The 57,671-nt window shown below is 68.1% G+C and carries 56 protein-coding genes (2 of these 56 only partly in view); 52 read left to right on the top strand and 4 right to left on the bottom strand.

Annotated elements, in window-relative coordinates:
- Positions 1-327 carry the 3' portion of a 5-oxoprolinase subunit B/C family protein gene (locus F6B43_RS10535; protein WP_211368107.1) on the top strand. Its footprint begins 1,242 nt before the window's first position, so the window shows 327 of its 1,569 coding nt (coding positions 1,243-1,569); its start codon lies off the left edge, out of view; its stop codon occupies positions 325-327.
- 32 nt (positions 328-359) lie between these two features.
- On the opposite strand, the gene F6B43_RS10530 is transcribed toward F6B43_RS10535, so the two are convergent.
- Entirely contained in the window at positions 360-2,984 is a 2,625-nt protein-coding gene (locus F6B43_RS10530; RefSeq protein WP_150448889.1) for a DUF4062 domain-containing protein, read from the bottom strand.
- A 299-nt stretch (positions 2,985-3,283) separates the two neighbouring features.
- Here F6B43_RS10530 and rpoB point away from each other — a divergent pair, with 299 nt between their 5' ends.
- The 3 genes from rpoB to F6B43_RS10515 all read left to right on the top strand — a co-directional run bounded on the left by rpoB (position 3,284) and on the right by F6B43_RS10515 (position 11,500).
- Entirely contained in the window at positions 3,284-6,784 is a 3,501-nt protein-coding gene (gene rpoB / locus F6B43_RS10525) for a DNA-directed RNA polymerase subunit beta (RefSeq protein WP_150449544.1), read from the top strand.
- Positions 6,785-6,831: 47 nt separating this feature from the next.
- A complete protein-coding gene (rpoC, locus tag F6B43_RS10520; protein ID WP_150448888.1) occupies positions 6,832-10,722 on the top strand; it encodes a DNA-directed RNA polymerase subunit beta' in 3,891 nt (1,296 codons plus the stop codon).
- A 175-nt stretch (positions 10,723-10,897) separates the two neighbouring features.
- Complete coding sequence (locus F6B43_RS10515) at positions 10,898-11,500, top strand: hypothetical protein (protein WP_150448887.1); 603 nt, start codon at positions 10,898-10,900, stop codon at positions 11,498-11,500.
- 18 nt (positions 11,501-11,518) lie between these two features.
- Here the strand turns inward: F6B43_RS10515 and F6B43_RS10510 are convergent, their stop codons facing one another.
- Positions 11,519-12,142, bottom strand: a complete 624-nt coding sequence (locus F6B43_RS10510) for a hypothetical protein (RefSeq protein WP_150448886.1) — start codon at positions 12,140-12,142, stop codon at positions 11,519-11,521.
- Positions 12,143-12,272: 130 nt separating this feature from the next.
- On the opposite strand from F6B43_RS10510, the gene F6B43_RS10505 reads away from it, so the two are divergent.
- The 45 genes from F6B43_RS10505 (at position 12,273) to rplQ (ending at position 51,081) form a co-directional block, all read left to right on the top strand.
- On the top strand, positions 12,273-13,355 hold the full coding sequence (locus F6B43_RS10505) for an ABC transporter (RefSeq protein ID WP_150448885.1): 1,083 nt from the start codon (positions 12,273-12,275) through the stop codon (positions 13,353-13,355).
- A gap of 1 nt (position 13,356) precedes the next feature.
- Positions 13,357-13,866: a hypothetical protein gene (locus F6B43_RS10500; RefSeq protein ID WP_211368106.1), complete on the top strand. Its 510-nt coding sequence runs from the start codon at positions 13,357-13,359 to the stop codon at positions 13,864-13,866.
- A 63-nt stretch (positions 13,867-13,929) separates the two neighbouring features.
- Positions 13,930-14,586: a spermidine/putrescine ABC transporter substrate-binding protein gene (locus F6B43_RS10495; protein WP_150448884.1), complete on the top strand. Its 657-nt coding sequence runs from the start codon at positions 13,930-13,932 to the stop codon at positions 14,584-14,586.
- A gap of 139 nt (positions 14,587-14,725) precedes the next feature.
- Entirely contained in the window at positions 14,726-15,874 is a 1,149-nt protein-coding gene (locus F6B43_RS10490; RefSeq protein WP_150448883.1) for a serine/threonine-protein kinase, read from the top strand.
- The gene (locus F6B43_RS10485; RefSeq protein ID WP_150448882.1) at positions 15,875-21,838 is read left to right on the top strand and encodes an Ig-like domain-containing protein; all 5,964 of its coding nucleotides are present in this window, start codon (positions 15,875-15,877) and stop codon (positions 21,836-21,838) included.
- 52 nt (positions 21,839-21,890) lie between these two features.
- Positions 21,891-22,856, top strand: coding sequence for an AAA family ATPase (locus F6B43_RS10480; protein WP_150448881.1), 966 nt, complete (start codon positions 21,891-21,893; stop codon positions 22,854-22,856).
- The gene (locus tag F6B43_RS10475) at positions 22,853-24,244 is read left to right on the top strand and encodes a DUF58 domain-containing protein (RefSeq protein ID WP_150448880.1); all 1,392 of its coding nucleotides are present in this window, start codon (positions 22,853-22,855) and stop codon (positions 24,242-24,244) included. The genes F6B43_RS10480 and F6B43_RS10475 overlap by 4 nt, the downstream gene beginning before the upstream one ends.
- Positions 24,241-26,763: a transglutaminase domain-containing protein gene (locus tag F6B43_RS10470; protein WP_246159908.1), complete on the top strand. Its 2,523-nt coding sequence runs from the start codon at positions 24,241-24,243 to the stop codon at positions 26,761-26,763. The genes F6B43_RS10475 and F6B43_RS10470 overlap by 4 nt, the downstream gene beginning before the upstream one ends.
- Positions 26,760-28,370, top strand: coding sequence for a DUF5684 domain-containing protein (locus F6B43_RS10465; RefSeq protein WP_150448879.1), 1,611 nt, complete (start codon positions 26,760-26,762; stop codon positions 28,368-28,370). The genes F6B43_RS10470 and F6B43_RS10465 overlap by 4 nt, the downstream gene beginning before the upstream one ends.
- Positions 28,367-28,786, top strand: coding sequence for a hypothetical protein (locus F6B43_RS10460; protein WP_150448878.1), 420 nt, complete (start codon positions 28,367-28,369; stop codon positions 28,784-28,786). Before F6B43_RS10465 ends, F6B43_RS10460 begins: the two co-directional genes overlap by 4 nt.
- Positions 28,787-29,104: 318 nt before the next feature.
- Positions 29,105-29,473: a 30S ribosomal protein S12 gene (rpsL, locus tag F6B43_RS10455; protein ID WP_013584051.1), complete on the top strand. Its 369-nt coding sequence runs from the start codon at positions 29,105-29,107 to the stop codon at positions 29,471-29,473.
- A gap of 5 nt (positions 29,474-29,478) precedes the next feature.
- Positions 29,479-29,952 (top strand): 30S ribosomal protein S7, encoded by a 474-nt coding sequence (rpsG, locus tag F6B43_RS10450; protein WP_150448877.1) that lies wholly within the window; start codon positions 29,479-29,481, stop codon positions 29,950-29,952.
- 120 nt (positions 29,953-30,072) lie between these two features.
- Positions 30,073-32,187, top strand: coding sequence for an elongation factor G (fusA, locus tag F6B43_RS10445; RefSeq protein WP_150448876.1), 2,115 nt, complete (start codon positions 30,073-30,075; stop codon positions 32,185-32,187).
- Positions 32,188-32,358: 171 nt separating this feature from the next.
- Positions 32,359-33,552 (top strand): elongation factor Tu, encoded by a 1,194-nt coding sequence (gene tuf / locus F6B43_RS10440; RefSeq protein ID WP_150448875.1) that lies wholly within the window; start codon positions 32,359-32,361, stop codon positions 33,550-33,552.
- Between the two features lie 150 nt (positions 33,553-33,702).
- A complete protein-coding gene (locus F6B43_RS10435; RefSeq protein ID WP_150448874.1) occupies positions 33,703-33,918 on the top strand; it encodes a hypothetical protein in 216 nt (71 codons plus the stop codon).
- A gap of 504 nt (positions 33,919-34,422) precedes the next feature.
- A complete protein-coding gene (rpsJ, locus tag F6B43_RS10430; protein ID WP_013584016.1) occupies positions 34,423-34,731 on the top strand; it encodes a 30S ribosomal protein S10 in 309 nt (102 codons plus the stop codon).
- Between the two features lie 8 nt (positions 34,732-34,739).
- Entirely contained in the window at positions 34,740-35,399 is a 660-nt protein-coding gene (gene rplC, locus F6B43_RS10425; RefSeq protein WP_150448873.1) for a 50S ribosomal protein L3, read from the top strand.
- A gap of 4 nt (positions 35,400-35,403) precedes the next feature.
- Entirely contained in the window at positions 35,404-36,066 is a 663-nt protein-coding gene (gene rplD / locus F6B43_RS10420; protein WP_150448872.1) for a 50S ribosomal protein L4, read from the top strand.
- Complete coding sequence (gene rplW / locus F6B43_RS10415; protein ID WP_150448871.1) at positions 36,063-36,374, top strand: 50S ribosomal protein L23; 312 nt, start codon at positions 36,063-36,065, stop codon at positions 36,372-36,374. The genes rplD and rplW overlap by 4 nt, the downstream gene beginning before the upstream one ends.
- A 25-nt stretch (positions 36,375-36,399) precedes the next feature.
- Entirely contained in the window at positions 36,400-37,239 is an 840-nt protein-coding gene (rplB, locus tag F6B43_RS10410) for a 50S ribosomal protein L2 (protein WP_150448870.1), read from the top strand.
- 12 nt (positions 37,240-37,251) lie between these two features.
- The gene (gene rpsS, locus F6B43_RS10405) at positions 37,252-37,533 is read left to right on the top strand and encodes a 30S ribosomal protein S19 (protein WP_056117683.1); all 282 of its coding nucleotides are present in this window, start codon (positions 37,252-37,254) and stop codon (positions 37,531-37,533) included.
- Between the two features lie 22 nt (positions 37,534-37,555).
- Positions 37,556-37,966 (top strand): 50S ribosomal protein L22, encoded by a 411-nt coding sequence (gene rplV, locus F6B43_RS10400; RefSeq protein ID WP_150448869.1) that lies wholly within the window; start codon positions 37,556-37,558, stop codon positions 37,964-37,966.
- The gene (gene rpsC, locus F6B43_RS10395; protein WP_150448868.1) at positions 37,966-38,727 is read left to right on the top strand and encodes a 30S ribosomal protein S3; all 762 of its coding nucleotides are present in this window, start codon (positions 37,966-37,968) and stop codon (positions 38,725-38,727) included. The genes rplV and rpsC overlap by 1 nt, the downstream gene beginning before the upstream one ends.
- On the top strand, positions 38,727-39,146 hold the full coding sequence (gene rplP, locus F6B43_RS10390) for a 50S ribosomal protein L16 (protein ID WP_150448867.1): 420 nt from the start codon (positions 38,727-38,729) through the stop codon (positions 39,144-39,146). Before rpsC ends, rplP begins: the two co-directional genes overlap by 1 nt.
- Positions 39,146-39,475: a 50S ribosomal protein L29 gene (gene rpmC, locus F6B43_RS20020; RefSeq protein WP_150448866.1), complete on the top strand. Its 330-nt coding sequence runs from the start codon at positions 39,146-39,148 to the stop codon at positions 39,473-39,475. Before rplP ends, rpmC begins: the two co-directional genes overlap by 1 nt.
- Positions 39,475-39,888: a 30S ribosomal protein S17 gene (rpsQ, locus tag F6B43_RS10380; protein WP_246159907.1), complete on the top strand. Its 414-nt coding sequence runs from the start codon at positions 39,475-39,477 to the stop codon at positions 39,886-39,888. The genes rpmC and rpsQ overlap by 1 nt, the downstream gene beginning before the upstream one ends.
- Before the next feature lie 34 nt (positions 39,889-39,922).
- Positions 39,923-40,291: a 50S ribosomal protein L14 gene (gene rplN / locus F6B43_RS10375; RefSeq protein ID WP_150448865.1), complete on the top strand. Its 369-nt coding sequence runs from the start codon at positions 39,923-39,925 to the stop codon at positions 40,289-40,291.
- A 2-nt stretch (positions 40,292-40,293) separates the two neighbouring features.
- Positions 40,294-40,653 carry a 50S ribosomal protein L24 gene (gene rplX / locus F6B43_RS10370; protein WP_150448864.1) on the top strand — a complete coding sequence of 120 codons (360 nt, stop codon included), beginning with the start codon at positions 40,294-40,296 and terminating at the stop codon, positions 40,651-40,653.
- On the top strand, positions 40,653-41,270 hold the full coding sequence (rplE, locus tag F6B43_RS10365; RefSeq protein WP_246159906.1) for a 50S ribosomal protein L5: 618 nt from the start codon (positions 40,653-40,655) through the stop codon (positions 41,268-41,270). Before rplX ends, rplE begins: the two co-directional genes overlap by 1 nt.
- Before the next feature lie 66 nt (positions 41,271-41,336).
- A complete protein-coding gene (gene rpsH / locus F6B43_RS10360) occupies positions 41,337-41,735 on the top strand; it encodes a 30S ribosomal protein S8 (RefSeq protein ID WP_150448863.1) in 399 nt (132 codons plus the stop codon).
- A gap of 6 nt (positions 41,736-41,741) precedes the next feature.
- Complete coding sequence (gene rplF / locus F6B43_RS10355; RefSeq protein WP_150448862.1) at positions 41,742-42,278, top strand: 50S ribosomal protein L6; 537 nt, start codon at positions 41,742-41,744, stop codon at positions 42,276-42,278.
- 2 nt (positions 42,279-42,280) lie between these two features.
- Positions 42,281-42,640: a 50S ribosomal protein L18 gene (rplR, locus tag F6B43_RS10350; protein WP_150448861.1), complete on the top strand. Its 360-nt coding sequence runs from the start codon at positions 42,281-42,283 to the stop codon at positions 42,638-42,640.
- Positions 42,637-43,356, top strand: coding sequence for a 30S ribosomal protein S5 (gene rpsE / locus F6B43_RS10345; protein WP_150448860.1), 720 nt, complete (start codon positions 42,637-42,639; stop codon positions 43,354-43,356). The genes rplR and rpsE overlap by 4 nt, the downstream gene beginning before the upstream one ends.
- On the top strand, positions 43,356-43,541 hold the full coding sequence (gene rpmD, locus F6B43_RS10340; RefSeq protein WP_150448859.1) for a 50S ribosomal protein L30: 186 nt from the start codon (positions 43,356-43,358) through the stop codon (positions 43,539-43,541). Before rpsE ends, rpmD begins: the two co-directional genes overlap by 1 nt.
- Positions 43,541-44,143: a 50S ribosomal protein L15 gene (gene rplO / locus F6B43_RS10335; RefSeq protein WP_150448858.1), complete on the top strand. Its 603-nt coding sequence runs from the start codon at positions 43,541-43,543 to the stop codon at positions 44,141-44,143. The genes rpmD and rplO overlap by 1 nt, the downstream gene beginning before the upstream one ends.
- 99 nt (positions 44,144-44,242) lie before the next feature.
- A complete protein-coding gene (gene secY / locus F6B43_RS10330; protein ID WP_150448857.1) occupies positions 44,243-45,568 on the top strand; it encodes a preprotein translocase subunit SecY in 1,326 nt (441 codons plus the stop codon).
- The gene (locus F6B43_RS10325; RefSeq protein ID WP_150448856.1) at positions 45,565-46,185 is read left to right on the top strand and encodes an adenylate kinase; all 621 of its coding nucleotides are present in this window, start codon (positions 45,565-45,567) and stop codon (positions 46,183-46,185) included. Before secY ends, F6B43_RS10325 begins: the two co-directional genes overlap by 4 nt.
- A gap of 1 nt (position 46,186) precedes the next feature.
- Positions 46,187-47,029, top strand: coding sequence for a type I methionyl aminopeptidase (gene map / locus F6B43_RS10320; RefSeq protein WP_281349534.1), 843 nt, complete (start codon positions 46,187-46,189; stop codon positions 47,027-47,029).
- An 8-nt stretch (positions 47,030-47,037) separates the two neighbouring features.
- On the top strand, positions 47,038-47,742 hold the full coding sequence (locus tag F6B43_RS10315) for a DsbA family protein (protein ID WP_150448854.1): 705 nt from the start codon (positions 47,038-47,040) through the stop codon (positions 47,740-47,742).
- A gap of 172 nt (positions 47,743-47,914) precedes the next feature.
- Positions 47,915-48,136 (top strand): translation initiation factor IF-1, encoded by a 222-nt coding sequence (gene infA, locus F6B43_RS10310; protein WP_017201569.1) that lies wholly within the window; start codon positions 47,915-47,917, stop codon positions 48,134-48,136.
- Between the two features lie 68 nt (positions 48,137-48,204).
- Positions 48,205-48,321, top strand: coding sequence for a 50S ribosomal protein L36 (gene rpmJ / locus F6B43_RS10305; protein ID WP_005050492.1), 117 nt, complete (start codon positions 48,205-48,207; stop codon positions 48,319-48,321).
- 174 nt (positions 48,322-48,495) lie between these two features.
- Entirely contained in the window at positions 48,496-48,870 is a 375-nt protein-coding gene (rpsM, locus tag F6B43_RS10300) for a 30S ribosomal protein S13 (RefSeq protein WP_150448853.1), read from the top strand.
- 37 nt (positions 48,871-48,907) lie between these two features.
- Complete coding sequence (rpsK, locus tag F6B43_RS10295) at positions 48,908-49,306, top strand: 30S ribosomal protein S11 (protein WP_150448852.1); 399 nt, start codon at positions 48,908-48,910, stop codon at positions 49,304-49,306.
- 179 nt (positions 49,307-49,485) lie between these two features.
- On the top strand, positions 49,486-50,475 hold the full coding sequence (locus F6B43_RS10290; protein ID WP_150448851.1) for a DNA-directed RNA polymerase subunit alpha: 990 nt from the start codon (positions 49,486-49,488) through the stop codon (positions 50,473-50,475).
- Between the two features lie 39 nt (positions 50,476-50,514).
- Positions 50,515-51,081: a 50S ribosomal protein L17 gene (gene rplQ / locus F6B43_RS10285; protein WP_150448850.1), complete on the top strand. Its 567-nt coding sequence runs from the start codon at positions 50,515-50,517 to the stop codon at positions 51,079-51,081.
- Positions 51,082-51,207: 126 nt separating this feature from the next.
- Here the strand turns inward: rplQ and F6B43_RS10280 are convergent, their stop codons facing one another.
- Entirely contained in the window at positions 51,208-52,503 is a 1,296-nt protein-coding gene (locus F6B43_RS10280) for an HNH endonuclease signature motif containing protein (protein WP_246159905.1), read from the bottom strand.
- Between the two features lie 144 nt (positions 52,504-52,647).
- Between F6B43_RS10280 and F6B43_RS10275 the strand changes: the two genes are divergently transcribed.
- The 3 genes from F6B43_RS10275 to F6B43_RS10265 all read left to right on the top strand — a co-directional run bounded on the left by F6B43_RS10275 (position 52,648) and on the right by F6B43_RS10265 (position 57,079).
- Entirely contained in the window at positions 52,648-53,196 is a 549-nt protein-coding gene (locus F6B43_RS10275; protein WP_150448849.1) for a hypothetical protein, read from the top strand.
- A gap of 213 nt (positions 53,197-53,409) precedes the next feature.
- The gene (locus F6B43_RS10270; protein WP_150448848.1) at positions 53,410-55,641 is read left to right on the top strand and encodes an adenylate/guanylate cyclase domain-containing protein; all 2,232 of its coding nucleotides are present in this window, start codon (positions 53,410-53,412) and stop codon (positions 55,639-55,641) included.
- Between the two features lie 7 nt (positions 55,642-55,648).
- On the top strand, positions 55,649-57,079 hold the full coding sequence (locus F6B43_RS10265; RefSeq protein ID WP_150448847.1) for a mechanosensitive ion channel domain-containing protein: 1,431 nt from the start codon (positions 55,649-55,651) through the stop codon (positions 57,077-57,079).
- Between the two features lie 163 nt (positions 57,080-57,242).
- Here F6B43_RS10265 and F6B43_RS10260 read toward each other — a convergent pair whose 3' ends face one another.
- Positions 57,243-57,671, bottom strand: partial view of a CDP-alcohol phosphatidyltransferase family protein gene (locus F6B43_RS10260; RefSeq protein ID WP_150448846.1) — the 3' portion only. The gene runs 315 nt beyond the window's last position; the window shows 429 of its 744 coding nt (coding positions 316-744); its start codon lies off the right edge, out of view; the stop codon is at positions 57,243-57,245.

Below are 57,671 nucleotides of genomic sequence, written 5' to 3'. Positions count from 1 at the left end.
CGCGGTGCGCGGGAGGACTGGTTCACCGCATCCGCTCACGACCTCCTGTTCGCACACCGCTGGACCGTCTCGGCCCACGCCGACCGGGTCGGCCTTCGGCTGGACGGGCCCGAACTGGCCCGTGTCACGGCACGGGAACTGCCGAGCGAGGGGATGGTTCCCGGTGCGCTGCAGGTGCCGCCGAGCGGACGCCCGACGATCCTCCTCGCCGACGGGCCGGTGACGGGCGGCTACCCGGTGATCGCGGTGGTGACGGATGCTGCGCTCGACGATCTCGCGCAGCTCAGACCGGGTTCGCGCATCCGCTTCCGGCACGCCCGCCGCTGACGGGGCTCGAAACCGGCCGGCGACCCTGCCGTCTACCAGCGCGCGAGCGCCTCAGCGGTGATCGTCCGCTCCGGTTCGGGCAGGGCGAGTGCGACGGCCTCGGCCACCGACAGCTCGGCGCCCTGCCGCTCGCCGTCGGCCACCGCGGCACCGTCGGTCGCCCGCAGCGCGTCGAGCGAGACCGTGTGAACAGTGAAGGCCTCGACGTCGAACACCCCGATGCGGTGGCGGATCGCGTCGGCGGCGGTCGCCAGCGCGCCCGCGCGCCACGCGTCGCCTTTGGCTCCGGCCACTGCGCACAGCCCCTCCAATCCGTACGCGACACCCTCGTCGTAGTGCAGCCCGACCGACAGGACGAGCGTGTCGACGAACTCGCGTTCGGCGGCCTCGATCTCGCCGCGCTGCACACGCAGTCGCGATCGCAGGTTGCCGGCGACCGACATGGTGAACACGTCGTTTCCCGCGCGGGCGACGTCGGTCGCGCGTTCGAAGTGCTCGAGAGCCTGGTCGGTGCGGCCGCGGAGCCACGCGAGGCGGCCGAGCGACACCTCCGTGATCGCCTCCGCCCATCCGTTGCCGAGCCGCCTCAGCGTCGCGGCGGCCTCGGTCAGCTCGCCCTCGGCCTTATCGACGTCCGTGGCCGAGAACTGCACTCGCGCCGTCGCTCGCGCCGCCAGGGCCATGGCCGCCGCATCCTCGTCCCCTTCGTCGGTGAAGAGCCGCACGCACTCCGCCAGGCCCGCCACCACCTCGGCCGACGGGCGCTGCCACATCTCGCCCCAGAGCGCGAAGAACCACGCGACCGCCCTGGTATGCGAAGTGATCGGGCCCCCCTTTTCGAGGAGTTCGAGCATCCACACCCGGACTTCGCCGAAGAAGCCGGCGATCCACCAGTAGATCAGCAGGCTCCATGCGAAGTCGCCGGCGTCGTCGAGGCGGTCGGTGTAGATCAGGTGCCGTACGGCCGCGCGCAGGTTCGGCAGCTCGAGTCCGAGCTCCGCCACCGCCGACGCCTGCCCGGAACCGCCGAGTCCCGGCGCCACTCGCGCGACGAATTCGCGGTAGTAGTCGGCGTGGGCGGCGCGGACGACGTCTGCTGAGCCCCGGGCTTTGAGTCGACCGAGAGCGTATTCGCGCACGATCGCGAGAAGCGAGAAGACGGACCGCCCGGCCACCTCGGTCTGGGCGACGAGCGACCCGTCGACCAACGCGGCGAGGCCATCCACCGCCTCTCCGTCCCAGGAGCGTCCGGCCCCCAGCGCTTCGACCGCGTCGAGCGTGAACCGCGTGGCGAACACGCCCAGGTCCTCGAGCATGTCCGGCAGCGGAGCGGGAAGCAGGCTCACGCTCCAGTCGATCGTCGCGCGCATCGTGCGGTGGCGCTCGGGCAGGTCGCGCACGGCCGCGGTCAGCAGCGGCAGGCTCTGCTCGAGCCGATCCGAGATCGCCTGCGGGGTCAGCACCCGCACCTTCGCCGCCGCGAGCTCGATCGCCAGCGGAAGACCCTCCAGGCACCGGCAGATGTACGACACGGCTGCCGCGTTCTCGTCGGTGAGCGCGAACGAGGGCTTTGCCGCCGATGCCCTGTCCACGAACAGCGCGCACGCGGATGACGCCCGCACGCGCTCGAGTGCGGGCGGCACGCCGGGGCGCGGGGTCTCGAGCGCTCCGACCTCGTAGACCTGCTCGCCGCGGATGCGCAGCACGATGCGGCTCGTCACGAGGAAGTTCGCGAGGGGCGCGGCACTGTACAGACGGACCAGGACGGGTGCGGCTTCGACGATCTGCTCGAAGTTATCGAGCACGACGAGCACGCGGCGGTCAGCGAGGGCGTGGGCGATGCGCTCCTCGAGGGCAGCCTCGCCGTTGTCCCGGATGCCGAGCGCGTAGGCGATGGCCGGCAGCAGCAGCTCCGGCTCGAGGACGCCTTCCAGGAGCACGAAATACGTCCCGTCGGGGAACAGGTCCTCGGTGGCGCGCGCGGACTCGATCGCGAGGCGGCTCTTGCCGATCCCTCCGGGCCCGATCAGACTCACGACGCGATCATCCCCGCGGGCGAGCAGTTCGCGGACGGCCGCCACGTCGCGCTCGCGGCCGATCGTCGTCGTGTACGGCACGGGGATGCGGGCGGTGGCCGATGCCGGGGCCACCTCCCCGTCGGCCGCGACTGCGCGTGAGTCGTCGAACCGCTCGGCGAGCAGATTCGCGAGGTCGTCCGCGACCTGGGCCTCCAGTTCCTCGGCGCTGCGGAACGGGAGGTAGGCCGCGGTGTCGTCTGCGCGGATCCGGTCGATCAGCTGCTGCAGTCTGTCGTCCCGCGGCTCATCCGCCTTGATGTAGATGAGCTTCGGCATGTCCGCGGGTGCCAGGTTGTACTCGTCTTCCAGGCCCGACACCTCCTCGCCGGGCGCGACCCACCCGTAGCTCGCGCCGTAGATGCCGACGAACACGTCGCTCTGGGAGAGGTAGGAGCGGTAGAGATCGCGAGGGGGGTGGGGGCGGGCGCCGAGTTCGAACATCACGGGCGCCAGCCGCATGCGTTCCACGGCCGCACGTACCGCGCGGCGCTCATCGGCCAGCTCGCGGAGAGTCGAGCTCACGAACACCCGGATCCGCTGATCGGGAGTGCGGATCGCGGGGCGAGACACCCCTGTCATGACGACATCATGGCGGGAGCAGGTGGCGAGACGCCAACAATTTCCGCGGATTTCCGCCACTTCGCGCGGTTATACCGCAGGATCGGAGACTCGTCAAGAACCCGACTGGACACGGCGCGTCATCCGCCGTATAGTTGTTCTTTGCTCCCTGATTCCCCCTGCCCTCATATGGTGGTCGGCTGTGTCTTCGCGCCCCCGCGTCAAGCGGCGTGTGATGCGAAGGCTTAGGGGTTGAACGAGCACTCCACCTGCCGAACAAGGAACACGAGCCCTGCCCTGGGCCCATGGAGGTCATCCCCTTGGCTGTTGCGCGCAACGCAAACCAATCCACCAACAACATCAAGAACGGCCGAGGCGCAGCCCGCCTCTCGTTCGCGAAGATCTCCGACACGCTGGAGGTCCCCGACCTCCTCGCGTTGCAGACCGAGTCCTTCGACTGGCTCGTCGGCAATGACGCGTGGAAGGCACGCGTCGCCGAGGCCAAGCAGGCCGGCCGCACCGACGTGCCCGAGATCAGCGGCCTCGAGGAGATCTTCGAGGAGATCTCGCCCATCGAGGACCTGAGCGAGACGATGCAGCTCTCGTTCACGAACCCGTACCTCGAGCCCGAGAAGTACTCCATCGAGGAGTGCAAGGAGCGCGGCAAGACCTACGCCGCCCCGCTCTACGTCGAGGCCGAGTTCATGAACCACCAGACCGGTGAGATCAAGACGCAGACCGTCTTCATGGGCGACTTCCCGCTCCAGACGGGCAAGGGCACGTTCATCATCAACGGCACCGAGCGCGTCGTCGTCTCGCAGCTCGTGCGCTCACCGGGCGTCTACTTCGACAAGACCCCCGACAAGACCTCCGACAAGGACATCGTGTCGGCGCGGGTCATCCCGAGCCGTGGCGCATGGCTCGAGTTCGAGATCGACAAGCGCGACCAGGTCGGCGTGCGCATCGACCGCAAGCGCAAGCAGTCGGTCACCGTGTTCCTCAAGGCCCTCGGGCTCTCGAGTGAAGACATCCTCGCCGAGTTCGCAGGCTTCGACTCGATCGAAGAGACCCTCTCGAAGGACACGATCCTCACCAAGGAGGACGCGCTCCGCGACATCTACCGCAAGCTCCGTCCCGGCGAGCAGGTCGCCGCCGAGGCCGCCCGCGCGCTGCTGGACAACTTCTACTTCAACTCCAAGCGCTACGACCTCGCGAAGGTCGGTCGTTACAAGATCAACCAGAAGCTCGGCCTGGACGCGCCGCTGTCGGAGTCGGTCCTGACCGTCGCCGACATCGTCGCGACGATCAAGTACCTGACGCGCCTGCACCGCGGTGACACCTCGTTCGACGGTGTCCGAGCCGGCAAGCCGGCCGAGATCCGCCTGGACATCGACGACATCGACAACTTCGGCAACCGCCGTATCCGCGCGGTCGGCGAGCTCATCCAGAACCAGGTCCGCACGGGTCTGTCGCGCATGGAGCGCGTCGTCCGCGAGCGCATGACCACGCAGGACATCGAGGCGATCACGCCGCAGACCCTGATCAACGTGCGCCCCGTCGTCGCCGCGATCAAGGAGTTCTTCGGAACGTCGCAGCTGTCGCAGTTCATGGATCAGAACAACCCGCTCGCGGGCCTGACCCACAAGCGCCGCCTGTCGGCTCTGGGCCCCGGCGGTCTGTCGCGTGAGCGTGCAGGCGTCGAGGTCCGCGACGTCCACCCGTCGCACTACGGTCGCATGTGCCCGATCGAGACCCCTGAGGGCCCGAACATCGGCCTGATCGGCTCGCTCGCGTCGTTCGCCCGCATCAACGCGTTCGGCTTCATCGAGACGCCCTACCGCCGTGTGACCGACAAGAAGGTCACTGCGCAGATCGACTACCTGACGGCGTCCGAAGAGGACGACTTCATCGTCGCCCAGGCCGGCGCCGAGCTGACGGCCGACGGCACGTTCGCTCAGGACCGCGTGCTCGCACGACGCGGCAAGGGCGGCGAGGTCGACCTCTTCCACGCCGAGGAGATCGGCTACATGGACGTCTCGCCGCGCCAGATGGTGTCGGTCGCGACCTCGCTGATCCCCTTCCTCGAGCACGACGACGCGAACCGCGCCCTCATGGGTGCCAACATGCAGCGTCAGGCCGTCCCGCTCCTCCGCTCCGAGTCGCCGGTCGTCGGCACCGGTATGGAGGGCTACGCCGCGGTGGATGCCGGTGACGTCGTCACCGCCGAGAAGCCGGGTGTCGTGATCGAGGTCTCCGCAGACGTCGTCAGCGTCCAGCTCGACGAGGGCGGCACGCAGGACTACTTCCTGCGCAAGTTCGACCGCTCCAACCAGGGGACGAGCTACAACCAGCGCGTCGTCGTCTCGGCGGGTGACCGCGTCGAGATCGGCGAGGTCATCGCAGACGGACCGGCCACGGAGAACGGCGAGCTCGCGCTCGGCAAGAACCTCCTGGTCGCGTTCATGACGTGGGAGGGCCACAACTTCGAGGACGCGATCATCCTCAGCCAGGACCTCGTGAAGGACGACACTCTCTCCTCGATCCACATCGAGGAGTACGAGGTCGACGCCCGCGACACGAAGCTCGGCAAGGAGGAGATCACCCGTGACCTCCCGAACGTGAGCCCCGACCTGCTGAAGGACCTCGACGAGCGCGGCATCATCCGCATCGGCGCCGAGGTCCGCCCCGGCGACATCCTCGTCGGCAAGGTCACGCCGAAGGGCGAGACCGAGCTGTCGGCGGAGGAGCGCCTGCTCCGTGCGATCTTCAACGAGAAGAGCCGCGAGGTCCGCGACACGTCGCTGAAGGTCCCCCACGGCGAGCAGGGCACGATCATCGCCGTCAAGGAGTTCAACGCGGAAGACGGCGACGACGAGCTCGGCTCGGGCGTCAACCGCCGCGTCGTGGTCTACATCGCTCAGAAGCGCAAGATCACCGAGGGCGACAAGCTCGCCGGGCGCCACGGCAACAAGGGCGTCATCGCGAAGATCCTGCCCGTGGAAGACATGCCGTTCCTCGCGGACGGCACGCCGGTCCAGGTCATCCTGAACCCGCTCGGAATCCCCGGTCGAATGAACTTCGGCCAGGTGCTCGAGCTGCACCTCGGATGGATCGCCCAGCAGGGCTGGAAGGTCGAGGGCAAGCCCACGTGGGCGGGGCAGCTGCCGGCGGAGGCCTTCTCGGCCGAGCCGGGCACGAAGGTCGCCACCCCGGTGTTCGACGGTGCGCGCGAGGAAGAGATCGCAGGTCTGCTGGACTCGACGAACCTCACCCGCGACGGCGAGCGTCTGATCGACTCCACGGGCAAGGCGCTGCTGTTCGACGGACGCTCCGGCGATCCGTTCCCTGCGCCCGTCTCGGTCGGCTACATGTACATCCTGAAGCTGCACCACCTCGTCGACGACAAGATCCACGCCCGCTCCACCGGCCCGTACTCGATGATCACGCAGCAGCCGCTGGGTGGGAAGGCGCAGTTCGGCGGACAGCGATTCGGCGAGATGGAGGTGTGGGCCCTCGAGGCCTATGGCGCCGCCTACGCGCTGCAGGAGCTCCTCACGATCAAGTCCGACGACATCCTCGGCCGCGTCAAGGTGTACGAGGCGATCGTCAAGGGCGAGAACATCCAGGAGCCCGGCATCCCCGAGTCCTTCAAGGTGCTCATGAAAGAGATGCAGTCGCTCTGCCTGAACGTCGAGGTCCTCTCGGCCGACGGCACGCCTGTCAATCTCCGCGACACCGATGACGAAGCCTTCCGCGCCGCGGAAGAGCTCGGCATCAACATCTCCAGCCGCTTCGAGTCCTCGTCGATCGACGAGATCTGATCCGGCCAGGCAACGACAGAATTCCGACACAGGAGAACTGAGAACTAGTGCTCGAATCGACAACTTTCGACCAGCTTCGCATCGGCCTGGCCACCGCCGACGACATCCGTCGTTGGTCCTTCGGCGAGGTCAAGAAGCCCGAAACCATCAACTACCGCACGCTCAAGCCCGAGAAGGACGGTCTCTTCGGAGAGCAGATCTTCGGCCCGAGCCGTGACTGGGAGTGTGCGTGCGGAAAGTACAAGCGCGTCCGCTTCAAGGGAATCGTCTGCGAGCGCTGCGGCGTGGAGGTCACCAAGTCCTCCGTCCGCCGTGAGCGCATGGGCCACATCGAGCTCGCCGCTCCCGTTACCCACATCTGGTACTTCAAGGGCGTCCCGTCGCGCCTCGGCTACCTGCTCGACATGGCGCCGAAAGACCTCGAGAAGGTCATCTACTTCGCCGCCTACATGGTGATCTCCGTCGACCAGGAGGCGCGCCAGCGCGACCTGCCGACGCAGGAGAACAACATCCGTCTCGAGCTGAAGACGCTCGGCGACCGCCGCGATGCCCGCATCGCGACCCGCCTGCAGAAGCTGGAAGAGGAGCTCGCCGCCCTGGAGGAAGAGGGCGCCAAGGCCGACCAGAAGAAGAAGGTCAAGGACGCCGCCGAGAAGGACATGACGGGCATCCGCAAGTCCTTCGACGACCAGATCACCCGGCTCGAGAAGGTGTGGGAAGACTTCCGCACCCTCGAGGTGGGCGCCCTGAAGGGCGAGGACGAGATCTTCCACGAGCTGCAGGACCGCTTCGGTCAGTACTTCGAGGCCTACATGGGCGCCGAGTCGATCAAGCGCCGCCTGCTCGCGTTCGACCTGGCTCAGGAATCCGAAGACCTGCACCTGCAGATCTCGGAGGGCAAGGGCCAGCGCAAGATCCGTGCGATCAAGCGCCTGAAGGTCGTCAACTCGTTCCTGTCGACGGGCATGAGCCCGGCATCCATGGTTCTGGACGTCGTCCCGGTGATCCCGCCGGAGCTGCGCCCGATGGTGCAGCTGGACGGTGGCCGCTTCGCGACCTCCGACCTCAACGACCTGTACCGCCGCGTGATCAACCGCAACAACCGCCTTCGTCGCCTGATCGATCTCGGTGCTCCCGAGATCATCGTCAACAACGAGAAGCGGATGCTGCAGGAGGCCGTCGACGCACTGTTCGACAACGGCCGCCGCGGTCGTCCCGTCACCGGCACCGGCAACCGTGCGCTCAAGTCGCTGTCCGACATGCTCAAGGGCAAGCAGGGCCGGTTCCGTCAGAACCTGCTCGGCAAGCGCGTCGACTACTCGGGCCGTTCGGTCATCATCGTCGGACCCCAACTCAAGCTGCACCAGTGTGGCCTCCCCAAGCAGATGGCGCTGGAGCTGTTCAAGCCGTTCGTCATCAAGCGCCTGATCGACCTCGGTCACTCGCAGAACATCAAGGCGGCCAAGCGCTCGGTCGAGCGCGCGCGCCCCGAGGTGTGGGACGTTCTCGAAGAGATCATCCGCGAGCGCCCCGTGCTGCTGAACCGCGCGCCCACGCTCCACCGCCTCGGCATCCAGGCCTTCGAGCCTCAGCTCGTCGAGGGCAAGGCCATCCAGCTGCACCCGCTCGTCTGCACCGCGTTCAACGCGGACTTCGACGGTGACCAGATGGCTGTGCACCTGCCGCTGTCGGTCGAGGCCCAGGCCGAGGCCCGGATTCTGATGCTCGCCTCGAACAACATCCTGAAGCCGTCCGACGGGCGCCCGGTCACCCTGCCCTCGCAGGACATGATCATCGGCCTCCACCACCTGACCACGGTCAAGGTCGGCGCTGCAGGCGAGGGCCGCGTGTTCGGTTCGGTGGGCGAGGCGATCCTGGCCAAGGACGAGGGAACCCTCGACCTGCAGGCCAAGGTGCGCATCCGCATCCCCGGGCTCACGTTCCTCGAGTCGGAGGGCGAGACCCCCGAGACGATCGCGGCGTACGAGCGCAACGGGCTCGTCGAGACCTCGCTCGGTCAGGCGATCTTCAACGACACCCTGCCCAAGGGCTACCCGTTCGTCCGCGAGCAGGCCGACAAGGGCAAGCTGTCGCAGATCGTCAACAAGCTGGCCGAGGAGTACCCCAAGGTCGAGGTCGCGGCGTCGCTGGACCGGATCAAGGACGCCGGCTTCTACTGGGCCACCCGCTCGGGTGTCACGGTGGCGCTGTCCGACATCCTCACCCCGCCCAACAAGGCCGAGATCGTCGGCGGCTACGAGAAGCAGGCCGCCAAGGTCCAGGGGCAGTTCGAGAAAGGTCTGACGACCGACTCCGAGCGTCGCCAGGAGCTCATCAAGATCTGGACCGAGGCGACGGATGCCGTCCAGAAGGCGATGCGCGACAACTACCCCGAAGACAACACCATCAACCGCATGGTCTCGTCGGGTGCTCGTGGTAACTGGCTGCAGATCCGGAACATCGCCGGTATGCGAGGCCTGGTGAACAACCCCAAGGGTGAGATCATCCCGCGTCCGATCATCTCCTCGTACCGCGAGGGTCTGTCGGTGGCGGAATACTTCATCGCGACGCACGGTGCCCGCAAGGGTCTGGCCGACACGGCCCTCCGTACGGCCGACTCGGGGTACCTCACGCGTCGACTCGTCGACGTCTCGCAGGATGTCATCATCCGCGAGGAGGACTGCGGCACGACCAAGGGCCTCGAGCTTCCGATCGCCACCCCCGGTGCCGACGGCGTGCTCGTCAAGGACCCGAACGTCGAGAACTCGGTGTTCGCCCGTTCGCTGGCCGCAGAGGTCGTGAGCCCCTCGGGCGAGGTGCTCGCACAGGCCGGCGACGACATCGGCGACGTGCTGATCAACAAGCTCGTCGATGCCGGTGTCGAGACCATCAAGGTCCGCTCCGTGCTGACCTGCGACTCGGCCGTCGGCGTCTGCCAGAACTGCTACGGCCGTTCGCTGGCGACCGGCAAGCTCGTCGACATCGGCGAGGCCGTGGGCATCATCGCGGCCCAGTCGATCGGTGAGCCCGGTACGCAGCTCACGATGCGCACCTTCCACACCGGTGGTTCGGCTTCGGCCGACGACATCACGCAGGGTCTTCCCCGCGTGCAGGAGCTGTTCGAGGCCCGCACCCCCAAGGGTGCGTCGCCGATCGCCGAGTCGGACGGGCGCATCACGATCGAAGAGACCGACCGCGCCAAGAAGGTCATCCTCACGCCCGACAACGGCGACGAGCCGATCGTCTACCCGGTCCTGCGCCGTGCGACACTGCTCGTCGAGGACGGCCAGCGCGTCACGGTCGGACAGCCGATCCTGGTGGGCACGCTCGACCCCAAGGAGGTCATGCGTGTGCAGGGCGCCCGCGAGGTGCAGAAGTACCTCGTCAACGGCGTCCAGGGCGTCTACCGGTCGCAGGGTGTGCCGATCCACGACAAGCACATCGAGGTCATCGTCCGTCAGATGCTGCGCAAGGTCACCGTGGTCGACCACGGCGAGACCACGCTGCTCCCGGGTGAGCTCGTCGACTTCAAGAAGTACCAGAGCATGAACCGTGCGGCTGTGGCGGAGGGCAAGCGCCCCGCGTCGGGTCGTCCGGAGCTCATGGGTATCACGAAGGCGTCGCTCGCGACCGAGTCGTGGCTGTCGGCCGCGTCCTTCCAGGAGACGACCCGCGTTCTCACGCAGGCCGCCATGGAGGGCAAGAGCGACCCGCTGCTGGGCCTCAAGGAGAACGTCATCATCGGAAAGCTCATCCCCGCCGGAACGGGGCTCGCGAAGTACCGCGACGTCACCGTCGAGGCGACGGAAGAGGCGAAGAGCGAGCGGTACCCCAACCGCATCTTCGCGTCGGACGGCGCCTACAGCGACGCCGACCTGAGCTACGTCGATTTCGACAGCTTCTCGACGGACGATTTCACGCCCGGCACGTACAACTAGACAGCAGAGATCGCGACCGGATGCCTCGGCTCGAGCATCCGGTCCACACCCGAAAGGCCCCGGCTCACGCCGGGGCCTTTCGGCGTTCCCGGCGAGACGCCGCGGTGGCGGCGTGCCGCAACCGCGGCTCCGGCGACCCGCGCATAGCGTGGAGGGCGGGGATGGAGGTGGGCTCATGGCCGGAATCGGCGGGCGCAGTATGTGGGTCGCGATCCCCGTCGGCGTGCTCTGCCTGGCTGCCGTCGGAGCTCTCGGGTGGCTCGCGCTCCCGATGATGCCCGCTGCGCTCGGATGGGTGGGCAGCGCCGTGAGCGGGCAGCTGGCAGCACCCGCGCCCTCCGCCGATCCGGAACCGGAGGACGGGGTACCCACGAGCTGCCGCGGCCTCTACAACGATGCGCTCTGGGCCACGCTCAGTCTCGCTCCCGGCTCGACCCTCACCCCCGACGCGTCGGCGCCCGTCACGACCGCCACGACACTGGCCACGGCCCTCGCCCCGCAGGTGCGCTTCACCTGCACGTGGCACGGCGCGGACGGCGTGTCGATCTCGACGACCGTCGCGGACGTCGGGACCGACGCGGGCGCGATCGCCGCCGCATCCCTCCCGGGCGAGGGGTTCGGCTGCACCGATCAGGGCGCGCGCGTACGGTGCGAGAAGACGACGGGCGATGTGCTCGAGACGCTCGAGCTGGGGGGCGGGCTGTGGCTGTCGAGCACGCTGACCGCGTGGCAGCCGGCGCAGTATTCCGAGCGGGTGGCTTCGCTCGTCTGGAAGTGAGACCGAGGCCTCGAGTGCTCACCCGAAGATCGACTGCACGATGCTGTCGGTGTAGCCGGTGGGCGCCAGGTTCGAGAACATCGTGTCGATCAGGATGTCGTCACGCCAGAAGAGCGTGCGTCCGTCGGTGACCGGATACTTCGTGTTCTGCCACGTCTTCTCGCACCGGGTTCCGCCGTTCGGCGTGAAGCACGTGAAGCCCTGCGTGTCGGCGAGCTGATTGAGCATGTCGAGAGCGGGGCCCCGCGAGATGCCGGTGATCTTCGTGATGAGCCTGGTCGTATCGGCGCGGGGGTCGCCCCAGACGCAGATGATGCTGCCGTCCGGCTGCACGCCCGTCGGCGCGAAGGCCGGATCGTTCAGGGGCGTCGTTCCGAACTGCGCGATGATCGAGGAGTTGACCATCCCCCTGCAATCCGCCGGTATGGCGTACACGCCGGGCGTGGCAGATCCGGTGGGGCCCGGTACCGTGGGCGCGGCGCTGGATGATGCATGCGGAGAAGCCGTCGCCGTCGCGGTCTGCCGTGCATCCGCAGACCCGCTCGGCGCAGGGACGGGCTCGGGCGCGCACGCGGTCAGCGTCAGCAGGAGAAGGCAAGCGCACGCGGTGAGGGCCGTCGCTGCCGCGCGTCTGAGTGTCATCCGCCCACGATAGCCGCGGGCTCGACCGCAACCCCGACCGCGACACACAGCGGCACGCCTCCGGGACGGTGTCGCCCACGCGCGATAACCTCCCGGTGCGGGGACATGCCTCGCGTGAGGAGCACATCCGATGAGTGACCAGAAATCGTCGTACGGCGAGCCGGTCGAAGAGCCCACGACCGTCCATGACGACGTCGTCGGCCGCGCCCACGAGGGGCTTGCGGATGCTGACGCGGTACGCCGCGAAGCCGCCGCTCCCGAATCGGCCGCCGATGTGCCCGCCGCGGATGGGCCCGTCTTCTTGGAGCCCGCCGGTGCAGCCCACCCTGCACCCGTCACGGAGGAGCCCGTCCCCGCGGAACCCGCCACCGTGGACCCCGCTGTCTCATATGCCCCCGGCAACGCTCACGAGCCGGCCGAGGCCCCCGTCGCGCAGGAGCCTGCTGCCTCCGAGCCGTCCGACGCCGAGCGATCGGGCGCCGAGCCGGCATACGCGGTCCCGGCGTACGCCGCGACCTCTGAGCCGGACGACGTGCAGGAGTACGTCCCCGGCATGTACTCGAACCCGGCGCGGGCCGACGACGCCACCGTCGTGGCTCCGGTCGTCCCCGTCGTGGCAGGAGCCGCCACGGCCTCCGCCGTCCCGCAGCCGATCTTCGTACAGGCGCCCGAGGCGCCGCTCCCGCGCGGCAACCGCGGTGCCGCCGGCGCGATCGGTCTGCTGGCCGCACTCGCCTTCGCGGTTCTGTACCTCGCGGCGTGGCTCGGATTCGGCGCGATCACCGGGGCGGTGACCGTCGACAACGTCGGCTCCACCGCTCTGGCCGCTCTCGGCACGTGGTCGCTGTGGGTGACCGTCGCCGTGTTCTTCTTCGCCTTCTGGCTGCTCGGCGCGATCATCAACCGCGGCCGATGGGGCGTCTGGGTCAACGTCGGTCTGCTCGTCGGTGTCGCAAGCTACGGCGGTCACATCCTCGGCCAGCTCTTCCAGGCGCCGTTCTGGACGCTGACGGCGACCGAGGGCCGAGCGCTCGTCGAGGGCCAGCTGCTGGCACCCCTCGCGATCGCGGCGTTCATCATCGGCCGCGAACTCACGATCTGGTTCGGCGCATGGGTTGCGGCGCGTGGTGCGCGGGTGACCGAGCTGAACATCGAGGCGCAGCGCGAGTACGAGCGCACGCTCGAGGCGGGCCCGCAGCTCGTCCGCCAGTGACATGACCGGCGGGGCGCCGGCCGAGCCCGACGGGAGCGATCCGGAGGCGGGCGGGCCGGTCCGTCCGCCGCTGGCGCTGGGCTACGGGGTGGTCGGCTTCGTGGCTCTCTCCATCTGCGGGCTGGGTGTGGCCAGTCTCATCCTCGACGAGGACGTGATCTCGGTGCCGGGTCTCGGCCCGATCCCCGGGATCCTGGGCATGATCGTCGCGACCGCGGGATTCGCGGGGGCGCTGTGGCCCGCGCTGCGTCGTCCCCGGCCGTCGTTCGTGGGTGCCCTCGTCGCCGGGCTCGCCGCGTTCCTCGGGTATCTGGCCGGTGTGTGGTCCGGCGGCCTGCTCGCGGGGGCGGACCCTGCGGCGGCCACCGCGGCGGTGGGCCGGGTCGCGACATCCTGGTTCGGTCTGGTCCTGGCCGTGGCGGGAGCCGTCGCGGGATGGGGCGCCATCGCACTCGTGCGTACCCGCGCGCATCGTCCCCATTGGCCGTGGGAGGGCGACGAGGACGAGTAGGCGACGCGCCGCCATGGCGGCATCCTCGCCATGGCGGCATTCCCGCCGATACCCTTGGGTCCTGTGGAGCGCTCGCTCGAGACGCAGGTCAGCCAGGCCGTGGATGCCTGGCTGCGCTGGCTGCCGCGCTGGGAGCCCGCGACCCATCGCGGACGGGTCGCCCCCTGCCGTCGCTGCTTCGGTTCCCCCGTGCTGTCCGCCGCCGGTCTCGGCGCGGATGTGCCCCACGGTGTGCAGCACGGACTCTCGACGCGCATCAAGACGATCATCGACCACGCGGTCGCCGAGTACACCGCGCTCAATCTGCCGATGCTGCAGGCGGAGCTCGAGCAGCAGGCATCCCGCAACAGAGCCCGCAGCTACCGGCCCGCAGAGGGCCTCGACCCCGAGTACGAGGGGATGCCGCTGGACCCCGACCCGGTGCCCGGCTCACCCTTCCTGTTCACGATCTCGGGTCTTGCCGAAGCCGCCGATGCCGACGTGCCCGACCTGCCGCCGCTCAGCCCTGATGCGAAAGCCGCGCTCCGGCAGGAGGTCGGCCTCGCAGACGACTACGCGAACATGATCGGCCGCGAGGTCTGCACGATCCTGCTGCACCACCGGCTGCGTATCCAAGCCGCGATCGGACAGTACGTCGAGCCGCAGATCGAGGCGATGCTCCAGGAGCTGACGCGCTCACTGGATGCTCCCTTCGATCCGCGTCCCGAGCCCGATCCGTGACATCCGCGCGCACCTTGTGCACAGGTGCGCTGCCCTCGCGATTCGGGGCGAGCGCGTTTTGTTAGCATCGTGAGGCGCTGGGATCGGGCGCCTCGAGCGCGACCCGCCCACCCGCCCACGCGTGGATCCTGGAGGTGCTGTGGCCAAGCGTCTGCCGTCCGCGCCACCGATCCTCCCTGGACTCGATTACGTGCGTCCGCTCGGCTCGGGCGGCTTCGCCGACGTGTTCCTCTACCAGCAGGACATGCCGCGACGCAGTGTCGCGGTCAAAGTGCTGCCGAGCGATGTGCGCGATCCCGAGCTGCTGCGGATGTTCAACGCCGAGGCCGACGTCCTCGCGCATCTGTCCGCGCATCCGTCGATCGTGACGGTGTACCAGGCGGGGATCTCGGCCGACGGCCGCCCGTACATCGTGATGGAGTACTGCCCGGGGTCGCTCGCGCAGCGCTATCGCCTCGAGCGCATCCCGGTCGACGAGGTGCTCGCGATCGGAGTGCGGATGGCGGGGGCCTTGGAATCCGCGCACCGCGCGGGCCTCATCCACCGCGACATCAAGCCGAGCAACATCCTCACCACCTCTTTCGGCAGCCCGGTGCTGGCCGACTTCGGCATTTCGTCGTCGCTGGCGCGCACCCCGGGGGGCGAGATGTTCGCGATGTCGGTGCCGTGGAGCGCACCCGAGGTGATCGCCGAGCAGACCACGGGATCGGTCGCCAGTGAGGTCTGGAGCCTGGGGGCGACGGTCTACTCGCTCGCCGCGGGCCACAGCCCGTTCGAGCGTCGCTCCGTCGACGGGAGCGGCCAGAACTCGCGCGAGCAGCTGCGAAAGCGGATCGCCCGTGCTTCGTATACGCCGATCCCGCGCGCCGACCTCCCGGATGCGCTGCAGGCAGTGCTCGCCCGCGCCATGGAACGCGATCCCCGGCGGCGGCAGCCGTCGGCGGCGGCGTTCGGCGAAGAGCTCCGCAGCGTTCAGATCGAGGCCGGTTTCGCCCCCTCGCCGATGGAGATCCCCGTCGATGACTGGGCGCCGGCATCCGAACCGGTCGACTTCGCCGACGCTGCTCTCCGCGGCCCGCAGCGCTCGAGGGTGGCGCACGACAGCCGCCGCAGGGTCGAATCCCCGTCGGTGACGAGCTTCGCCCGCGACGAGGACACCGACATCTCGGGTGAGGCCCTTCTCAGCGCGGGCGTGCGTCGCATGCGCTACTGGATCCTCGGCGGCGCTGTCGCGGTGGTCGTCGCGGTCGCAGCCGTCGTGGCGGCCCTTCTCGCAGGAGCCGTCTAGGTGCGCCGTGCGCGTGTGGTCGGCGTGGTCTCGGCCGCCGCCGCCCTGGCAGTCGTGATCGGCGTCGCCATCGTCTGGCCGGGCCTCGACGCCCAGCAGACACCCCCGGTCGATACCTCAGTCTGGGCGCTCCAGACCGGCGACGGTCGTCGGTATGCCCGGGTCAACACGGCGATCGGCGAGCTCGACACCGTCCGAAGCGTCGGCAACCCCTCGAGCCTCGCGCAGGCAGGTGGTGCGGCCTACCTGTTCACCGACTCCAGCAGCAGGCTGACGCGGATCGACGAGGCGCAGCCTGCCGACCTCGACGAGCAGACGCTGCGGGCCTCGCCGTCCACTCCGTCCGGCACGGTCGACGTCGTCACGGCCGGCGACTTCGTCGCCTACCGGACGGATGCGGGCGCGGTGTTCGCCGGCCGACTGTCCGCCGACGACACCGCACAGATCGATCCCTTCCGCAACGGTTCCCCCGACGCCCCGCAGTATGCGGCCAGCGCGATCGCGATCGATGAGCGCGGCATCCTGTTCGCCTACTCGGCCTCAGACCGTGCCGTGCTGCGGTATGACGTGGGGGCGGGAAGGGTCAAGGGCCGCGACCCGCTCGCGATCGCGACGCTCGCCGCGCCCGCGATCACGGCGGCCGGCGATCGATGGGCAGTGGTCGACACCGCGAGCGGCGACGTCTGGCTGCGTGATGCCGCGAGCTCGGTGCGCGCGCCGACGACGGGGGCTGTGGTGGTCGCGCCCCCCGATCCGTCGGGATCGGCCGTGCTCGTGGCCGATCAGGACTCGCTCGTGCGCATCCCGGTGGACGGCACGACGATCACCACACCGGTGGGTGCGCCGGGGGCGGGCCTGGGAACACCGGCCCGCCCGATCGTGCACGACGGGACCGTCATGGCCGCTTGGCTGCCGCAGGGGAGCGCGGGAGGGGTCATGTGGAGTTCGCGGGACGGGGAGAAGCCGCTCGATTACGCGGGGTCGGTGCTGCCGGCCGATCGGCGCCCGGTGTTCAGCGCGACCGACGGCGCCGTGATCCTCAACGAGACGAGGTCGGGTTGGGTATGGACGGCGCCCGGGGGAGAGCTCGTCCGCTCGAGCCAGGACTGGTCGCTCGACTCGAGCGCGAACCAGGCCGCCGCTTCGAGTGACGACCAGCTGAGCGTCGTGATCGACCCCCGGCCTCCCGTCGCCGAGCCCGATGCGTTCGGTGTCCGCGCCGATGCCCTCGCGAGCCTTCCGGTGCTCCTGAACGATCACGACCCCAACACCGATGTGCTCAGCATCGATCCGGCGTCTGTGACGGGGCTCGACCCCGGGTTCGGCACGCTGACCCTGACAGATCACGATCAGCGTCTCGCCGTGCGGGTGGCGCCGGGGGCCACGGGCACCGCGACGTTCCAGTACGCGGTGACCGACGGGACGTCGGGCGGCGGGCTCACCTCGCCGCCGACCACGGTCACGCTCACGGTGGCATCGCCGACGCAGAACACCGCACCCGCGTGGTGCGGAGTGCCACGCTGCCTGCTTCCCTGGCCCACTCCCGAGGTCGCGCGCGGCGGAACCATCACGATCCCGGTCCTCTCGGGATGGGTGGATCCCGAGGGCGATCCGCTCCTGCTCGAGTCGGTGCGCGACCTCAGCGGTCCGGACGGCAGGGGCAGCGTCGTCGCGACGCCGTCCGGCGACGTCGTCTACCAGCATCACGACAACGGCGCGGGGGACGCGGGGCAGCAGGTCGAGCTCGCCGTGACGGTGGCCGATACAGCCGGTGCGGTGACGACGAAATCGCTCGTGGTCCGCATATCGGACAAGCCCGTCATGGCGGTGCAGTCCTTCGCTGTGCTCGACAGTGTCGGGGAGGGCCTCACGGTGGACGTCGCGCCGCACGTCACCGGAACCGCGGGGGCGATCTCGTTGACCTCGGTCAGAGTGCTCGACGGCGCTCAGGCCGCCGCCACAGTGGTGGGTGGGACGACCTCATTCGATCTCGATGCGGCGCAGCCGGGCACGTATCGGATCGGATTCACCGTGTCGGACGGCGATTCGGAGTCCGACGGCACGGCCCGCGTGACCCTCCTCGCCGCCGACGCGCCGGCCGGGCTCGCCACCGCTCCCGTCGTCGCTTTCGTCCATCCGCAGGAGGACGCGACTCTCGACGTGCTCGCCGCGGTCACGAATCCGACGCGCCGCGTGCTGCTGCTCAGCGACGTCGTGGCCCATCCCGATCCGGGCGCGTCCCTGTCGGTGGATGCTGTCGGCCAGAGCGACCTGCGGGTGTCGGGCACGACAGCATCCGGCGCCTCCGGACGCGTCGGCACCGTGACGTACGCGGTGAGCGACGGCACCGACGATGCGGGGGCGCGCGTGGAGGGGATCGCGAGCGTATACCTGCTGCCACCGGCTCCCGAGCTCGCGCCGATCGCGGTGGACGACACCGTGGTGGTGCGGGCGGGGGCGCAGGTCGACATCCCCGTGCTGGCGAACGACATCGCGCCGTCGGGCGGGCGCCCGACCTTGAACCCGGCATCCATCGTGTCATCGACCCCGGACGCGCTGGCGTTCGCGTCCGGAGATGCGCTGCGCTATCTCGCACCGACCGAGCCCGGCGAGTACGACATCCGCTACTCGGTGTACACGACCGGTGCGCCGCTGCTCGCGGATGACGCGACCGTACGGGTGAGGGTGCTCTCGGATGATGCGAACCGTCCTCCCGCGCCCTCCGCGCTTCAGGGCCGCGTGCTGGCCGGCCAGTCGACGGTGATCCCGTTCGACTCGTTCGCAGAAGACCCCGACGGTGATGTCGTGACCCTCGACCGGATCGTGTCGCAGCCGGCGACGGGGGCCGCCACGATCTCGGCCGATGGGACGGGGATCGTCTACTCGAGCGTCGCCGGCTTCCGCGGGCAGGTCTCCTTCCGCTACCGGGTCGTCGACGCTTTCGGTCTGACCGGCGAGGCGACCGTGCGGGTGGGCGTGCGCGACGGGCAGTCCGACCCGAGTCCGGTGACCTTCACCGACTATGTGCAGGTGCAGGCGGGCCGCGACAACTCGATCAGGGTCAGCCCGCTTGCGGCCGACATCGACCCGACCGGCGGCACGCTCCGTGTGACGGCGGTGCGCCCCGACCTGCCCGAGACCCTTGCGGACGGCTCGGTCAACGATCAGTACGCCGTCCATGCCGCCCGCGTGCGATCGTTCGATGCGTCGACCGTGACGATCGCGGCGGGAACCGAACCCACCACGATGTCCTACCTCTACGACGTGAAATCGACATCGGGCAACACCGCCCGCGGACTCATCGTGGTGCGTGTCGTGCGCGAAAGCGTCCCGGACTATCCGGTCGTCACCGATACGGTGCTCACCGCCGAGGATCGGTCCGATTTCGAGACGGGCGTCGATGTGCTCGGCGGCAAAGCGGCATGGTCGGGCGGCGAGGTCTCGTCGCTGAGCATCGGGCTGTGGCATCCGAAGGACGATTCCGTGCGCGTGGACGGTGTCCGGCTCAGCGGCCGGCTCCCCGCCGCGACGCGGATCATTCCGTTCGCCGTGACCGGTCAGGGCATCGACGGGCCCGTGACGACCTACGCCTTCCTCCGTGTGCCGGGCGACGATGACCTCGCTCTCGCGCTGCGCCGGGGCACGCCGCCGCAGCGCGTCGACGAGCTCGGTGCGGTCTCGTTCGACATGGCCGCCGTCGTCGCGATGCCCAGGGGGGCAGCCCTCGAGGTGGGATCGGACATCCGCGCCTCGGGGGCGCGTCCCGCGGGGTCCTGCACCGCCGACGGTACGACCGCCGTGCGTTACACGGCCGGCGCGGGCGCGCCCTGGGCAGACGCGTGCCAGGTCCCTGTGCGCCTGGCAGGTCAAGCCGACTGGACCTATCTTTCGGTGCCGATCACGGTGGTCGCCCAAGACCCCCAGCCCGTGCTCCGATCCGCCTCGATCACGGTGGGGCCGGGTGAGACGACCACGTTCGAGCTGCGCGACATGACGTCGTGGCAGCTGCGGGAGGACTGGTCCGGCATCTCCTATTCGGTCACCCCCTCCGGAACGGCCTTCGCGGTCTCCCTCCAGGGATCGATCGTGACGGTGACCGGTGCCGATCGTGCGATGCCCGGCACCGAAGAGTCCGCGATCGTGAATGTCACGAGCCATGCGGGAGTCGCCCCGGCGCGACTCATCCTCCGCGTCGGGGCTGCACCCTCGACGCTGCCGCGCGGTGGTTCGGTCACCCAGCAGTGCTCTCAGGCGGCCGGATCGACGTGCACCTTCGACGTGGTCGGCGCCGTCGACGAGGTCAACCCGCTTCCTCGCACACCGCTCGAGGTGACGGCGGTCGCCGCCACCGGCGCGTGCGTCGGAATCTCGTTCGCCGTGGCCTCGCCGACCGCGGTACGCGCGTCGTGGACGACGGAGGCTCCGGGCGCGACGTGCACCGCCACGTTCACGGTGCGCGATGCGCAGGGTCGCAGCACGAACGCCGCGCGCGACGGACGGATCCTGCTCGACCTCCAGGGGTACCCGCGCGCACCGTCGAGCGTGACCCAGGTCGCCTACGCCGACGGGTCGCTGACTCTCCGTGTCGACCCGGGCGATGCGCGATCGGCCTACCCGGCGCTGAGCGGCTTCGTCGTCCGCTCCGACGGTCAGGTGGTCACGCAGTGCGCGACCGACGGCAGCTGCCCGGCGGTCGCGTCGCCCAACGGCGAGAAGCGAACGTTCGACGTGACTGCGGTCAACGCGGTCGGCGAGTCCCTTAACGGCGTCCGCACGACCGCGTGGGCCTTCAACACTCCTGCCACCCCGAGCGGGGTCACGGCCCATCCGGTGGTGACCCCCGACGGGGAAGGCGGAGTCGTACGGCTCACGATCGCGAGCGTCGACCCCGCCGATACCGGCATGCTCGAGATCTCGAGCCCCGTCGGCGAGACGATCCGTGTTCCCGTCGCCCTCGGACAGACGAGAGTCGAGGTCCCGGTGTTCCGGGTCGGCGCGAACTCTGCGACGCTCATGACGGTCACACCGTTGCCGCGCTTCTCCGTGCCGCCAGGAGTGGGCGGTCCCCGCACCGGAATGCCGGTCACCGTGCAGGCGAACGGCGTCGGCGCTCCGCAGGACGCGGCACTCGCGCTGAGTTCGGCCTCCGAGGGCGGGGGCACCTCGACCGTACGGGCCACCGCGACCGCTCGGTCCAACGGGGACGGTGCGCAGTTGCGCTATGCCATCGTGCAGGACGGTCAGCGCTGCTCGGCGACGGCTGGTGGTGAGTCGGCGAGCTTCGGCGGGCTGCCCGACGGGCAGGAGTATGCGTTCACCGTGTGCGTCGAGTCGTGGTTCGACGGCGAGCTCTACGGCCGCACCACCGCGACGGCCTCGGTCCGAGCCGCGCAGAGCGCGAACGCTCCCGTCGGATGGACCTTCGTGGTCGACCCGACGGCGCAGATCTCCGACCAGCAGGCACGGTGGCGGATCACGGCCGCTCCGACCTCGAGCGACGTCCCGCCTCGGAACAACGACCCTCAGTTCGACGGCGGTCCGCCCACGAGCGTCTACGACCGGGATCCCGGCATCCGCGTGCGATATGTGCACCGGTTCTGGGGCACGGCGAGCGCCTGGGCGAATGTCACCCCGGCACCCGGGAGCGCACCGTATCAGGTGCAGGCGCGATGGGCCGTGGCATCGTGCGTCGGCGGTTCGACGCTGCAGACGAGCGCCGACTCGTCCAACGATCCGTCGGGGGCGAAGGCGGCGATCACCTTCGATCCGGCGGGGATCGTCTACCTCGACGCCACGGGCACCGTGCTGCCGCGGAGCGCCGATCCGTGGACTGTTCCGGTCGGCACCGTGTCGGTCGGCGGCATCGGAGTCACGGTGAGCTGGGCCGCCCAGGGCTGGAACCTCGCCCCCGCTTCGTCCAGCTTCGGGGCCTCCTGCGAGCCGAATCTGCCGCCGAGTCCGTGATGGCCGGCGCACAGCATCCCCTGTCCATCGCCCTCGAACGGAAGAGCACTCCATGACCATCACGACCGAGCAGGCCGCGTGGTTCGCGCAGACCTTCACCGAGCTCGCCGACAACGTCGAGCGGGCGGTGATCGGCAAACGGGCGGTGGTCGAACTCGTCCTGACGGCGATGCTGAGCGATGGGCACGTGCTCGTCGAAGACGTGCCCGGTACGGGCAAGACATCGCTCGCCCGCGCGATGGCGGAGTCCGTGCAGGGCACGCACACGCGGATCCAGTTCACGCCCGACCTGCTGCCCGGCGACATCACGGGGATCACCGTCTACGACCAGAAGACGGGCGAGTTCGAGTTCCACAGCGGTCCGGTGTTCGCCAACATCGTGCTCGCGGACGAGATCAACCGGGCGAGCCCCAAGACGCAGTCGGCGCTCTTGGAAGTCATGGAGGAGGGACGGGTCACGGTCGACGGGGTCACGCGTCAGGTCGGCGTGCCGTTCGTGGTGCTCGCCACGCAGAATCCGGTGGAGCAGGCGGGCACCTACCGCCTGCCTGAGGCACAGCTGGATCGGTTCATGATCCGCACGTCGCTCGGTTACCCGGACCATGCAGCGACCGTGCGGATCCTCGACGGGGCTGCCGTGGCAACAGCAGATCTGGCTCCCGTCGTCAGCCCCGAGGCCCTTGTCGGGATGGCCGACCTCGCCGCCGAGGTATACGTCGACGCCCTCGTGCTCGACTACATCGCGCGCCTCGTCGACGCGACCCGCTCGGCAGAACAGGTCAGGCTGGGCGTCAGCATCCGCGGAGCGCTCGCGCTCACCCGGGCGACGCGCACACGAGCCGCCTCCCGCGGCCGGACGTACGCGACCCCCGACGACGTCAAGAGCCTGGCGGTCTCGGTGCTCTCGCATCGCCTGATCCTCGAGGCCGAGGCCGAGTTCGACGGCGTGACGCAGGAGGCGGTGGTCGGGCAGGTGCTGCTCGACGTCGCCCCGCCGAGTCAGCGCGAGGCCGTATGACCCTCACCGACTCGCGCGTTCAGCGCACGTCCGACATGCCGGGGGCGTCCGATCCGCACACGCGGACCCGCACCGAGGTGGCGGCCGGCGTGCGCGGACGCCGGGTGGTGTGCGCTGTCGTCGCCTTCGCGACCGTGTGGCAGGCGGCGCGCGCGGCGTCGATGCGCGCGGCGCGAGGGGCGGCCGGCACCGTGCGCCCGGCCGGGGTGCTCGTGCTTCTGGCGGCGACGGTCGGACTGGGCGTGGGCTTCGCGCTCGGCTGGGTGGAGTGGCTCATCGCCGGGATGACCGGGGCGGCGCTGCTCGCGATGAGCGTGCCGTTCCTGTTCGGCGCGCGCGCCTACGAGGTCGAGCTCGTGCTCCCGCGCGACCGCGTCAGCGCCGGCCAGCACGTCGCTGCCGAGGTCATCGTCCGCAACAGGGGCCGGGGGATCGCCCTGCCCGGGCGGATGGATGTGCCCATCGGCGACGCCGCGACCCCCGGTGGGCGGCTCGTCGAGTTCGGCGTGCCGCTCCTGCGGCCGGGGCACACGATCACGCAAGACCTCCACATCCCGCCGCTGCCGCGGGGGATCGTCACGGTCGGCCCCGCCACGACGGTGCGCAGCGATCCGATCGGCATCCTGCGCCGTGAGCACGCGTTCGACGACATGCGCGATCTGTACGTGCACCCGCGCACCGTCGCGTTGCCGTCCACGAGCGCTGGACTCATCCGCGATCTCGACGGAAGCCCGACGCGCCGGCTCGTCGACGCCGACATGTCGTTCCACGCGATCCGCGAGTATGCGTCCGGCGACTCGCGCCGGCACATCCACTGGAAGTCGACGGCCAAGACGGGGCGTCTGATGGTGCGCCAGTACGAAGAGTCGCGCCGCTCGAGGATGGCGGTGATCCTCGGGCTCGCCGTCGGCGAGTACGCCGACGGCGACGAGTTCGAACTCGCCGTGTCGTGCGCCGCCTCCCTGGGGCTGCGCGCGATCGGCGACGCGCGTGACCTCGACATCGTGGTGGGCGCCGAGATCCCCCGGGCGGTCAAGGGGCGCCTGCGCGCCATCCGCCGGGTCTCGGCGGCATCCCGCCGAACCATGCTCGACGGGTTCAGCGGTGTCGGGCGCCTCGAGAACACGATGCACGTCGCCGAGGTGTGCCGATTGGCCGTCGAGTCCCCCGAGCGCCTGTCCGTCGCCTTCGTGGTCGTCGGTTCGATCGTGCCGCTGCCGCAGCTCCGGCACGCCGCGCTCGCCTTCGGGTCCGACACCGCGGTCGTCGCCATCGTGTGCGATGAGGGCGCACATCCGGGGATGCGGCGGATCGGCGATCTGACGGTGGTCACGGTCGCGACGCTCGAAGACCTCTCGGGCTTGCTGCTGCGTGGGGCCGCCTCGTGACCGCCCGCGCACCCCGGGCTGCCGGGTCGGCCCGCACCATCACCGCCGGTGCGGTCTACATCGGTGCGATGGTCGCGCTCGCGGCCCTCGCGGCGTGGCCGATCTACCGCTCCGGTTCGTTCGTCCTCCTGGTGATCGTCTCGGCCGTCGCTGCCGCGCTCCTGGCCGTCGCCGCGCACTGGCGACAGTGGAGTGCGGGGGCGTCGGCGGCATCGGTCGCGGTCGCGTTCGTGGTGCTGGGCGTGCCGCTCGCCGTTCCCTCACGCCTGGGAAGTCCCGTCGGATTCCTGAGCGGACTCGCCGATCTCGCGGCCGGCACCGTGCTCGCGTGGAAAGACCTCGTCACCGTCGACCTGCCGGTCGGCTCCTACCGCAACCTGCTCGTGCCGGCCCTCGTCGTCTTCCTCGTCGGCACGTACGCGGCGCTGCGGCTGTCGTGGCGCGAAGGTCGCGGGTCGGCGGCGAGTGTGGCGGTCGCGATCGGGATGCTGTCCTTCGGCCTCCTCTTCGGGCGCACGACGGTCAGCGATTCACTGCACCTCGGGCCGCTCGTGCTGTTCGCCCCCGTCGAGACGGCGCTCGGGGTCGCCGGTCTCGTCGCGAGCGTCCTGTGGCTCGCGTGGCGCAGCCGTGACCAGCGCGTGCGGTCGCTGCACCGTGCGGCGGCGTCCCGCGCCGTCCGGGTGGCGCGTGACTCATCCCGCACCGGTCGGCGCCGTGCGGTCGCCGGAGCGGGGATGCTGGTGGCCGCCGTGGTGGTGGCGCTCGCGGTCGTGCCGATCGCGGCGCAGGGGAGGGAGCGCGACGTGCTGCGCGCCGGGATCGGGCCCGACGTGATGCTCTCGCGCGCGGTGAGTCCGCTCGTGGGCTACCGCGCACTGTTCGCCGACGCCCGTGCCGATGACCCCGTGTTCTCTGTCTCGTCGCAGGGCGCGGGTCCGGCACCCGACCGCATCCGCGTCGCGACGCTCGACGGCTATGACGGCGAGGAATTCCGCAGCACCGGCGAGGGCGATGCGAGGTTCGTCCGCGTGCCGTCGCGCCTGGATGCCGGGCCGGGGGCCGCATCGACGATCGAAGTGACGATCGGCGCTCTCTCAGGGGTCTGGCTGCCCACGGCGGGGCGCGTGGTCGCGATCGATTTCGGGGGGCCGCGCGCGGCGGCGCTGGCGGATCGGTTCTACTACAGCGCCGCAGCCGAAGCCGGTGTGCAGACCGCCGACGGGGGAGTGCAGGCCGGAGACACCTACGTCGTGCACGCGGTGCAGCCTGCAGCGGTCGACATCTCCACGATCGAACCGGGTGCGACCGACCCCGGTACGATCGTCGGGGTCGACGAGCCGGCGGCACCGCCCCACCTGCGCGCGTGGGTGAAAGAGCACGCCGAGGGCTCGGGAGGTGCGGCCCTGGTGGGCCTGGTCACACTGCTGCGCGAGCGCGGCTACCTCAGCCACGGCCTGACCTCGACGGCGGGTGTCGAGCCGGTGTGGGCGCAGTCACTCGACGGGTATGTGTTCCAGCCGAGCGCCGCAGGACACTCCCTGGCCCGGATCGACGGGATGTTCTCGCGCCTGCAGGAGCGTGAGGCCGACCCTCGGGCCGCGGCATCCGGCAACTTCGTCGCGCCGGTGGGTGACGACGAGCAGTTCTCCGTCGCGGTCGCCCTGATCGCCCGCGAACTGGGCTTCCCTTCGAGGGTCGTCGTGGGTGCGAGGCTCTCGAGTCCCGACCCCGACCTCGCGGTGTGCGCTCAGGGCGTCTGCCGCGGGCAAGACCTGTCGGCATGGACCGAGGTGCGCGCGGCGGACGGCACCTGGGTGCCGATCGATGCGACGCCGCAGCACCGCGTGTCGCCGAGCCTGGAGGTGACCCAGCAGCGCGACCCTGAGATCGTCACGGATGTACGCCCCGACGCCGTCACCGACGTGGTCCCGCCCGCTTCGCCGCCGCAAGACACCGCGAACGCCGACCCGGCGGCGTCCGACGCTCTCGATCTGACGTGGCTGTGGGTCTCGCTCCGGGCGCTCGCCGTGGCGCTCCTGATCCTCGCGATCATCCTCGGTCCGTTCGCCGTGGTGATCGCAGCCAAGCGCCTGCGCCGCCGCGCCCGCCGCGAGCATCCGGATCCGGCCTCGCGGATCGCGGGTGGCTGGGAGGAGTATCTGGATGCTGCAGCCGACGCCGGCCGCAGCATCCCGCCCTCGTCGACCCGTCCTGAGATCGCCGATGCCCTCGCCACGCCATCGGGTGCGACGCTGGCAGCCGTGGCGGACGACGCGGCGTTCTCGGGTCGCGGTGCCTCCGTCCGAGAGGCCGAGGAGTACTGGCGGGACGTTGACGCCGACCGCGCGGCATTCACGACCGGATCGGGAGTCTGGCGCCGGGTGCTCGCGGCCGTATCGTTGAGGTCGTTCCTTCGCGTTCTCACGCCGGGACCCGCCGAACGACGGCGGGCGCGGCCGATCATCGAGAGGGGGAGGCGACGCTCCACCGCAGGAGTGGCGCGCCCATCCATATGAACGTCTCTTCAGGTTCCGGCGGCTCGATCGCCATCTGGCTGATCGCCGTCGCGCTCTCGGTCGTGCTCTACGCATGGGCTGCGCTCGCCCTGTCGGCACTCTTCCGCAAGGTCGGTACTCCGGCCTGGCAGGCGTGGGTGCCGTTCCTCAACGTCTTCGTCGTGCTCGAGCTCGGCGGGGTCTCGGGCTGGTTCGTGCTGCTTGCCCTCATCCCCGTGCTCGGGTGGTTCGGGCTGTGGGTCGTGGTGGTGCTCGCCGCCCACCGCATCAGTGCGGCGTTCGGTTTCGGCGGAGGCATGACGGTGCTGGCCGCAGTCTTGTTCCCGGTGTGGGCGAGCGTGCTCGGCTTCGGATCCGCGCGGTGGTTGAAGGCGCCCGCTCACGCCGCCGGACTGCAGCAGCCCGATCGCTCGTCGATGCCCGTCGCCGGGCGCACGGGGTCGCCCGCGCATATCGAGGCGCCGGATCCTTTCCTGTCGCCGGATGCCTCCGGTCCGCCGCGGTCCGCCCCCTCGGCCGCTCCGACGGCCTCCACCCTCTCGCCCGCCGCGACGCCGTCGGGCCCTGCGGCGCAGGTGTGGCCGGTGTGGGAGCCCGAGCGTGCAAGCAGTCCGCTCGAGGAAGACCTGGAAGACCTCGAGGTCTCCGCCGTCGCACCCGGCGACGTGCCCCCGTACTCCGCCACGGCATCGGCGTCGGGATCCTCGTCGGCATCCGCATCTGCACCCGTGCCGCGCGGGGACGACGACTCGTTCGACTCGATGGAACGCTGGGACGGTGTCGCGTCGACCGCGACGGACGGCTCCCGCCCGAGCGACGGCAGCAACGCGCATGTCCCGGGTCCGCGAGCGGCATCCACGTCGTCCGCGCCCGACGCCGCACCCCCGGTCCTCCTGCCGTCGTCCACGCCCTCCCCGGCCGTGTCGGCTGTGCCTGCGGTCGTGACGCGCACCCCCTTCACCCCGCCGCCTCCCCGGCCGCAGGCCCTGCCGCAGGCCCTGTCGCAGACACCGCCGCAGGCCCTGTCTCAGACGCCGCCGCAGGCGCCGCTGCGCGACGGCGCAGAGGCCGAGCCGTGGGCGCCGCGACGATCGCAGGTCCCTGCCGCCGACGAGCTCGACGACACCTCGGGCGAGGTGTCCGCCGTGATCGGCGCACCGTACGCCGGGATGCCTCGGTCGGCCCTCTCGTCGGTGTCGGCCCTGCACGCGCGCCCGGAGGATCCGGACGACGACGATGAGTTCGGCGAGACGATGATCACGCGTCGTCGCCGCGCACGTTGGTCGCTCGTTCCCACGTCCGGTGCGCCGATCGCGCTCACCGGCGACGTCGTCACCCTGGGTCGCAGCCCTGCCGGAGACAGGGCGTTCCCCCGGGCGCAGCTGGTCACGATCCCCGACGCGACCCGCACGGTCTCCAAGACCCACGCCCGACTCGAGCTGCGCGGCGACAGCTGGTTCGTGACCGACCTCGGATCGACCAACGGGGTGCTGCTCGTCACGCTCATGGGCACCGAGATCGAGGCCGCGCCCGGGGTCGAGCTCGCCGCCGAGGAGCGCTTCTTCCTCGGCGACGTCGAGGTCAGGCTGCGCCGGAACGACGTATGACCGACGAGCCCGAAGACCGGACGATCCGTGCCGCGCGAACCGCGTCGCCCGACGACCGCACGATCGCCGTCGCCCGTGCCGCATCGCCCCGGACCGCTCATCCGACGCAGCACGTCCCTCTCCGGCAGCCCGAACCGCGTCTTGCGCCGGGGGGGCAGGGCGAACAGCGCGAGCAGGGCGAGCAGCGCGAGCAGCGTGACGGGCGCGGCGACGGGGTGGAGCCGTGGCGGCCGCCCGTCATCGTCGAGCGGGTCGCCCCGCAGCCGCGGGCGGCGCAGCCGGTCGTCGATGGACGGGTGATCGCGCTCTCCTCACGGCGCGTGGCCCTGCGCAGGGCACTCACGGCGCTCCTCGTCGCGGTGGCGCTGGAGGCGGCATCCGCGGTTCTCCTGGCACTCCTCCTCGGTGCGCAGTGAGCAGTTCGCCGGCGTGGGCGCTCATTTGACCGACCCCCTCGCGGGCGCGTATCATGGGAGGGTGTGCGCTCACGCGCGCCCTGTGCTGTGCCTCGGTGCCGATGTGCCTTGATGCGGTGGAGGGTGGCGGACGCCGCATCTCATGGGAACCGACCTGCGAACAGGTCAACCCCCACGGCATATCCACCAACGAGGACGACAGCCATTGTGTCGTGCCGGTGGATCCACGTGAACCCGACCCGCAATGAATCGCAAGATTCGGATGCGTCGGGGAGAGAACACGAACGCTGTCACCGTGCAGCACAACAAGGAGAGAACGTGCCAACCATTCAGCAGTTGGTTCGCAAGGGACGCTCGCCCAAGGTCAGCAAGACCAAGGCGCCGGCGCTCAAGTCGAACCCCCAGCAGGCGGGTGTCTGCACCCGCGTGTACACCACGACGCCCAAGAAGCCGAACTCCGCGATGCGCAAGGTCGCCCGTGTCAAGCTCCGCAACGGCACCGAGGTCACCGCGTACATCCCCGGCGAAGGCCACAACCTGCAGGAGCACTCGCTCGTGCTCGTGCGCGGCGGCCGTGTGAAAGACCTCCCGGGCGTCCGTTACAAGATCGTCCGCGGCGCCCTGGACACCCAGGCCGTCAAGAACCGCAAGCAGGCCCGTAGCCGCTACGGCGCGAAGAAGGGTTAAGGAACATGCCTCGCAAGGGACCAGCTCCTCGCCGCGTCGTCGTCAACGACCCGGTCTACGGCGCACCCATCGTCACCCAGCTCGTCAACAAGATCCTCGTCGACGGCAAGAAGTCCATCGCCGAGTCGATCGTCTACACCGCCCTGCGTGGCGTTGAGGCCAAGAACGGCGGCCAGGACGCCGTCGCGACGCTGAAGAAGGCGCTCGACAACGTCCGCCCCACCCTCGAGGTCAAGAGCCGCCGCGTCGGTGGCTCGACCTACCAGGTGCCGGTCGAGGTCAAGCCGCACCGTGCGAACACGCTGGCCCTGCGCTGGCTCGTGAGCTACGCCAAGGGTCGTCGTGAGAAGACGATGACCGAGCGCCTCCAGAACGAGATCCTGGATGCCTCGAACGGCCTGGGTGCCGCGGTCAAGCGCCGTGAAGACACCCACAAGATGGCCGAGTCGAACCGCGCCTTCGCGCACTACCGCTGGTAACAGTCTTCGAGCGTTTCGTCTCGCTCGTACCTCGCTCGCTCAACGACCGGATCACCCGGTCGTTGAGCGAGCGGAGCGAGACGAAGCGATCCACCCGACACAACGAGTAAGGAAATCCCCGTGGCACAAGACGTGCTCACCGACCTCACAAAGGTCCGCAACATCGGCATCATGGCGCACATCGATGCCGGCAAGACGACGACGACCGAGCGCATCCTGTACTACACGGGCACCAACCACAAGATCGGCGAGACCCACGACGGCGCCTCGACCACCGACTGGATGGAGCAGGAGCAGGAGCGCGGCATCACGATCACGTCCGCCGCCGTGACCTGCTTCTGGGACAAGAACCAGATCAACATCATCGACACCCCCGGCCACGTGGACTTCACGGTCGAGGTCGAGCGCTCGCTCCGCGTGCTCGACGGTGCCGTCGCCGTCTTCGACGGCAAAGAGGGCGTGGAGCCCCAGTCCGAGACCGTCTGGCGTCAGGCCGACAAGTACGACGTCCCGCGTATCTGCTTCGTCAACAAGATGGACAAGCTGGGCGCCGACTTCTACTTCACGGTCGACACGATCGTCAACAAGCTCAAGGCCAAGCCGCTGGTCATCCAGCTGCCCATCGGCGCCGAGAACGACTTCGTCGGTGTCATCGACCTCGTCGAGATGCGCGCGCTGGTCTGGGCCGGCGACGCCAAGGGCGACGTGACCATGGGTGCCAAGTACGACATCCAGGAGATCCCCGCCGATCTCGCCGACAAGGCCGCCGAGTACCGCGAGAAGCTGCTCGAGACCGTCGCCGAGACCGACGACGTGCTGCTCGAGAAGTACTTCGGTGGTGAAGAGCTCACGGTCGCCGAGATCAAGGGCGCCATCCGCAAGCTCACCGTGTCGTCGCAGATCTATCCCGTGCTGTGCGGCTCCGCGTTCAAGAACCGCGGCGTGCAGCCGATGCTCGACGCGGTCATCGACTACCTCCCGTCGCCGCTGGACGTGCCCGCCATCGAGGCGCACGACCCGAAGAACGAAGAGATCGTCATCCCGCGCCACGCCGACCGCGAAGAGCCCTTCACGGCTCTGGCGTTCAAGATCGTGACGCACCCCTTCTTCGGTCGGCTCACCTACATCCGCGTGTACTCCGGTCACCTGGACTCGGGTGCGCAGATCGTCAACTCGACCAAGTCCAAGAAGGAGCGCATCGGGAAGATCTTCCAGATGTACGCCAACAAGGAGAACCCGGTCGATTCGGTCACGGCCGGTCACATCTACGCGGTCATCGGTCTCAAGGACACGACGACGGGCGACACGCTCTCCGATTCGCAGCACCAGGTCGTGCTCGAGTCGATGACGTTCCCCGAGCCGGTCATCGAGGTCGCGATCGAGCCCAAGACGAAGGCCGACCAGGAGAAGCTGGGTCTCGCGATCCAGAAGCTCGCGGAGGAAGACCCGACGTTCCGCGTCGAGCAGAACTCCGACACCGGTCAGACGGTCATCAAGGGCATGGGCGAGCTGCACCTCGACATCCTGGTCGATCGCATGAAGCGCGAGTTCCGCGTCGAGGCGAACGTCGGCAAGCCGCAGGTCGCGTACCGCGAGACGATCAAGAAGGCCATCGAGCGTCACGACTACACGCACAAGAAGCAGACCGGTGGTTCGGGGCAGTTCGCCAAGATCCAGTTCGCGCTCGAGCCGCTCGCCGTCACGGCCGAGACGACCTACGAGTTCGAGAACAAGGTCACCGGTGGTCGCATCCCGCGCGAGTACATCGCTCCGGTCGACCAGGGCTTCCAGGACGCGATGAACGTCGGCGTGCTCGCCGGCTACCCCATGGTGGGCGTGAAGGCGATCCTGCTCGACGGTGCGTCGCACGACGTCGACTCGTCCGAGATGGCGTTCAAGATCGCCGGCTCGATGGGCTTCAAGGAGGCCGCCCGCAAGGCGAACCCCGTGATCCTCGAGCCGATCATGGGCGTGGAGGTGCGTACGCCTGAGGAGTACATGGGCGACGTCATCGGCGACCTGAACTCGCGTCGCGGTCAGATCCAGTCGATGGAAGATGCGCAGGGCGTCAAGGTCGTCAAGGCCCTCGTCCCGCTGTCGGAGATGTTCGGCTACATCGGCGACCTCCGCTCCAAGACCTCCGGCCGCGCCGTCTACTCCATGGAGTTCGACAGCTACGCCGAGGTGCCGCGCGCGGTCGCGGACGAGATCGTCCAGAAGAACAAGGGCGAATAGCCCTGGATGCCGGGGCTCGGGCCTTCGCAGGGTCGGGCCCCGGCATCCACCCCCACAACTTCACACAGATCCAACACAACCGTCTCTACTAAGGTAGAAACCAATCCCCGTAGAGACCCGGTCGCAAACCAGCGCCCGGAGCTTCTACATGAACGTCCTGAGGAGGACCCAGTGGCTAAGGCCAAGTTCGAGCGGACCAAGCCGCACGTGAACATCGGAACGATCGGTCACGTCGACCACGGCAAGACCACGCTCACCGCGGCGATCTCGAAGGTGCTCGCTGACAAGTACCCGTCGTCGACCAACGTGCAGCGCGACTTCGCGTCGATCGACTCCGCGCCGGAAGAGCGTCAGCGCGGTATCACGATCAACATCTCGCACGTCGAGTACGAGACGCCGAAGCGCCACTACGCGCACGTCGACGCCCCGGGTCACGCTGACTACATCAAGAACATGATCACCGGTGCGGCTCAGATGGACGGCGCGATCCTCGTCGTCGCCGCCACCGACGGTCCGATGGCGCAGACGCGCGAGCACGTCCTGCTGGCCAAGCAGGTCGGCGTTCCGTACCTGCTCGTCGCACTGAACAAGTCCGACATGGTCGACGACGAAGAGATCCTGGAGCTCGTCGAGCTCGAGGTTCGCGAGCTCCTGTCGAGCCAGGACTTCGACGGCGACAACGCTCCCGTCGTGCGCGTCTCGGGCCTGAAGGCCCTCGAGGGCGACGAGGCCTGGACCCAGGCCATCCTCGACCTCATGGAGGCCGTCGACGAGTCCATCCCCGACCCGGTGCGTGACAAGGACAAGCCCTTCCTCATGCCCATCGAGGACGTCTTCACGATCACCGGTCGTGGCACGGTCGTGACGGGTCGCGCCGAGCGCGGTACCCTCGCGATCAACTCCGAGGTCGAGATCGTGGGTCTGCGCCCGACGCAGAAGACGATCGTCACCGGTATCGAGATGTTCCACAAGCAGCTCGACGAGGCATGGGCCGGCGAGAACTGTGGTCTGCTCCTGCGCGGCACCAAGCGTGACGACGTCGAGCGCGGCCAGGTCGTCGTCAAGCCCGGTTCGGTCACCCCGCACACCAACTTCGAGGGCACGGCGTACATCCTGTCCAAGGAGGAGGGCGGACGCCACAACCCGTTCTTCACGAACTACCGCCCGCAGTTCTACTTCCGCACCACCGACGTCACCGGCGTCATCACGCTGCCGGACGGCACCGAGATGGTCATGCCCGGCGACACCACCGACATGACGGTCGAGCTGATCCAGCCCATCGCCATGGAAGAGGGCCTCGGCTACGCGATCCGTGAGGGTGGCCGCACCGTCGGCGCCGGCACGGTGACGAAGATCATCAAGTAGTACCTGCTTCACACGAAAGACCCTCGGGCTCGCCCGGGGGTCTTTCGCTGTCCGGGTGGCGTGTGTGCCGCGAAGGGGGTGGCGGTGGATGCCGTGGCCCCGCCAATATGGACACCGAAGCCTCCGCTCGGGGGCGCGGAAGGAGCGCGTATGGGTATCGAGGATCTCGTCAACCAGGGCAAAGAGTTCCTGGACCAGAACAAGGACAAGATCGGCGAGGCGCTGAAGAGCGAACAGGCCGAGGGCATCAGCGACAACGCGCTGGATGCTGCGGCCGACTTCGTCAAGAAGATCGCTCCGGAAGGCGCCCACGGCACCGTGGACGACGTCCGCGCCAACGTCGACAAGGCGATCGGCAACGAGTGACACTCGCAAGCTGAACACCTCGGAACGGCCCGGGAGGCGACTCCCGGGCCGTTTCCGCGTCCGCGGGAGCGGGTGGACGGCGTATCGGGCTGGGACATGACCGAGTGTGGCCTCCCGCGACACGCCCGGGTTTGCGACACGCCCGGGCTCCACGTACACTAGTGAGGTTCCACATTCCGGCGGTCGCTCAGCGTGCCCCGGATCACTGCCAGGGCAGTGCATAGGCGGCGTCACCCTCTCCGGGGGGTCGGGCGCAGGGTCCTAGGCCGCGGGCAGCAGAACCACATCCCACATTCACTCCGGCTTGCCGGGGGCACGCGTGCGTGCGCGGATGAGGGACCGGGGGCTCCGGCATCCGGATTGACAGCAGAACAGTGGTGCAGCATCGCCGTGGCGACACGGTGTGCGAAGTGCCAAAGGGCGAGGGAGCACCCTCCCGCGCCCCGGTGCGTCCAATGCGGCTCGAATCGAGCACGTACGACGCGTAAAGAGAGAGAGCAGACAATGGCGGGACAGAAGATCCGCATTCGCCTGAAGTCGTACGATCACGCCGGCCTCGATTCGTCGGCCCGCAAGATCGTCGACACCGTGACCCGTGCGGGCGCGACAGTCGTGGGCCCCGTGCCCCTTCCGACCGAGAAGAACGTCGTGTGCGTCATCCGGTCGCCGCACAAGTACAAGGACAGCCGCGAGCACTTCGAGATGCGCACCCACAAGCGTCTGATCGACATCATCGACCCGACGCCGAAGGCCGTGGACTCGCTGATGCGCCTCGACCTTCCTGCCGATGTCAACATCGAGATCAAGCTCTGAGGCTCGACATGACTGACATCAACTCCAAGATTTCGAAGGGACTGCTGGGCACCAAGCTCGGCATGACCCAGGTGTGGAACGAGAGCGGCAAGCTCATCCCCGTCACCGTCATCGAGCTCGCGCCGAACGTGGTCACCCAGATCCGTACGCCCGAGAAGGACGGCTACAACGCCGTCCAGATCGCCTACGGCCAGATCGACCCCCGCAAGGTGAACCAGCCGCTGACCGCGCACTTCGAGGCTGCCGGCGTCACGCCGCGCCGTCACATCACCGAGGTCCGCACCGCTGACGCCGCCGAGTACACGCTCGGCCAGGAGCTCACGGTCGATGGCACCTTCGAGGCCGGCCAGCTCGTCGACGTCGTCGGCACGAGCAAGGGCAAGGGCTTCGCCGGTGTCATGAAGCGCCACAACTTCAAGGGCGTCTCGGCTTCGCACGGTTCGCACCGCAACCACCGCAAGCCCGGTTCGATCGGCGCATCGTCGACCCCGAGCCGCGTCTTCAAGGGCATGCGCATGGCCGGCCGTATGGGTGGCGAGCGCGTGACCGTCCTCAACCTCACGGTGCACGCCGTCGACGCCGAGAAGGGTCTGCTGCTCGTCAAGGGCGCTGTACCCGGCGCGCGCGGCCGCATCGTCTACGTCCGCAACGCAGTGAAGGGGGCCTAGTTCCATGGCCGACTCGACTCTCGCGCTCGACGTCCTCACCGCCGACGGCAAGAAGGCAGGCTCTGTCGAGCTGCCCGCCACGGTCTTCGACGTCAAGACGAACATCCCGCTCATCCACCAGGTCGTCGTTGCGCAGCGCGCGGCGGCTCGCCAGGGCACGCACTCGACCAAGCGTCGCGGCGAGGTCTCGGGTGCCGGCCGCAAGCCCTTCAAGCAGAAGGGCACGGGTAACGCCCGTCAGGGCTCGATCCGCGCACCGCACATGACCGGCGGTGGCATCGTCCACGGCCCGAAGCCGCGCGACTACTCGCAGCGCACCCCCAAGAAGATGATCGCCGCAGCCCTGCTGGGCGCGCTCAGCGATCGTGCTCGCGGTTCACGTCTGCACGTCATCGAGTCCTTCGCGATCGAGGGCGCGCCGTCGACCAAGGCCGCTGCCGCCGTGCTGACCGACCTGTCGGCGACCAAGAACGTCCTGGTCGTCATCGAGCGCGGCGACGAGATCACCGTCAAGAGCGTGCGCAACCTCGCGTACGTCCACGTGCTCTCGTTCGACCAGCTCAACGCCTACGACGTTCTCGTCTCGGACGACATCGTCTTCACCAAGGCTGCCTATGAGGCGTTCGTCGCTTCGAAGGCCGGCTCCACCGAGGAGGTTTCGGCATGACCACGTCGAACATCGCTGTGAACAAAGACCCGCGCGACATCATCCTCAAGCCGGTCGTCTCGGAGAAGAGCTACGGGCTCATCGACGAGGGCAAGTACACCTTCTACGTGGACACCCGCGCGACCAAGACCGAGATCAAGCTCGCCATCGAGAAGATCTTCGGCGTCAAGGTCGCAGCGGTCAACACGCTCAACCGCACGGGCAAAGCCCGCCGCACCCGCTTCGGCACCGGAAAGCGCAAAGACACCAAGCGCGCCATCGTCACGCTGAAGTCGGGCACCATCGACATCTTCACGGCAGTCGGCTGACGGTCGGGACAGAGGACTAGAGAACATGGCTATTCGCAAGTACAAGCCCACGACCCCGGGTCGCCGCGGCTCGTCGGTGGCCGACTTCGCCGAGATCACCCGATCGACGCCTGAGAAGTCGCTCCTCCGCCCGCTCAGCAAGACCGGTGGTCGCAACAACCAGGGCCGCATCACGACGCGTCACATCGGTGGTGGCCACAAGCGCCAGTACCGCGTGATCGACTTCCGTCGCAACGACAAGGACGGCATCGACGCGAAGGTCGCTCACATCGAGTACGACCCCAACCGCACGGCTCGCATCGCTCTCCTGCACTACGCGGACGGCGAGAAGCGCTACATCATCGCGCCCAACAAGCTGTCGCAGGGTGACATCGTCGAGTCGGGTCCCGGCGCCGACATCAAGCCCGGCAACAACCTGCCGCTGCGCAACATCCCGACCGGTACCGTCATCCACGCCATCGAGCTCCGTCCCGGTGGCGGCGCGAAGATGGCGCGTTCGGCCGGCGCCTCGGTGCGTCTGGTCGCCAAGGACGGCCCGTACGCGCAGCTCCGTCTGCCGTCCGGCGAGATCCGCAATGTGGATGCTCGCTGCCGCGCGACGATCGGCGAGGTCGGCAACGCCGAGCAGTCGAACATCAACTGGGGCAAGGCCGGCCGCAACCGCTGGAAGGGCATCCGCCCGACCGTCCGCGGTGTCGCGATGAACCCGGTCGACCACCCGCACGGTGGTGGCGAGGGCAAGACGTCCGGTGGACGTCACCCCGTGACGCCGTGGGGCCAGAAGGAAGGCCGCACGCGCCACGCCAACCTCGAGAGCGACAAGTACATCGTCCGCCGTCGCAACGCCGGCAAGAAGCGCAAGTAGGAGTAGAGGAAGATGCCACGCAGTCTTAAGAAGGGCCCCTTCGTCGACGAGCACTTGCTCCGCAAGGTCGTCGTTCAGAACGAAGCCGGTACCAAGAACGTGATCAAGACCTGGTCGCGCCGATCGATGATCGTGCCGGCCATGCTCGGCCACACGATCGCCGTCCACGACGGTCGCAAGCACATCCCCGTGTTCGTGAGCGAGACGATGGTCGGTCACAAACTGGGCGAATTCGCGCCCACCCGCACCTTCCGCGGCCACGTGAAGGACGACAAGAAGGGCCGTCGCCGCTAAGGCGACTGAGGAGGAGAGAGAAATGGTGGAGTCCATCGCACGCGTGCGACACATCCGCGTTACGCCTCAGAAGGCTCGTCGTGTCGTCGCGCTCATCAAGGGCAAGCAGGCCCTCGAGGCGCTGGCGATCCTGAAGTTCGCGCCGCAGAGCGCGAGCGAGCCGATCTACAAGCTCGTGGAGTCCGGAATGGCCAACGCTCGCGTCAAGGCCGACAGCGCGAACGAGTACCTGGATGACCAGGACCTGTTCGTCAAGAACGCCTTCGTGGACGAGGGGACGACGCTCAAGCGTTTCCAGCCCCGCGCCCAGGGCCGCGCGTTCCAGATCAAGAAGCGCACGAGTCACATCACGATCGTGCTCTCGACGCCCGAGGTCGCTGACGCGTCGAGCGCAGCATCCGCAGGCACCAAGACCAAGAAGGCGAGCAAGTAATGGGCCAGAAGGTAAACCCGTACGGCTTCCGCCTGGGTATCACGACCGACCACGTGTCGCGGTGGTTCTCGGACTCGACGAAGCCCGGTCAGCGTTACGCCGACTACGTGGCGGAAGACATCCGGATCCGCAAGCTTCTGCAGAAGAACCTCGACCGTGCCGGTGTCAGCAACATCGAGATCGAGCGCACGCGTGACCGCGTCCGCGTCGACATCCACACCGCCCGTCCGGGCATCGTGATCGGTCGCCGCGGCGCCGAAGCCGAGCGCATCCGCACCGACCTCGAGAAGCTCACCGGCAAGCAGATCCAGCTGAACATCCTCGAGGTCAAGAACCCCGAGGCGGATGCTCAGCTCGTCGCCCAGGGCATCGCAGAGCAGCTCTCCGCACGTGTGGCGTTCCGCCGCGCAATGCGCAAGGGTCTGCAGGGTGCTCAGCGCGCCGGCGCCAAGGGTGTCCGCATCCAGGTGTCGGGCCGTCTCGGCGGCGCCGAGATGAGCCGGTCGGAGTTCTACCGCGAGGGTCGTGTGCCGCTGCACACGCTGCGCGCGAACATCGACTACGGCTTCTACGAGGCCAAGACCACCTTCGGCCGCATCGGCGTGAAGGTCTGGATCTACAAGGGCGATCTCACCAACAAGGAACTCGCTCGCGAGCAGGCCAACGCTCCCAAGGCGCCCCGTGGTCGCGATGACCGCGGTGGCGACCGTCGCCGTGGCCCCCGCAACGAGGCCCCCGTCGCAGAAGGAGCGTCTGCCTGATGCTTATTCCCCGCAAGGTCAAGTACCGCAAGCAGCACCACCCGGGTCGCTCGGGCCAGGCCACCGGAGGCACCACCGTGTCGTTCGGCGAGTTCGGCATCCAGGCGCTCACGCCCGCTTACGTGACGAACCGTCAGATCGAGTCCGCTCGTATCGCGATGACCCGTCACATCAAGCGCGGTGGAAAGGTGTGGATCAACATCTACCCCGACCGTCCGCTCACCAAGAAGCCGGCCGAAACCCGCATGGGTTCCGGTAAGGGTTCGCCCGAGTGGTGGGTCGCGAACGTCAAGCCGGGTCGCGTCCTCTTCGAGGTCGCCGGTGTCAACGAGCAGCTCGCTCGCGAGGCCCTGACCCGTGCCATTCACAAGCTGCCCCTGAAGGCACGCATCATCAAGCGCGAGGAGGGCGACGCATAATGGCGCTCGGCACCAAGCAGCTCGCTCCCAGCGAGCTCGACACGTTCGAAGACCAGCGCCTCGTCGAGGAGCTGCGCAAGGCCAAGGAAGAGCTGTTCAACCTGCGCTTCCAGTCGGCCACCGGCCAGCTCGAGAGCCACGGCCGCATCCGTGCGGTCAAGCGCGACATCGCGCGGCTCTACACCGTGATCCGTGAGCGCGAGCTCGGCATCCGTGCCACTCCCGCTCCCGTGGACACGACGACGAAGGCGAAGAAGACGAGGGCCAAGAAGGCGGATGCTCCGGCAGCCGCGGCTGAGCCCGTCGAAACCAAGGAAGAGGCCGAGTAATGGCTGAGACCACTGAGACGGCTGCTGAGAAGAAGCCCGCCGCCCCGAAGAAGGCGGCTGCGCCCAAGAAGACCGCTGCGGCCAAAGCCGCTGAGGTCGAGGTCGCTCCGGCGGTGTCCTCCGGACACGAGGGGTCCGCGCACGACGTGCGTGACGCCGACGCCCGTGGCTACCGCAAGTCGCGTCGTGGCTATGTCACGAGCGACAAGATGGACAAGACGATCGTCGTCGAGGTCGAAGACCGCGTGAAGCACCCGCTTTATGGCAAGGTCATCCGCCGCACGTCGAAGGTCAAGGTCCACGACGAGGCCAACACCGCCGGCATCGGCGACCTCGTGCTCATCAACGAGACCCGTCCGCTCAGCGCCACCAAGCGCTGGCGCCTGGTCGAGATCCTCGAGAAGGCCAAGTAGGCCCTCGGCCCACTTGGAACCCAAGGAGTAAGACATGATTCAGCAGGAATCCCGAGTAAAGGTCGCCGACAACACCGGCGCCAAGGTGCTGCTCACCATCCGCGTGCTCGGTGGCTCGAAGCGCCGCTACGCGGGTCTGGGCGACACCATCGTCGCGACCGTCAAGGACGCGATCCCCGGTGGCAACGTCAAGAAGGGCGACGTGGTCAAGGCCGTCATCGTCCGCACCGTCAAAGAGACCCGTCGTCCCGACGGCTCCTACATCAAGTTCGACGAGAACGCCGCCGTCATCCTGAAGAACGACGGGGAGCCCCGCGGCACCCGCATCTTCGGACCGGTCGGTCGTGAGCTTCGTGACAAGAAGTTCATGAAGATCGTCTCGCTCGCCCCGGAGGTCATTTGATCATGGCGAACATCAAGAAGGGTGACCTGGTTCAGGTCATCACGGGCGCCAAGCCCGAGCGTGGCGGATACCGCGGCAAGCAGGGCAAGGTCCTCGAGGTCATCGCCGAGCAGAACCGCGTCATCGTCGAAGGCGTGAACTTCGTCACGAAGCACAACCGCGTGGGCCAGACCCAGCGCGGCACCAAGACCGGTGGCATCGAGACCTTCGAGGCCCCCATCCACATCTCCAACGTCGCGATCGTCGACCCCTCGAGCAAGAAGCCGACCCGCGTCGGCCACCGCGTCGAGGAGCAGATCAAGGACGGCGTGAAGCGCACCGTCCGTGTTCGCTACGCGAAGAAATCAGGCAAGGACCTCTGATGAGCACCACAACTGCCGCGTCGGCTGGCACTTCACTGGAAGGGCAGCCCAAGGGCGCCGGCCAGCCGCGCCTGAAGCAGAAGTACAACAACGAGATCAAGAAGGCGTTGCAGGAGGAGTTCGGCTACGCCAACGTCATGCAGACGCCCGGCCTGGTCAAGGTCGTCGTCAACACCGGCGTCGGCGAGGCGGCTCGCGACGGCAAGGTGATCGATGGTGCGGTCGACGACCTCACCAAGATCACCGGCCAGAAGCCGATCGTCACGAAGGCCCGCAAGTCGATCGCGCAGTTCAAGCTGCGTGAGGGACAGCCGATCGGCGCGCACGTCACCCTTCGTGGCGACCGTGCGTGGGAGTTCATCGACCGTCTCGTGTCGCTGGCTCTGCCCCGCATCCGCGACTTCCGCGGCCTCTCGCCCAAGCAGTTCGACGGCCACGGCAACTACACGTTCGGCCTGCAGGAGCAGTCGGTCTTCCACGAGATCGATCAGGACAAGATCGACCGCGTGCGCGGCTTCGACATCACGGTCGTCACGACCGCGACGACGGATGCCGAGGGCCGGGCGCTGCTGCGTCACCTGGGCTTCCCGTTCCGTTCGGACGACGCACAGGCGTAATACCCACCACCACAGGTCGGCGGGCTCGGAAAGCCCGTCGAAACCTGGTGAACAAAGGAAAAGCACATGACAATGACAGACCCGGTCGCAGACATGCTGACCCGTCTGCGCAACGCGAACTCGGCACACCACGACTCCGTGTCGCTGCCGAGCTCGAAGCTGAAGACGAACATCGCCCAGATCCTCAAGCAGGAGGGCTACATCGACTCCTGGAAGATCGAGGACGCACGCGTCGGCCAGACCCTCACGCTGGAGCTGAAGTACGGCCCCAACCGCGAGCGGTCGATCGCCGGCATCAAGCGCGTCTCGAAGCCCGGCCTGCGCGTTTACGCGAAGTCGACTGAGATCCCCACAGTCCTCGGTGGCCTGGGTGTCGCCATCCTGTCCACCTCCTCCGGTCTTCTCACCGACCGTCAGGCCGAGCAGAAGGGCGTGGGCGGAGAAGTTCTCGCCTACGTGTGGTGACCCGCGATGTCTCGTATCGGACGTCTTCCCATCGACATCCCCGCCGGCGTGACCATCACGGTCGACGGCCAGGATGTGGCGGTCAAGGGCCCGAAGGGTGAGCTCGCGCTCACCGTTTCGCGCCCCATCGAGGTCAAGGTCGAAGAGAACCAGATCCTGGTCTCCCGCCCCGACGACGAGCGCGAGTCGCGTTCGCTGCACGGCCTCACCCGCACACTGATCAACAACAACATCATCGGCGTCACCCAGGGCTACACCAAGGGCCTCGAGGTCGTCGGCACCGGTTACCGCGTCGCTCAGAAGGGTGGCTCGATCGAGTTCGCCCTGGGCTTCTCGCACCCCGTGCTGGTCGAGCCGCCCGCGGGCATCACGCTCACGGTCGAGGGCAACAACAAGGTGACCGTCAGCGGCATCGACAAGCAGGCCGTCGGCGAGGCGGCCGCGAACATCCGCAAGATCCGCAAGCCGGAGCCCTACAAGGGCAAGGGTGTGCGGTACGCCGGCGAGGTCGTTCGTCGCAAGGCCGGAAAGAGTGGTAAGTAACCATGGCTGTCAAGTCAAAGAGCGACGCCCGTTCGCGTCGTCACACCCGCCTCCGCAAGAAGGTCGTCGGCACCCCCGATCGTCCTCGCCTGGTCGTCACCCGTTCGGCACGGCACGTGTTCGTGCAGCTCGTGGACGACAGCAAGGGCCTCACGGTCGCCTCGGCCTCGACGCTCGAGACCGACCTGCGTGCCTTCGACGGTGACAAGACCGCCAAGGCGCACAAGGTCGGCGAGCTCGTCGCCGAGCGCGCCAAGGCCGCCGGCATCGCGGATGCCGTGTTCGACCGCGGTGGCAACCGCTACGCGGGTCGCGTCGCCGCTATCGCGGACGGCGCCCGTGAGGGAGGTCTGAACCTGTGAGCGATGTGACCAACAACAATCTGGAGACTGAAGTGACCGCCACCGAGCCGTCCGCCGAGCAGGCAGCGCCCGCCGAGCAGACCGCGCCCGCCGAGGCGACCACCGAGCGCGAGCGCGAGCCCCGCCGCGGCGGTCGTGAGCGCAACGCCAACCAGCGCGACCGGGGCGCACGTGATGCCGATAAGAGCCAGTTCCTGGAGCGCGTCGTCACCATCAACCGTGTGTCGAAGGTCGTCAAGGGCGGTCGCCGCTTCAGCTTCACGGCCCTCGTGGTCGTGGGCGACGGAAACGGCGTCGTCGGCGTCGGATACGGCAAGGCCCGTGAGGTGCCCCTGGCCATCTCCAAGGGTGTCGAAGAGGCCAAGCGCAACTTCTTCCGCGTGCCCCGCGTCGGCTCGACCATCCCGCACCCCGTGCAGGGTGAGGCCGCTGCCGGTGTGGTGCTCCTGCGCCCGGCCGCTGCCGGTACCGGTGTTATCGCCGGTGGCCCGGTGCGCGCCGTGCTCGAGTGCGCAGGCATCCACGATGTCCTGTCGAAGTCGCTCGGCTCGTCGAACACGATCAACATCGTCCACGCGACGGTTGCTGCCCTGAAGCAGCTCGAGGAGCCTCGTGCGGTCGCCGCTCGTCGCGGTCTCGAGTTCGACCAGGTCGCGCCCGCGCGTCTCGTCCGTGCGGAGGCTGCTGCCGCCGCCGCCGCGAAGGTAGGTGCCTGATGGCTGCCCGTCTCAAGGTGACACAGATCAAGTCCAAGGTGAGTGAGAAGCAGAACCAGCGTGACACGCTGCGCAGCCTCGGTCTCAAGCGGATCAACGACTTCGTCGTCCGCCCCGACGACGCGCAGACGCGCGGCTACGTCAAGACCGTCGCCCACCTCGTCAAGGTTGAGGAGATCGACTGATGGCCGACAAGGCTGACAACAACGACGCCGTCGAGGTGGAGGCCCCCAAGAAGGCCGCCCCCAAGAAGGCAGCCCCGAAGAAGGCGCCGACGACGGCTGCGGCAGACAAGAAGTCTGCCGCTCCGAAGACGGCGAAGCCGAAGACGGATGCTGTCGCATCGCGTCCCGGTGTCCTCAAGGTGCACCACCTGCGTCCGGTCCCCGGAGCCAACACCGCCAAGACCCGAGTGGGTCGCGGTGAGGGTTCCAAGGGAAAGACCGCGGGCCGTGGCACCAAGGGCCAGAAGGCCCGTTACCAGGTCAAGGCCGGGTTCGAGGGTGGGCAGATGCCTCTGCACATGCGCACCCCCAAGCTGCGCGGGTTCAAGAACCCGTTCCGCGTGGAGTACCAGGTCGTGAACCTCGAGAAGCTGTCCGAGCTCTACCCGAAGGGCGGGGACGTCACCGTCATCGACCTGGTGGCCAAGGGCGCCGTGCGCAAGAACGAGAAGGTCAAGGTGCTCGGCACCGGCGACATCGCCGTCAAGCTGAACGTCTCGGTCGATAAGGTCTCGGGTTCTGCCGAGCAGAAGATCGTCGCCGCGGGCGGTTCGGTCAAGTAGTCCACCTTGTGGGGGCCGGAGCATGCTCCGGCCCCCACTGGGTTACCCTGGAGATTGAGGCGCCCAGCGCGCGTCAGCATCCCCTCTGGAGGCATCCTCTTGTTCAGCGCCATCGCGCGGGTCTTCCGTACACCCGACCTTCGTCGGAAGATCGCATTCACTCTGGCGATCATCGCCCTGTATCGCCTCGGTGCGCATGTGCCGTCGCCCTTCGTCGACTTCCCCAACGTGCAGTCCTGCCTCGCGCAGACGAGCGGCACCGAGGGACTGCTGTCCCTCGTGAACCTATTCTCGGGCGGCGCTCTGCTGCAGCTGTCGATCTTCGCCCTCGGCGTCATGCCATACATCACGGCGACGATCATCGTGCAGTTGCTGCGCGTGGTGATCCCGCACTTCGAGACCCTCTACAAAGAGGGCCAGTCCGGCCAGTCGCGCCTGACGCAGTACACCCGCTACCTCACGATCGCGCTGGCACTCCTGCAGTCCACCACGCTGGTCACGGTCGCGCGCAGCGGACAGCTGTTCGGCAGCACCAACATCCCCGAGTGCCAGAACCTCCTCACGAACGATGCATGGTGGGCGCAGCTGCTCATGATCATCACGATGACCGCCGGCACCGGCCTCATCATGTGGTTCGCCGAGCTCGTCACCGAGCGCGGAATCGGCAATGGCATGTCGATCCTCATCTTCACGTCGATCGCAGCGTCCTTCCCGGTCGCCATGTGGGCCATCTGGCAGTCGCGCGGCTTCGAGGTCTTCCTCCTCGTCCTCGCGGTCGGCATCGTCGTCGTGGCTCTCGTCGTCTTCGTCGAACAGTCCCAGCGCCGAATCCCCGTGCAGTACGCCAAGCGAATGGTCGGTCGTCGCACGTACGGCGGCACGAACACCTACATCCCCATCAAGGTCAACATGGCCGGTGTGGTGCCCGTGATCTTCGCCTCGTCGTTGCTCTACATCCCCGCGCTCATCGCGCAGTTCAACCAGCAGCCGAACGCCAACGGCGAAGTCCCCGGCTGGGTGTCGTGGATCCAGCAGTACCTCACCAAGGGCGATCACCCGCTCTACATGCTGATCTACTTCCTGCTCATCGTCGGTTTCACGTACTTCTACGTTGCGATCACGTTCAACCCTGTCGAGGTCGCCGACAACATGAAGAAGTACGGCGGGTTCATTCCCGGCATCCGTGCCGGTCGTCCCACCGCCGAGTACCTCGACTACGTGCTCACTCGCATCACGCTGCCCGGCTCGATGTACCTGGGTCTCATCGCCCTGCTGCCGCTCATCGCGCTTGCCGCCGTCGGCGCCAACCAGAACTTCCCGTTCGGTGGCGCGTCGATCCTGATCATCGTCGGTGTCGGGCTCGAGACCGTGAAGCAGATCGACGCCCAGCTGCAGCAGCGCCACTACGAGGGACTGCTCCGATGACGGCCCGAAAGGCTGAAGGGGGTGCGGCCCGTCTGCTGATCGTGGGGCCGCAGGGCTCAGGCAAGGGTACGCAGGGCATCCGGATCGCCGAAGAGGCGGGCGTCCCTGCGATCTCGACCGGTGACATGTTCCGGGCCGCGATCGCGGGTGGCACCGAGCTGGGCAAGCAGGTCACGGCGATCATCGAAGCCGGCGACCTCGTTCCCGACGAGCTCACCTCGGCCGTCGTCCGAGCGCGGCTGGCGGAGCCTGATGCCGCCGGCGGCTTCCTCCTCGACGGCTATCCGCGCAACCTCGGCCAGGTCGCCGACCTCGATGCATTCCTGTCGGAGCGCGGCGAGCAGCTCGACGCCGTCATCGAGCTGCGTGTACCGCGTGAAGAGAGCATCGCCCGCCTGTCGCTGCGTGCGCAGGAGCAGGGCCGCACAGATGACACCGAAGAGGTCATCGCCAACCGGCTCGGCATCTACGAGCGCGAAACGGCCCCGATCCTCGGTGTCTATGGCGAGCGCGGGATCGTCGAGACGATCGACGGCGTCGGTTCCCTCGACGAGGTCACTGCACGCATCGTCGCCGTGCTCGATTCGCGCGGCCTCACACGTACGACTGCCGCCTGACGTGGCGCTCTTCCCGGGGCGTCGCTCGATCTACAAGACGCCCGCTCAGCTGCGCGCCATGATCGAGCCGGGGCTGATCACGGCGGCCGCGCTGGACGCGGTGCGCGCCTTGATCGCACCCGGTATCACGACTCTGGAGCTGGATGCTGCGGCATCCGCCGTCATCATCGGCCGCGGCGCCACGTCGAACTTCCAGATGGTGCGGGGTTATCGGCACACGATCTGCGCGTCGGTGAACGAGCAGGTCGTGCACGGGATCCCGGGATCACGCGTGCTCGAACCGGGCGACATCGTCTCGATCGACGCCGGCGCCGAGTACCAGGGCTGGAACGGAGACTCGGCGTTCACGGTGGTCGTTCCCGATCCCACGCGTCCCGAGCTCGTGGCCGAGCGCGAGGAGCTCTCGCGCGTGACCGAGGCATCGATGTGGGCCGGCATCGCCGCGCTCGCGACGGCCACGCACGTCGGCGAGGTGGGCGCCGCCGTGCAGGACCGGGTGGTCGCTGCAGGGCGGGGGTACGGCATCCTCCGTGAGTACGTCGGCCACGGCATCGGGCGTCGTATGCATGAGTCGCCGTCGGTCTTCAACTACCGCATCGAGGACGAGGGCCCGGAAGTCCGCCCCGGCCTCGCCCTCGCGATCGAGCCGATGGTGGTCGCAGGCGATCAGGCGACCTTCGTCGAAGACGACGAATGGACCGTCTCAACGCTCGACGGCACAGCCGGTTCACATTGGGAGCACAGTGTCGCCGTGCATGATGGCGGAATCTGGGTGCTGACAGCGCCCGACGGTGGCGCGGCCGGATTGGCTCCCTTCGGAGTGACCCCGCACGAGATCGGATAGGGAAAGACATGGCATCGACAGCCCGGAGGGCGTCCGGCAACAAGACGAACTGGTTCGCGATCTGGATCAGCGTGGCGGTCGTCGTCGTGCTGGTGGCAGTCGGCGGCCTGGTGGTGTGGCTGAACGCCTCGGCGAGCGGTCCCGGCACGCTGCCGGAGGCATCGAACGTCAACACCGACACCGGCGCGATCGCCGTCGGGACGGGCACGGACACGATGGACACCTACATCGACTTCATGTGCCCCGTCTGCAACCAGTTCGAGAAGACGTACGGATCCGAGATTCAGTCCCTTGTGGATGCCGGCACGATCACCCTCAACATCCACCCCATCTCGATCCTCGACAGGTCCTCGCAGGGCACGAAGTTCTCGACTCGCGCCGCGAGCGCGATGTACTGCGTGGCGGTCGCCGATCCGACCCACGCCGTCGACTTCATGCAGGCGATGTACGCGAACCAGCCCGCCGAGAACTCGTCGGGTCTCACGAACGATCAGATCGTATCGATCGCCGAGGGGGCGGGGGTCACGAACGCCTCCGACTGCATCAATGCCGAGACGTACGCGAAGTACGTCACGTCGATGACGCCCAAGACGCCGGTCGCTCCTGGGTCATCTGGAATCGGAACCCCGACCATCGCCATCAACGGCAGCGTGATCGCGAACTCCACGCTGCCGACGAACCCGGCGGATCTGGGGTCGCTCTTCACTCAGTAGTCGCAGGGGAGTGGGCGGGGAAGTCAGCTTGCCCACTTCGCGGTAAAGACGTATAGTTGATCTTTGGTGCTTGCGCCTGTTTCGGCGTGTCTGTGGGAGAGATTCCCGGACGTCGGCACCAACAAACCCATCCACCGCAGACCGACCGGTTTGCAGAAGTGTTAGCGAGCGTATGGCGAAGAAAGACGGTGTCATCGAGATCGAAGGTGTGATCTCCGAGGCGCTGCCCAATGCGATGTTCCGCGTTGAGCTCAGCAACGGACACAAGGTCCTCGCCACGATCTCGGGCAAGATGCGGCAGAACTACATCCGCATCATCCCGGAAGACCGCGTGGTCGTGGAACTCAGTCCCTACGACCTCACGCGCGGGCGCATTGTCTACCGCTACCGCTAGGCCGGTCGAGAAGTAACGTCCCGGGCACGAACGTGCCCGCCCGACGAAGACAGCGAACAGGAAACATCATGAAGGTCAACCCGAGCGTCAAGCCGATCTGCGATCACTGCAAGGTGATCCGCCGCCACGGCCGCGTCATGGTCATCTGCAAGTCGAACCCGCGCCACAAGCAGCGTCAGGGCTAGTCCCAGGGCGAAGACGAGCACACCACAACTCAACACGCGCTAAAACTCAACACGCGCTACAAATCAATACACACAGAGGCAGTCTCAGAACCCGCGCAGGCGGGAGACACCCCGGGCGGAGGCCCGGGCACCGATTCTGCTCCATACCTCCACTCACTCCACAGGAGAGACCGCATGGCACGTCTTGCCGGCGTTGACATCCCGCGCGATAAGCGCGTGGTGATCGCCCTTACTTACATCTATGGCATCGGCCCCACCCGTTCGAAGGCCATCCTCGCCGCGACCGAGATCAGCCCGGACGTCCGCGTCAAGGATCTGACCGACGACCAGCTGATCGCCCTCCGCGACAACATCGAGGGCACCTACAAGGTTGAGGGTGACCTCCGCCGCGAGGTCGCCGCCGACATCCGCCGCAAGGTCGAGATCGGCTCGTACGAAGGCATCCGCCACCGTCGCGGCCTCCCGGTCCGCGGACAGCGCACCAAGACGAACGCCCGCACGCGCAAGGGTCCCAAGCGCACCGTCGCCGGCAAGAAGAAGGCGCGCTAGGCCGCCGCCTGCGCTCAGGATTCAGGAGAACAAGCACATGGCACAGGCCAAGACCGCCGCGCGCAAGCCGCGTCGCAAAGAGAAGAAGAACATCGCGTTGGGGCAGGCCCACATCAAGTCGACGTTCAACAACACGATCGTTTCGATCACCGACCCGGCCGGCGCCGTCATCAGCTGGGCGTCGTCAGGTGGCGTGGGCTTCAAGGGCTCGCGCAAGTCGACCCCGTACGCCGCCGGAATGGCCGCCGAGTCCGCTGCGCGCCAGGCGCAGGAGCACGGCGTCAAGAAGGTCGACGTCTTCGTCAAGGGACCGGGTTCGGGTCGTGAGACCGCGATTCGCTCGCTCCAGGCCGCCGGCCTCGAGGTGGGCTCGATCAACGACGTGACGCCCCAGGCGCACAACGGCTGCCGTCCGCCGAAGCGCCGCCGCGTGTAGTTTTCCGGACTTCCGGCAGGCCAAGGAACCGCCATTCCCGTCTGCCGGAGGCCCGGATTCATCCATTCACGGATGGCTCGGCACGACGAACGTCGTGACCCCGAGCATCCCGAGAAAAACTCAATACCTCATCATCTACACGTGTCAAATAGCGGGCACGTGATCGAAAGGAACACATAGTGCTCATCGCACAGCGTCCCACTCTGACCGAGGAGAAGGTCGGGGAGTTCCGCAGTCGCTTCGTCATCGAGCCGCTGGAGCCTGGCTTCGGCTACACGATCGGCAACGCGCTGCGTCGCAGCCTCCTGTCATCGATCCCCGGCGCGGCCGTCACGAGCATCCGCATCGACGGCGTCCTTCACGAGTTCAGCACCATTCCCGGTGTCAAGGAAGATGTCACCGAGATCATCCTGAACATCAAGCAGCTCGTGGTTTCGAGCGAGCGCGATGAGCCGATCACCGCGTACCTGCGCAAGACGGGTTCGGGCGAGGTCACGGCCGCCGACATCTCGGCTCCGGCCGGTGTCGAGGTCCACAACCCCGACCTCGTGATCGCGACCCTCAACGACACCGCGAAGTTCGAGCTCGAACTGACGATCGAGCGTGGCCGCGGCTACGTCTCGGCGACCCAGAACCGCAACGAGTACGCCGAGGCCGGTCAGATCCCGATCGACTCGATCTACTCTCCTGTGCTCAAGGTCAGCTACCGCGTCGACGCCACGCGCGCCGGCGAGCGCACCGACTTCGACAAGCTCATCCTGGACGTCGAGTCGAAGTCCTCGATCGCCCCGCGGGATGCTGTCGCATCCGCCGGTCGCACGCTGACCGAGCTCTTCGGCCTGGCCCGTGAGCTCAACGTCGAGGCCGAGGGCATCGAGATCGGCCCCGCGCCGGTCGAGACCGTCCTGTCCAACGAACTGTCGATGCCGATCGAAGACCTCGATCTGTCGGTCCGCTCGTACAACTGCCTCAAGCGCGAAGGCATCAACACGGTCAGCGAGCTCGTCGCCCTCTCGGAGACGCAGCTCATGAACATCCGCAACTTCGGTCAGAAGTCGGTCGACGAGGTGCGCGACAAGCTCATCTCGCTCGGACTGTCGCTGAAGGACTCGGTTCCCGGGTTCGACGGCGCGCACTTCTACGGCGGCTACGACGACGAAGCCGTCTGAGCCCCGGTCCCCCCGAATCTGATCCTGGAGTAATCGAGAATGCCCAAGCCCACGAAGGGTCCCCGCCTCGGCGGCGGTCCTGCCCACGAGCGTCTGCTGCTTGCGAACCTCGCGGCCGCACTGTTCACTCACAAGTCGATCACGACGACCGAGACCAAGGCCAAGCGCCTGCGTCCGCTCGCTGAGCGCCTCGTCACCTTCGCCAAGCGCGGCGACCTGCACGCCCGTCGCCGGGTGCTGTCGGTCATTGGTGACAAGGAGGTCGTGCACGTTCTCTTCACCGAGATCGCGCCGCTGGTCGCCGATCGCGAGGGTGGCTACACGCGCATCACGAAGATCGGCAACCGCAAGGGCGACAACGCCCCCATGGCCGTGATCGAGCTCGTGCTCGAGCCCGTCACCCCGAAGCCCAAGAGCGCGAAGAAGTCGGCTGCCGCCGCCCCTGTCGCTGCTCCGGCCGAGGAGACCGCGGCCGACGAGCCCGCCGCCGAGGAAGAGGTCGCCGAGACCCCCGCCGAGGACGCCAGCGCCGAGTCGCAGGAGGAGGGCGCCGCTGAGGCGACCGCCGCCGACGATGCGGTCGTCACGGAAGACGCTGACAAGTAATACCTCGAGCAGACCGAGTCACGGTCGCTGACCAAACCCCGCGAGCTTCGGCTCGCGGGGTTTCGTCGTTCCGTGGGGTGTTCGCTGGGGCGTTCCCCGAGGCGTCTCCGCTGCGGTCCGACTCGATCAGGACGATGCGGCCTCGCTCGAGCGGAAGGCGGGCACGCGCCGCTCCGGCTGCACGACGTACGTGCGACCGGTGGGGGATGTCCAGCGAATGGCTCCGCCGGAGCCAGGTTGTTGCTCGACGCGCCACCCTCCGTGGTGCTTGACGATGTGATGGCCCTTGCAGAGCGGGGCGTTGTTCTCGAGCGACGTATGTCCACCGTCGCGCCATGCGACGGTGTGATCTATCTCGCAGCGGGAGGCCGGCACCCCGCACCCCGGTCCCATGCATCGATCGGCCCGCCACTTCGTGAGCTTTCGGAGTGCGGCGGGCGGCGAATACTGCTCGCGTCCCACCGAGAGCACCATCCCGGTCTCCGGGTGGGTGAGTACCCGCATCCAGCGCGCATCGCCACCGCACAGTCGACGGGCCACGCTGATCGGGATGGGCCCGACGCCCTCGACCACGGCGGGATCGCTAGAGGCGGCCGCGTCGTCGTCGAGGAGTGAGAGCGCGGGCACGGTCACAACCACCGACGCTCGGATGCCGCGCTCGGCCGCGGGGGTCGCTTCGGTCGTGCCGTCGACCAGAAGGTCGCACACGACGTCGGCGCGCACCTGATCGAGAGTGCGCGACCCGTCGACCTCCTGCGCGATGATCGCCTTCGCGATCGCGGTGGCGCGATGGAAGATCGCGTGCAGTTCTACCTCTGGCGCGCGAAGCAGGAGGGTCGCCATGCCATCGTGACCGTGCTCGATTGCGATGCGCCGGGTCTGGAGGGCAGCTTCGTGGCGCTCCTCCAGAGTCGCCGCGCGGGCACGCTCGACGAGCCGCCGCAGGGCTCGCCGGAAGGTGCCCACCGGTTCCGCCTCCGCGAGCCGGAGCACCTCGGCAACGAGCGGTGCGCTTTCGTCGGGAGTGAGCTGATCCAGACCGTCGACGAGTACTTCGGCGTGCTTCAGGGTGATCCGTGCCCCGGCGAGGGAGTCGAGCGCGGTGGGGTAGCGGTGAACGAGCGCCTTGGCGTAGCCGAGCATCATTCCCGCGGCGTACTCGGTGATCCGCATCGCCGCAGCCAGTTCGAGTCTGATCGAGCGCTCCACGATCTCGGTGGACCCGAACGGGCGTTCACCGGCCGCGTCGAGCATCTCGCGGTGCATCGCTTCCACCCGCATCAGACGTTGCGCGGCGAACACCGCTTCCATCGCGCCGCATTCGAGCACGAGGTCAAGCGCATCGGGTACCGGCGCCGCGATCGTGTCGGCATCAGCCGACCCGGATGGATCGTGCGGTTCGACGCGAACGTTGACTTCCATCATCCAAGGTTAGAACAAAGAACCGAAGTCTTTGAGTTATCCACAGGCCTTCAAGGGAAACTGCGATCGATCAACCCAGCGCCCGAGGGCTTTTCGTGGATGCCGTGCCGCAAGATATACTAGTGTTCAATGAAAGGAGTAATCATGAAGCGCAAAGGTATTGCCCTTGCGGGCACGGCAGCGGTTCTCATAACAGTCGCGGGGCTTGCAGTGCCCGCGGCGGCCGAAGAGATTGGGGCAGCGACGGAGGCCCCGAAGGTGCAGGAGGCGATGGGCGACACGAGGGAGATCACTGTGACTCACATGGCGCTGAAGCCATCGGAGACATTCCCTCTCTTTCGCAAGTTTCAGTGTCCCTCCACCTTCCCGTATCTCGAAGGGAAGAACTACTCAGGCGAAATCCGCGTGCCGTCCGGCGTACGCGTCGGAATGGACTCTCCATCGGTACACGTGAACATCAGCCTCCTCGAAACCCGCGGCAAGTACATCGATGGCGACGATAACTGGCGCGCGACCGGGTGGCGGGACGCTCTGGCCGAGATCGCGAGCGTCACCAACTGGGACCCGTTCTTCTCCCATATGCTGACCATCACTGTCTCGTGCACGAGCGACCCTGCGAAGGGCTTCGGGAGCAACACGTGGCCCGAGTGGCACACCGGCTGGAAGCCTTGGATCATCGAGCCGATGTCTTAGCCATCGCGCTGACCGCCCGACCTCAGGCGGCCGCCTTCCCGCCCGCCCGCCCGGCCCCGGACAGGCGAGGCCGGCCAAGACGAGCTCACACCGGTATCAGCATCCGGCCACCGACCCTCTTCCCGAGCAAGAGAACCCAGGGCTATCCTGGGCCCACCCTCGGGCCTGCCCGGGGCTGGGGAGCCGCTGACGGTACCGGTCGGGACGCAGACGATGTCCGATTCCAACTCGCCCGTCGCGACGCCGCCCGCATGGGTGGGGCGTCCGCGACGCCGTCAGCGCGCCGGGCTGTCGATCTACTCGATCCTGCTCATCATGCTGCTCTCGGTCAGTGTGCTCTCGAGCATCGTCGTGGGCATCATCGGTTACGCCAATGGCACCCAGTCCCTGCGAACGATCGCGTACGAGCGTCTCGTCGAGATCCGCGAGAACCGCGCCCGCGAGGTCACGCAGCTGTTCGCGACGATCGAGAACGCCGTGAAGCTCGGCGCGATGAATCAGACGAGCACAGAGGCCGTGAAGGCGTTCAGTGAGGGGTTCGCGGCGCTGGAGTCTCAGCAGCTGGATGCCGCAGCATCCGCAGACCTCGCCTCCTACTACGACGACACGTTCGCCGCAGAGCTGTCGGCCGCGACAGGCAAGCCGGTCGACGGTTCCACGTTCACGCCACGCGACGCAGCGGAGCGGTACCTCCAGTACCACTACGTGATCCCCTACACGTCGTTCGCCCAGGCGATGGAGAACGAGGATGCGGGCGACGGCAGCGCCTGGTCGGTCGCGCATGCGAAGTACCACGACTACTTCAAGGCAATGACGCAATTGCAGGGGTTCGAAGACGTGCTCATGCTCGACACGAGCGGCAATGTCGTCTACACGGCCTATAAGGGCGTCGATCTCGGCACCAACCTGCTCGACGGGCCGTACCGGCTCTCGAACCTCGCCGATGCGTACCGGCAGACGATGAGCCGCAACATCGCCGGCGACGTCGTGCTCGCCGACTTCGCGCCGTACAGTCCGAGCATCGGGAGCCCGGCCGGCTGGGCCGTCACGCCGATCACGACCGACGGCCAGATCGTCGGCGCGCTCGCGATCGAACTGCCGATCGACCGCATCAACGACGTCATGACCGTGGCCGGCGACTGGGCGGGCAACGGCCTCGGGCAGACGGGTGAGACGTACCTCGTCGGGCGCGACGGCCTCATGCGGTCGATCTCGCGCGAGCTGAAGGCCGACCCCGAGCAATATGCGCAGGACGCTGTCGCCGCCGGCCTCTCGCCGGAGTCGGCGCAGCTGAGCATCCGCAACGGCGATTCGTTGCTGCAGCAGTCCGTCACGAGCGACGCGGTCTCGCGGGCCCTCGCCGGTGAGAGCGGCACGCTGCTGGAGACCGACTACCTCGGACGAGAGAGCCTCACCGCGTACGCTCCGCTCGCGGTCGACAATCTGCCGTGGGTCATCATCGCGCAGGAGACCTCGACCGAGGCGCTCGTGCCGGTCGACGATTTCACGCGCAATCTGATCCTGTCGACGGCGGCCATGATCATCTTCGTCTGCCTGCTCTCGCTCGTGCTCGCGCAGGTGTTCGTGCGGCCGTTGCGGCGCCTCAAGACCGCCGCTCGGCGCATCGCCGCGGGGGAGGAGGGCATTCAGGTGGATGCGGGCTCCAGTGATGAACTCGCCGATGTCGCGACCGCGTTCAACGACATGAGCCGGAGCCTGGAGGTGAAGTCCGCTCTCATCGAGGAGCATGAGAAGGCGAATGAGCGCCTGATCCTCTCGTTCATGCCCGAAGGCATGGCCGATCGCTACAAGCACGGCGACGACGCGATCACTCAGGACAACGAAGACGTGACCGTGATCTTCGCCGACATCGTCGGCTTCGAATCGCTCGCCCTCACGCTCACCTCGGAAGAGTCGGTCGCGCGGTTGAACGACCTGATCCGCACGTTCGACGAGGCCGCCGAGCGGCACGGCGTCGAGCGTGTGCGCACGACCAGGCAGAGCTACCTCGCCAGCTGCGGCCTCGGCACGCCCCGCGTCGACAACGCGCGTCGCGCCGTCGAGTTCGCGATGGAACTGTCGACCATTCTCGAGCGCTACTCCGCGCAGCAGGGCGTCGAGCTGGGACTGCGCGCGGGCCTCGATTCCGGCAAGGTGACCAGCGGCCTGATCGGCCGGGCTCGGGTCGTGTACGACATGTGGGGGGATGCTGTCAGCCTCGCGTTCCGCGTGCAGGGCGACTCGTCCGAGCCGGGCATCTACCTCACGCAGCGCGTGGCCGACCGCATCCCCGACACGATCCCGGTGCGGCCCGCCGGGGACGTTGAGACCCAGAGCGGTACGCAGCGCGTCTGGCGCATCGAGCCGGCGGTAGCGGCGCCGGTCGCGACGGTAGACACGGCGCCGGTCGGTGCAGCGGCCCCCAGTCCCGCGAACGGAGGCTGAGCATCCCATGTCGGAAATCGTCTCTCAGCCGTGGTTCTGGCCTGCGCTGATCGTCTCGATCGGGCTGCCGATCGCGCTGATCGCCCTCACCGAGATGTACAACGCGCTCGCGCGGCGGGGCAGCCGGGCGGCTCCGATCGTACAGATGGTGCGCAACTACCTCGTACCGGTCGCCGCGATCCTCGTGCTGATCACGCAGCCGGGAGCCTGGCAGGAACAGGGGACATGGCCGAAGGTCGTGGCGACGGTGTTCGGGCTTCTGGTGATCCTCGTCGTGATCAACGCCATCAACCACCTCGTGTTCCACCGCGGTGAGAAGGGCTCCTGGCGCGACCGGTTCCCGACGATCTTCAGCGACCTGATCCGGTTCGTGCTGATCATCGTCGGCATCGCCCTGCTGTTCTGGTGGGTGTGGGATGCCGATGTCGCGGGTGTTTTCGCCGCGCTCGGCGTGACGTCGATCATCGTGGGCCTTGCGCTCCAGGGGGCGGTCGGGTCGATCGTGTCGGGTCTGTTCCTCATTTTCGAGGCGCCGTTCGAGCTCAGCGACTGGATCGAGACCGGCGGAGTCCGCGGGCAGGTCGTCGAGGTCAACTGGCGCGCCGTGCACATCGACACCGGCAACGGCATCATGGTGATCCCCACCGCCGAGCTCGCCGGGGGAGCGTTCACGAACCTCTCTCGCAGCCCGGCACCCTTCAGCGCCGAGCGGGAGCTGACGTTCGCCACCGACGATCCGCCCGTGCGGGTGCGCACCCTGCTCGTCGAGGTGGCGCGCGACATCCCCCTGGTTTCTCCGAGGGTCGAACCCACAGCCACGACCCTCGAGGGCTCGCGATACGCCGTGTCGATCCCGCTCTCCAATCCCGGCGACGCCGGGGCCGTGCTCGACGCGTTCCAGACGCGGGTCTGGTACGCCGCGCGGAGGGCGGGCCTGCACCTGGACGGCGACCTCACCGACGATGGGAACACGCCAGGGAGGCTGCAGGACGCCCTGCGCGCCATCGCGCCGATGCTGAGCATCCGTCTCCCCGAAGCCGAGGCGCTCGCCGCCTCCGCGCACCTCGAGCGCTACTGCCAGGGCGAGGTGATCCTGCGGCCGGACGTGGTTCCGACCTCGACGCGGTTCATCATCGGCGGCCGGGTCATGCTCGCCGTGCCGACCGAGTCGGGGTTCGTGCAGGTGACTCAGCTGGGCCCGGACGATGCCATCGGCCTGACCGCCCTGACTCGGACGCCCACGGTGTCGCAGGCGAAGGCGATGTCGGAGGTCGAGGTGGTCGTCATTCCCGTCGGGGTGCTCGATGACATCGTGCGGGCTCACCCGGTGCTCGCGCGAGAGATCGTGCGCGAGAGCGATAACCGGCTGCGCCTCGCCCGAAGCGCGCTCGCCGCCGTCGGCGAGGTGCTGGTGCCCGGTCGTTCCACCGTCGGCTGAGCGGGGCACCGGCGACGCCCGGTGCGCTCCGGGAGATGAAAGAGCGCCCGGAGCAATTGCTCCGGGCGCTCATTCGACGCCGAATCACGAGAGGGAGGTGAACGCCAGCCCTCGGATCTGCGGTCATATTCCAGTATACATAGAGCCGCGCAGAGCACCAGCCTCAGAACGGAAGTCGCTGCTGCCCCGCTTCGCGTTGCACCGTCGCAGATCGCGCGGTCGAGCGGCCGGCGAACTGCCACACGACATCCCGCCCGAACGACTCCACGAGCAGACCCAACGCGATGAGCGTCACAGCCACGCCCACCCACGTCGGGAAAAGGCCCGACGCCGCCGCGGCCAGAGCGATTCCCGCGAACGCGGCGACGACTTTGCGCCAGTAGCGCGGCGGAACCGTCGTCCGCAGCCACGGCAGCGCCCAACCGGCCACGACATACACGTAGCGCATGAGTCCGAGGGCGAGCACCCACCAGCCGAGCAGCTGTGAGACGTACGCGCTCAGCACCAGGATCAAGAAGGCGTCGACCTCCATGTCGAATCGCGCGCCCAGGGCACTCACTGTTCCGGTGCGGCGCGCGAGCCATCCGTCGAC

It is taken from the genome of Microbacterium rhizomatis, from assembly GCF_008710745.1.
In the GTDB taxonomy this organism is placed as follows: Bacteria; Actinomycetota; Actinomycetes; order Actinomycetales; family Microbacteriaceae; genus Microbacterium; species Microbacterium rhizomatis.
The sequence above is the reverse complement of the archived record's forward strand: the minus strand, read 5'-3'. Positions and strand labels throughout refer to the sequence as shown.

Excerpts from the sequence above, each read along its gene's own strand:
- rplV (WP_150448869.1), top strand. The coding sequence starts at position 37,556 with ATGGTGGAGTCCATCGCACGCGTGCGACACATCCGCGTTACGCCTCAG.
- rpsJ (WP_013584016.1), top strand. The coding sequence starts at position 34,423 with ATGGCGGGACAGAAGATCCGCATTCGCCTGAAGTCGTACGATCACGCC.
- F6B43_RS10325 (WP_150448856.1), top strand. The coding sequence starts at position 45,565 with ATGACGGCCCGAAAGGCTGAAGGGGGTGCGGCCCGTCTGCTGATCGTG.
- rpmJ (WP_005050492.1), top strand. The coding sequence starts at position 48,205 with ATGAAGGTCAACCCGAGCGTCAAGCCGATCTGCGATCACTGCAAGGTG.
- F6B43_RS10435 (WP_150448874.1), top strand. The coding sequence starts at position 33,703 with ATGGGTATCGAGGATCTCGTCAACCAGGGCAAAGAGTTCCTGGACCAG.
- F6B43_RS10480 (WP_150448881.1), top strand. The coding sequence starts at position 21,891 with ATGACCATCACGACCGAGCAGGCCGCGTGGTTCGCGCAGACCTTCACC.
- rpsH (WP_150448863.1), top strand. The coding sequence starts at position 41,337 with ATGACAATGACAGACCCGGTCGCAGACATGCTGACCCGTCTGCGCAAC.
- rplD (WP_150448872.1), top strand. The coding sequence starts at position 35,404 with ATGGCCGACTCGACTCTCGCGCTCGACGTCCTCACCGCCGACGGCAAG.
- rpsK (WP_150448852.1), top strand. The coding sequence starts at position 48,908 with ATGGCACAGGCCAAGACCGCCGCGCGCAAGCCGCGTCGCAAAGAGAAG.
- rplR (WP_150448861.1), top strand. The coding sequence starts at position 42,281 with ATGGCTGTCAAGTCAAAGAGCGACGCCCGTTCGCGTCGTCACACCCGC.
- F6B43_RS10460 (WP_150448878.1), top strand. The coding sequence starts at position 28,367 with ATGACCGACGAGCCCGAAGACCGGACGATCCGTGCCGCGCGAACCGCG.
- F6B43_RS10500 (WP_211368106.1), top strand. The coding sequence starts at position 13,357 with ATGACCGGCGGGGCGCCGGCCGAGCCCGACGGGAGCGATCCGGAGGCG.
- rpsS (WP_056117683.1), top strand. The coding sequence starts at position 37,252 with ATGCCACGCAGTCTTAAGAAGGGCCCCTTCGTCGACGAGCACTTGCTC.
- F6B43_RS10270 (WP_150448848.1), top strand. The coding sequence starts at position 53,410 with ATGTCCGATTCCAACTCGCCCGTCGCGACGCCGCCCGCATGGGTGGGG.
- infA (WP_017201569.1), top strand. The coding sequence starts at position 47,915 with ATGGCGAAGAAAGACGGTGTCATCGAGATCGAAGGTGTGATCTCCGAG.
- rplF (WP_150448862.1), top strand. The coding sequence starts at position 41,742 with ATGTCTCGTATCGGACGTCTTCCCATCGACATCCCCGCCGGCGTGACC.
- rplC (WP_150448873.1), top strand. The coding sequence starts at position 34,740 with ATGACTGACATCAACTCCAAGATTTCGAAGGGACTGCTGGGCACCAAG.
- rpsM (WP_150448853.1), top strand. The coding sequence starts at position 48,496 with ATGGCACGTCTTGCCGGCGTTGACATCCCGCGCGATAAGCGCGTGGTG.
- rplW (WP_150448871.1), top strand. The coding sequence starts at position 36,063 with ATGACCACGTCGAACATCGCTGTGAACAAAGACCCGCGCGACATCATC.
- F6B43_RS10515 (WP_150448887.1), top strand. The coding sequence starts at position 10,898 with ATGGCCGGAATCGGCGGGCGCAGTATGTGGGTCGCGATCCCCGTCGGC.
- rpsQ (WP_246159907.1), top strand. The coding sequence starts at position 39,475 with ATGGCTGAGACCACTGAGACGGCTGCTGAGAAGAAGCCCGCCGCCCCG.
- F6B43_RS10275 (WP_150448849.1), top strand. The coding sequence starts at position 52,648 with ATGAAGCGCAAAGGTATTGCCCTTGCGGGCACGGCAGCGGTTCTCATA.
- rplQ (WP_150448850.1), top strand. The coding sequence starts at position 50,515 with ATGCCCAAGCCCACGAAGGGTCCCCGCCTCGGCGGCGGTCCTGCCCAC.
- rpmC (WP_150448866.1), top strand. The coding sequence starts at position 39,146 with ATGGCGCTCGGCACCAAGCAGCTCGCTCCCAGCGAGCTCGACACGTTC.
- F6B43_RS10475 (WP_150448880.1), top strand. The coding sequence starts at position 22,853 with ATGACCCTCACCGACTCGCGCGTTCAGCGCACGTCCGACATGCCGGGG.
- F6B43_RS10280 (WP_246159905.1), bottom strand. The coding sequence starts at position 52,503 with ATGGAAGTCAACGTTCGCGTCGAACCGCACGATCCATCCGGGTCGGCT.
- F6B43_RS10530 (WP_150448889.1), bottom strand. The coding sequence starts at position 2,984 with ATGACAGGGGTGTCTCGCCCCGCGATCCGCACTCCCGATCAGCGGATC.
- F6B43_RS10265 (WP_150448847.1), top strand. The coding sequence starts at position 55,649 with ATGTCGGAAATCGTCTCTCAGCCGTGGTTCTGGCCTGCGCTGATCGTC.
- rpsC (WP_150448868.1), top strand. The coding sequence starts at position 37,966 with ATGGGCCAGAAGGTAAACCCGTACGGCTTCCGCCTGGGTATCACGACC.
- rplE (WP_246159906.1), top strand. The coding sequence starts at position 40,653 with ATGAGCACCACAACTGCCGCGTCGGCTGGCACTTCACTGGAAGGGCAG.
- F6B43_RS10315 (WP_150448854.1), top strand. The coding sequence starts at position 47,038 with ATGGCATCGACAGCCCGGAGGGCGTCCGGCAACAAGACGAACTGGTTC.
- rplX (WP_150448864.1), top strand. The coding sequence starts at position 40,294 with ATGGCGAACATCAAGAAGGGTGACCTGGTTCAGGTCATCACGGGCGCC.
- rplO (WP_150448858.1), top strand. The coding sequence starts at position 43,541 with ATGGCCGACAAGGCTGACAACAACGACGCCGTCGAGGTGGAGGCCCCC.
- rplB (WP_150448870.1), top strand. The coding sequence starts at position 36,400 with ATGGCTATTCGCAAGTACAAGCCCACGACCCCGGGTCGCCGCGGCTCG.
- rplP (WP_150448867.1), top strand. The coding sequence starts at position 38,727 with ATGCTTATTCCCCGCAAGGTCAAGTACCGCAAGCAGCACCACCCGGGT.
- rplN (WP_150448865.1), top strand. The coding sequence starts at position 39,923 with ATGATTCAGCAGGAATCCCGAGTAAAGGTCGCCGACAACACCGGCGCC.
- F6B43_RS10510 (WP_150448886.1), bottom strand. The coding sequence starts at position 12,142 with ATGACACTCAGACGCGCGGCAGCGACGGCCCTCACCGCGTGCGCTTGC.
- F6B43_RS10465 (WP_150448879.1), top strand. The coding sequence starts at position 26,760 with ATGAACGTCTCTTCAGGTTCCGGCGGCTCGATCGCCATCTGGCTGATC.
- rpmD (WP_150448859.1), top strand. The coding sequence starts at position 43,356 with ATGGCTGCCCGTCTCAAGGTGACACAGATCAAGTCCAAGGTGAGTGAG.
- rpsG (WP_150448877.1), top strand. The coding sequence starts at position 29,479 with ATGCCTCGCAAGGGACCAGCTCCTCGCCGCGTCGTCGTCAACGACCCG.
- F6B43_RS10505 (WP_150448885.1), top strand. The coding sequence starts at position 12,273 with ATGAGTGACCAGAAATCGTCGTACGGCGAGCCGGTCGAAGAGCCCACG.